At 50.0% G+C, this 57,082-nt stretch carries 57 protein-coding genes, 1 pseudogene and 1 riboswitch (2 of these 59 cut by a window edge); of the genes and pseudogenes, 36 read left to right on the top strand and 22 right to left on the bottom strand.

Annotated features, from left to right (window positions below; all coding sequences use genetic code 11):
* On the bottom strand, nt 1–249 hold the 5' portion of the coding sequence (locus ACSEXW_RS05785) for a hypothetical protein (protein ID WP_438445157.1). 36 nt of this gene lie to the left of the window's left edge; only the first 249 of its 285 coding nucleotides appear in the window; it begins with the start codon at nt 247–249; the stop codon falls past the left edge of the window.
* A gap of 240 nt (nt 250–489) precedes the next feature.
* Here ACSEXW_RS05785 and ACSEXW_RS05780 point away from each other — a divergent pair, with 240 nt between their 5' ends.
* The 6 genes from ACSEXW_RS05780 to ACSEXW_RS05755 all read left to right on the top strand — a co-directional run bounded on the left by ACSEXW_RS05780 (nt 490) and on the right by ACSEXW_RS05755 (nt 7,863).
* Nucleotides 490–2,169 (top strand): peptidoglycan DD-metalloendopeptidase family protein, encoded by a 1,680-nt coding sequence (locus tag ACSEXW_RS05780; RefSeq protein WP_438445156.1) that lies wholly within the window; start codon nt 490–492, stop codon nt 2,167–2,169.
* Between the two features lie 117 nt (nt 2,170–2,286).
* Nucleotides 2,287–2,997: a response regulator YycF gene (yycF, locus tag ACSEXW_RS05775; RefSeq protein ID WP_438445155.1), complete on the top strand. Its 711-nt coding sequence runs from the start codon at nt 2,287–2,289 to the stop codon at nt 2,995–2,997.
* A gap of 40 nt (nt 2,998–3,037) precedes the next feature.
* Nucleotides 3,038–4,891, top strand: a complete 1,854-nt coding sequence (walK, locus tag ACSEXW_RS05770) for a cell wall metabolism sensor histidine kinase WalK (RefSeq protein ID WP_438445154.1) — start codon at nt 3,038–3,040, stop codon at nt 4,889–4,891.
* The gene (locus ACSEXW_RS05765) at nt 4,892–6,184 is read left to right on the top strand and encodes a YycH family regulatory protein (protein ID WP_438445153.1); all 1,293 of its coding nucleotides are present in this window, start codon (nt 4,892–4,894) and stop codon (nt 6,182–6,184) included. It abuts the gene before it with no gap.
* A 33-nt stretch (nt 6,185–6,217) separates the two neighbouring features.
* Nucleotides 6,218–6,973 (top strand): two-component system regulatory protein YycI, encoded by a 756-nt coding sequence (gene yycI / locus ACSEXW_RS05760; protein ID WP_438445152.1) that lies wholly within the window; start codon nt 6,218–6,220, stop codon nt 6,971–6,973.
* 83 nt (nt 6,974–7,056) lie between these two features.
* Nucleotides 7,057–7,863 (top strand): MBL fold metallo-hydrolase, encoded by an 807-nt coding sequence (locus tag ACSEXW_RS05755; protein WP_438445151.1) that lies wholly within the window; start codon nt 7,057–7,059, stop codon nt 7,861–7,863.
* On the opposite strand, the gene ACSEXW_RS05750 is transcribed toward ACSEXW_RS05755, so the two are convergent.
* Nucleotides 7,832–8,059, bottom strand: coding sequence for a hypothetical protein (locus ACSEXW_RS05750; protein ID WP_438445150.1), 228 nt, complete (start codon nt 8,057–8,059; stop codon nt 7,832–7,834). The two genes, ACSEXW_RS05755 and ACSEXW_RS05750, sit on opposite strands and share 32 nt — an antisense overlap.
* Before the next feature lie 165 nt (nt 8,060–8,224).
* Here ACSEXW_RS05750 and ACSEXW_RS05745 point away from each other — a divergent pair, with 165 nt between their 5' ends.
* The 6 genes and pseudogenes from ACSEXW_RS05745 to ACSEXW_RS05720 all read left to right on the top strand — a co-directional run.
* Nucleotides 8,225–9,424 (top strand): S1C family serine protease, encoded by a 1,200-nt coding sequence (locus ACSEXW_RS05745; protein WP_438445149.1) that lies wholly within the window; start codon nt 8,225–8,227, stop codon nt 9,422–9,424.
* Between the two features lie 47 nt (nt 9,425–9,471).
* On the top strand, nt 9,472–9,645 hold the full coding sequence (locus tag ACSEXW_RS05740) for a CxxH/CxxC protein (protein ID WP_438445148.1): 174 nt from the start codon (nt 9,472–9,474) through the stop codon (nt 9,643–9,645).
* Between the two features lie 195 nt (nt 9,646–9,840).
* A complete protein-coding gene (locus ACSEXW_RS05735; RefSeq protein WP_438445147.1) occupies nt 9,841–10,965 on the top strand; it encodes an acyltransferase in 1,125 nt (374 codons plus the stop codon).
* A 67-nt stretch (nt 10,966–11,032) separates the two neighbouring features.
* Complete coding sequence (gene rlmH, locus ACSEXW_RS05730; RefSeq protein WP_438445146.1) at nt 11,033–11,512, top strand: 23S rRNA (pseudouridine(1915)-N(3))-methyltransferase RlmH; 480 nt, start codon at nt 11,033–11,035, stop codon at nt 11,510–11,512.
* Between the two features lie 555 nt (nt 11,513–12,067).
* Nucleotides 12,068–13,516, top strand: coding sequence for a DEAD/DEAH box helicase (locus tag ACSEXW_RS05725; RefSeq protein WP_438445145.1), 1,449 nt, complete (start codon nt 12,068–12,070; stop codon nt 13,514–13,516).
* 146 nt (nt 13,517–13,662) lie between these two features.
* Nucleotides 13,663–13,797 (top strand): annotated as a pseudogene (locus tag ACSEXW_RS05720) (hypothetical protein); the annotation flags it as partial.
* A 241-nt stretch (nt 13,798–14,038) separates the two neighbouring features.
* Here ACSEXW_RS05720 and ACSEXW_RS05715 read toward each other — a convergent pair.
* Nucleotides 14,039–14,500: a MarR family winged helix-turn-helix transcriptional regulator gene (locus tag ACSEXW_RS05715; protein ID WP_438445144.1), complete on the bottom strand. Its 462-nt coding sequence runs from the start codon at nt 14,498–14,500 to the stop codon at nt 14,039–14,041.
* Between the two features lie 144 nt (nt 14,501–14,644).
* Between ACSEXW_RS05715 and ACSEXW_RS05710 the strand changes: the two genes are divergently transcribed.
* Nucleotides 14,645–15,574 carry an ATP-binding cassette domain-containing protein gene (locus tag ACSEXW_RS05710; RefSeq protein ID WP_438445143.1) on the top strand — a complete coding sequence of 310 codons (930 nt, stop codon included), beginning with the start codon at nt 14,645–14,647 and terminating at the stop codon, nt 15,572–15,574.
* Between the two features lie 15 nt (nt 15,575–15,589).
* Nucleotides 15,590–16,378, top strand: a complete 789-nt coding sequence (locus ACSEXW_RS05705) for an ABC transporter permease (RefSeq protein WP_438445142.1) — start codon at nt 15,590–15,592, stop codon at nt 16,376–16,378.
* Between the two features lie 261 nt (nt 16,379–16,639).
* On the opposite strand, the gene ACSEXW_RS05700 is transcribed toward ACSEXW_RS05705, so the two are convergent.
* Nucleotides 16,640–18,046, bottom strand: coding sequence for an MDR family MFS transporter (locus ACSEXW_RS05700; protein WP_438445141.1), 1,407 nt, complete (start codon nt 18,044–18,046; stop codon nt 16,640–16,642).
* A 61-nt stretch (nt 18,047–18,107) separates the two neighbouring features.
* Nucleotides 18,108–18,755 (bottom strand): NADPH-dependent F420 reductase, encoded by a 648-nt coding sequence (locus ACSEXW_RS05695; RefSeq protein ID WP_438445140.1) that lies wholly within the window; start codon nt 18,753–18,755, stop codon nt 18,108–18,110.
* Nucleotides 18,756–18,861: 106 nt separating this feature from the next.
* On the opposite strand from ACSEXW_RS05695, the gene ACSEXW_RS05690 reads away from it, so the two are divergent.
* Nucleotides 18,862–19,437 (top strand): TetR/AcrR family transcriptional regulator, encoded by a 576-nt coding sequence (locus ACSEXW_RS05690; RefSeq protein WP_438445139.1) that lies wholly within the window; start codon nt 18,862–18,864, stop codon nt 19,435–19,437.
* An 80-nt stretch (nt 19,438–19,517) separates the two neighbouring features.
* Here the strand turns inward: ACSEXW_RS05690 and ACSEXW_RS05685 are convergent, their stop codons facing one another.
* Nucleotides 19,518–20,405 (bottom strand): NAD(P)H-binding protein, encoded by an 888-nt coding sequence (locus ACSEXW_RS05685; protein WP_438445138.1) that lies wholly within the window; start codon nt 20,403–20,405, stop codon nt 19,518–19,520.
* Between the two features lie 148 nt (nt 20,406–20,553).
* On the opposite strand from ACSEXW_RS05685, the gene ACSEXW_RS05680 reads away from it, so the two are divergent.
* The 3 genes from ACSEXW_RS05680 (at nt 20,554) to ACSEXW_RS05670 (ending at nt 22,580) form a co-directional block, all read left to right on the top strand.
* Nucleotides 20,554–21,099: a TetR/AcrR family transcriptional regulator gene (locus ACSEXW_RS05680; protein ID WP_438445137.1), complete on the top strand. Its 546-nt coding sequence runs from the start codon at nt 20,554–20,556 to the stop codon at nt 21,097–21,099.
* A 182-nt stretch (nt 21,100–21,281) separates the two neighbouring features.
* Nucleotides 21,282–21,704: a MarR family winged helix-turn-helix transcriptional regulator gene (locus tag ACSEXW_RS05675; protein WP_438445136.1), complete on the top strand. Its 423-nt coding sequence runs from the start codon at nt 21,282–21,284 to the stop codon at nt 21,702–21,704.
* 57 nt (nt 21,705–21,761) lie between these two features.
* The gene (locus ACSEXW_RS05670) at nt 21,762–22,580 is read left to right on the top strand and encodes an alpha/beta hydrolase (RefSeq protein ID WP_438445135.1); all 819 of its coding nucleotides are present in this window, start codon (nt 21,762–21,764) and stop codon (nt 22,578–22,580) included.
* A gap of 68 nt (nt 22,581–22,648) precedes the next feature.
* On the opposite strand, the gene ACSEXW_RS05665 is transcribed toward ACSEXW_RS05670, so the two are convergent.
* The 4 genes from ACSEXW_RS05665 to ACSEXW_RS05650 form a co-directional block, all read right to left on the bottom strand.
* The gene (locus tag ACSEXW_RS05665) at nt 22,649–23,077 is read right to left on the bottom strand and encodes an SDR family NAD(P)-dependent oxidoreductase (RefSeq protein WP_438445134.1); all 429 of its coding nucleotides are present in this window, start codon (nt 23,075–23,077) and stop codon (nt 22,649–22,651) included.
* 203 nt (nt 23,078–23,280) lie between these two features.
* Nucleotides 23,281–23,652, bottom strand: coding sequence for a DUF1304 domain-containing protein (locus tag ACSEXW_RS05660; protein ID WP_438445133.1), 372 nt, complete (start codon nt 23,650–23,652; stop codon nt 23,281–23,283).
* Between the two features lie 391 nt (nt 23,653–24,043).
* Nucleotides 24,044–26,068, bottom strand: coding sequence for a right-handed parallel beta-helix repeat-containing protein (locus ACSEXW_RS05655; protein ID WP_438445132.1), 2,025 nt, complete (start codon nt 26,066–26,068; stop codon nt 24,044–24,046).
* A gap of 102 nt (nt 26,069–26,170) precedes the next feature.
* On the bottom strand, nt 26,171–26,749 hold the full coding sequence (locus ACSEXW_RS05650) for an isochorismatase family protein (protein WP_438445131.1): 579 nt from the start codon (nt 26,747–26,749) through the stop codon (nt 26,171–26,173).
* Nucleotides 26,750–26,889: 140 nt separating this feature from the next.
* On the opposite strand from ACSEXW_RS05650, the gene ACSEXW_RS05645 reads away from it, so the two are divergent.
* From ACSEXW_RS05645 to ACSEXW_RS05635, 3 genes are all read left to right on the top strand, one after another.
* Nucleotides 26,890–27,774 (top strand): TetR/AcrR family transcriptional regulator, encoded by an 885-nt coding sequence (locus tag ACSEXW_RS05645; RefSeq protein ID WP_438445130.1) that lies wholly within the window; start codon nt 26,890–26,892, stop codon nt 27,772–27,774.
* 166 nt (nt 27,775–27,940) lie between these two features.
* On the top strand, nt 27,941–29,680 hold the full coding sequence (locus ACSEXW_RS05640; protein ID WP_438445129.1) for an ABC-F family ATP-binding cassette domain-containing protein: 1,740 nt from the start codon (nt 27,941–27,943) through the stop codon (nt 29,678–29,680).
* 112 nt (nt 29,681–29,792) lie between these two features.
* Complete coding sequence (locus tag ACSEXW_RS05635; protein ID WP_438445128.1) at nt 29,793–30,161, top strand: YuzF family protein; 369 nt, start codon at nt 29,793–29,795, stop codon at nt 30,159–30,161.
* 174 nt (nt 30,162–30,335) lie between these two features.
* On the opposite strand, the gene ACSEXW_RS05630 is transcribed toward ACSEXW_RS05635, so the two are convergent.
* Nucleotides 30,336–30,770, bottom strand: a complete 435-nt coding sequence (locus tag ACSEXW_RS05630) for a VOC family protein (RefSeq protein WP_438445127.1) — start codon at nt 30,768–30,770, stop codon at nt 30,336–30,338.
* Between the two features lie 50 nt (nt 30,771–30,820).
* On the opposite strand from ACSEXW_RS05630, the gene ACSEXW_RS05625 reads away from it, so the two are divergent.
* Nucleotides 30,821–31,645: a helix-turn-helix domain-containing protein gene (locus ACSEXW_RS05625; RefSeq protein WP_438445126.1), complete on the top strand. Its 825-nt coding sequence runs from the start codon at nt 30,821–30,823 to the stop codon at nt 31,643–31,645.
* Here ACSEXW_RS05625 and ACSEXW_RS05620 read toward each other — a convergent pair.
* Complete coding sequence (locus ACSEXW_RS05620; RefSeq protein WP_438445125.1) at nt 31,575–32,015, bottom strand: YdeI/OmpD-associated family protein; 441 nt, start codon at nt 32,013–32,015, stop codon at nt 31,575–31,577. The genes ACSEXW_RS05625 and ACSEXW_RS05620 overlap by 71 nt on opposite strands.
* A gap of 141 nt (nt 32,016–32,156) precedes the next feature.
* On the opposite strand from ACSEXW_RS05620, the gene ACSEXW_RS05615 reads away from it, so the two are divergent.
* Nucleotides 32,157–32,735, top strand: coding sequence for a Crp/Fnr family transcriptional regulator (locus ACSEXW_RS05615; RefSeq protein WP_438445124.1), 579 nt, complete (start codon nt 32,157–32,159; stop codon nt 32,733–32,735).
* Here ACSEXW_RS05615 and ACSEXW_RS05610 read toward each other — a convergent pair.
* On the bottom strand, nt 32,710–33,423 hold the full coding sequence (locus ACSEXW_RS05610; protein WP_438445123.1) for a DUF4386 domain-containing protein: 714 nt from the start codon (nt 33,421–33,423) through the stop codon (nt 32,710–32,712). The genes ACSEXW_RS05615 and ACSEXW_RS05610 overlap by 26 nt on opposite strands.
* 146 nt (nt 33,424–33,569) lie before the next feature.
* Between ACSEXW_RS05610 and ACSEXW_RS05605 the strand changes: the two genes are divergently transcribed.
* The 4 genes from ACSEXW_RS05605 (at nt 33,570) to ACSEXW_RS05590 (ending at nt 37,268) form a co-directional block, all read left to right on the top strand.
* Complete coding sequence (locus ACSEXW_RS05605) at nt 33,570–34,550, top strand: helix-turn-helix domain-containing protein (protein ID WP_438445122.1); 981 nt, start codon at nt 33,570–33,572, stop codon at nt 34,548–34,550.
* A 43-nt stretch (nt 34,551–34,593) separates the two neighbouring features.
* Nucleotides 34,594–35,418, top strand: coding sequence for a MerR family transcriptional regulator (locus ACSEXW_RS05600; RefSeq protein ID WP_438445121.1), 825 nt, complete (start codon nt 34,594–34,596; stop codon nt 35,416–35,418).
* Nucleotides 35,419–35,505: 87 nt separating this feature from the next.
* The gene (locus ACSEXW_RS05595; RefSeq protein ID WP_438445207.1) at nt 35,506–36,270 is read left to right on the top strand and encodes an SDR family oxidoreductase; all 765 of its coding nucleotides are present in this window, start codon (nt 35,506–35,508) and stop codon (nt 36,268–36,270) included.
* Between the two features lie 227 nt (nt 36,271–36,497).
* The gene (locus ACSEXW_RS05590; protein ID WP_438445120.1) at nt 36,498–37,268 is read left to right on the top strand and encodes a helix-turn-helix transcriptional regulator; all 771 of its coding nucleotides are present in this window, start codon (nt 36,498–36,500) and stop codon (nt 37,266–37,268) included.
* Between the two features lie 251 nt (nt 37,269–37,519).
* Here the strand turns inward: ACSEXW_RS05590 and ACSEXW_RS05585 are convergent, their stop codons facing one another.
* From ACSEXW_RS05585 to ACSEXW_RS05565, 5 genes are all read right to left on the bottom strand, one after another.
* On the bottom strand, nt 37,520–38,161 hold the full coding sequence (locus ACSEXW_RS05585; protein WP_438445119.1) for a TetR/AcrR family transcriptional regulator: 642 nt from the start codon (nt 38,159–38,161) through the stop codon (nt 37,520–37,522).
* A complete protein-coding gene (locus ACSEXW_RS05580) occupies nt 38,130–38,729 on the bottom strand; it encodes a hypothetical protein (protein ID WP_438445118.1) in 600 nt (199 codons plus the stop codon). Before ACSEXW_RS05580 ends, ACSEXW_RS05585 begins: the two co-directional genes overlap by 32 nt.
* Before the next feature lie 72 nt (nt 38,730–38,801).
* Nucleotides 38,802–39,377 (bottom strand): CGNR zinc finger domain-containing protein, encoded by a 576-nt coding sequence (locus ACSEXW_RS05575; protein ID WP_438445117.1) that lies wholly within the window; start codon nt 39,375–39,377, stop codon nt 38,802–38,804.
* A 46-nt stretch (nt 39,378–39,423) separates the two neighbouring features.
* Nucleotides 39,424–40,164 (bottom strand): MBL fold metallo-hydrolase, encoded by a 741-nt coding sequence (locus tag ACSEXW_RS05570; protein WP_438445116.1) that lies wholly within the window; start codon nt 40,162–40,164, stop codon nt 39,424–39,426.
* Between the two features lie 101 nt (nt 40,165–40,265).
* On the bottom strand, nt 40,266–40,439 hold the full coding sequence (locus ACSEXW_RS05565) for a hypothetical protein (RefSeq protein ID WP_438445115.1): 174 nt from the start codon (nt 40,437–40,439) through the stop codon (nt 40,266–40,268).
* A 152-nt stretch (nt 40,440–40,591) separates the two neighbouring features.
* Here ACSEXW_RS05565 and ACSEXW_RS05560 point away from each other — a divergent pair, with 152 nt between their 5' ends.
* The 5 genes from ACSEXW_RS05560 (at nt 40,592) to ACSEXW_RS05540 (ending at nt 45,527) form a co-directional block, all read left to right on the top strand.
* A complete protein-coding gene (locus tag ACSEXW_RS05560; protein ID WP_438445114.1) occupies nt 40,592–41,197 on the top strand; it encodes a hypothetical protein in 606 nt (201 codons plus the stop codon).
* Nucleotides 41,198–41,256: 59 nt separating this feature from the next.
* Nucleotides 41,257–41,928 carry a hypothetical protein gene (locus ACSEXW_RS05555; RefSeq protein ID WP_438445113.1) on the top strand — a complete coding sequence of 224 codons (672 nt, stop codon included), beginning with the start codon at nt 41,257–41,259 and terminating at the stop codon, nt 41,926–41,928.
* Nucleotides 41,929–42,042: 114 nt separating this feature from the next.
* Nucleotides 42,043–43,140, top strand: a complete 1,098-nt coding sequence (locus ACSEXW_RS05550) for an SPFH domain-containing protein (protein WP_438445112.1) — start codon at nt 42,043–42,045, stop codon at nt 43,138–43,140.
* Nucleotides 43,141–43,151: 11 nt separating this feature from the next.
* Entirely contained in the window at nt 43,152–43,832 is a 681-nt protein-coding gene (locus ACSEXW_RS05545; RefSeq protein WP_438445111.1) for a hypothetical protein, read from the top strand.
* A 122-nt stretch (nt 43,833–43,954) separates the two neighbouring features.
* Nucleotides 43,955–44,035: riboswitch (glycine riboswitch) on the top strand.
* Between the two features lie 127 nt (nt 44,036–44,162).
* The gene (locus ACSEXW_RS05540; RefSeq protein ID WP_438445110.1) at nt 44,163–45,527 is read left to right on the top strand and encodes an amino acid permease; all 1,365 of its coding nucleotides are present in this window, start codon (nt 44,163–44,165) and stop codon (nt 45,525–45,527) included.
* A gap of 19 nt (nt 45,528–45,546) precedes the next feature.
* Here ACSEXW_RS05540 and ACSEXW_RS05535 read toward each other — a convergent pair whose 3' ends face one another.
* From ACSEXW_RS05535 to ACSEXW_RS05520, 4 genes are all read right to left on the bottom strand, one after another.
* Nucleotides 45,547–46,401, bottom strand: coding sequence for a carbohydrate ABC transporter permease (locus tag ACSEXW_RS05535; RefSeq protein ID WP_438445109.1), 855 nt, complete (start codon nt 46,399–46,401; stop codon nt 45,547–45,549).
* The gene (locus ACSEXW_RS05530) at nt 46,398–47,291 is read right to left on the bottom strand and encodes a carbohydrate ABC transporter permease (RefSeq protein WP_438445108.1); all 894 of its coding nucleotides are present in this window, start codon (nt 47,289–47,291) and stop codon (nt 46,398–46,400) included. The genes ACSEXW_RS05535 and ACSEXW_RS05530 overlap by 4 nt, the downstream gene beginning before the upstream one ends.
* Nucleotides 47,292–47,383: 92 nt before the next feature.
* Nucleotides 47,384–48,691 carry an ABC transporter substrate-binding protein gene (locus ACSEXW_RS05525; RefSeq protein WP_438445107.1) on the bottom strand — a complete coding sequence of 436 codons (1,308 nt, stop codon included), beginning with the start codon at nt 48,689–48,691 and terminating at the stop codon, nt 47,384–47,386.
* 90 nt (nt 48,692–48,781) lie between these two features.
* Nucleotides 48,782–50,395: a response regulator transcription factor gene (locus ACSEXW_RS05520; protein ID WP_438445106.1), complete on the bottom strand. Its 1,614-nt coding sequence runs from the start codon at nt 50,393–50,395 to the stop codon at nt 48,782–48,784.
* Nucleotides 50,396–50,489: 94 nt separating this feature from the next.
* On the opposite strand from ACSEXW_RS05520, the gene ACSEXW_RS05515 reads away from it, so the two are divergent.
* The 4 genes from ACSEXW_RS05515 to ACSEXW_RS05500 all read left to right on the top strand — a co-directional run.
* Complete coding sequence (locus ACSEXW_RS05515; RefSeq protein WP_438445105.1) at nt 50,490–52,313, top strand: sensor histidine kinase; 1,824 nt, start codon at nt 50,490–50,492, stop codon at nt 52,311–52,313.
* A 106-nt stretch (nt 52,314–52,419) separates the two neighbouring features.
* Nucleotides 52,420–52,815: a VOC family protein gene (locus ACSEXW_RS05510; protein WP_438445104.1), complete on the top strand. Its 396-nt coding sequence runs from the start codon at nt 52,420–52,422 to the stop codon at nt 52,813–52,815.
* Nucleotides 52,816–52,845: 30 nt separating this feature from the next.
* Nucleotides 52,846–53,556 carry an aspartate/glutamate racemase family protein gene (locus ACSEXW_RS05505; protein ID WP_438445103.1) on the top strand — a complete coding sequence of 237 codons (711 nt, stop codon included), beginning with the start codon at nt 52,846–52,848 and terminating at the stop codon, nt 53,554–53,556.
* A gap of 513 nt (nt 53,557–54,069) precedes the next feature.
* Nucleotides 54,070–57,082: the 5' portion of a rhamnogalacturonan lyase family protein gene (locus ACSEXW_RS05500; RefSeq protein ID WP_438445102.1), read on the top strand. It continues 1,961 nt past the right edge of the window; the window shows 3,013 of its 4,974 coding nt (coding positions 1–3,013); its start codon is at nt 54,070–54,072; its stop codon lies beyond the right edge, outside the window.

The raw sequence follows: 57,082 nt of genomic DNA, 5'->3' as shown, positions 1-57,082 counted from the left end.
GGAACCCGGCAAGAGAGAGCCGCGATGGCAGCGGATGGCGTCTTCCGCGAGACGGTAGCGGGAGCGCTCCATCCAGACGCTCAAGGCATAGGGGAGGGATCCTCCGCCGGGGGGGCTGAACAACCCTTCTTCCGAGGGGGAGTCCTCCAGAAGGCGCACGTCGATGGCCCCTTGGCTGCGGATTTCGTCGATTGCCTGCTGCATCAGGGCACGGTTCGGAAACGAAGCGACCAATTGAACTTCCATCATCCTACCAATCTCCTATTCCCTCTATACGAAATGAAAACGCAATCATGCGTGTGTGACAAATGTGGTTGAAACGCCAACCTAAACTATGGTAAATTGATAAAGATAATCGATTGATTCATGGTTAATGTTGTCACATTTTCGCTGATTTATTCGTAGTTTCGTAAGAAAGGCTGGAAGCTGCCCCATAGTACGGCAGATATGACCGGTTTTTCGTCAAAAAAGGCTGAAGAGGAGTCAATCATGACAGGTTTCAAGATGAAAGATTGGTTCTTAAAGAAGCTGGACCGGGTGAAGACCTGGAGAAAGCCCGCCAAGATCCGATCACTACGCTTGACTGGCGCGATGCAATCGTTCGTAGGCACTTTGCGAAATCAAGATCAGCTCCGTTCTTGGTGGAGTCGGGTGCGGGAACGCTCATCCGCCCTGTACCTTCGTATGAAAGAATCAACCGCACGGTGGGCCAAAGCCGCCAACGTTATCGCAAGAAGCCGGCTGTCGAAGCTGTACCGCTACCGGGTTCACATATTGGGAGCCATGGGGTTGGCCGCCGTCGTCTATACCGGAAGCTTGGGATACCAGAATTACGTGGAAGCTCATACCTATGATATCTATCATGTCTATGTGAAGGACCAACTCGTCGGAACCGTGAGCAACCCGCAAGTCATTGACGAGTTCAAAATCGCCAAATACAAGGAACTACAGGAAAAAAATCCAAAAGTCCATATGGTCCTGAACACCGATGAGATTGTGTTGAAGGGTGAAAGGGCTTACAAAGGCGAGAGCGACGACCAAGCGGCCGTCTCCAAGCTGGAGACCCTGTTGACCGCTCATGCGGTTGGGGTGGAGCTCGTCGTGGACGGCAAAGTCATTGGCGTCATGAAGGACAAGGACACGGTGGACCAGATGCTGGCCCAGCTCAAGTCCAAGTTCGGCGGCGAGAAGGTGGCGGCCAAGCAGCAGGAAGAGAAAGGCAAGGTCAGCATCCTGTCGGCGGAGAAGAGCTTAAGCCCCGGAGAATCCGAGGTGCAGAAGGTAGACTTCGTCCAGCAGGTGGAGGTCAAGGATAAGGACATCGAGCCGGATCAGCTGATGAGTCCGGAGGATGTCTTGAAGAAGCTGGAGACCGGCGACGTACAGCCGACCAAGTATACGGTGGAGAAGGGAGACTGCGTCTCCTGCATCGCCAAGAAATTCAACATCTCGCGGCAGGTCATCTACGAGAACAACCCCTGGATTGTGGACGACGCCATCAAGGCCGGCCAAGTGCTGGACCTGACCGTCCTCCAGCCGACACTCTCCGTCCGTACGGTGGAGAAGGTCGTCGAGCGCCAGGAGATCCAATATGAGACCGAATACGAGAAGGACGATACCCTTCGGGCCGGCGTGATCCAGACGATCAGTCCTGGGAAGAACGGCTTGAAGAACGTCACCTTCCTCGTCACCAAGGTCAACGGCAAGTGGATGGAAGAAGAGATGCTGAACGAGGAAGTCATCGAGCAGCCGGTGAAGGCCAAGGCCCGCAAGGGCACCAAGGTCATTCTCGGCGAAGGAACGGGCAAGTTCGCATGGCCGGTCATCGGCTCCAGCGTATCCAGCGGCTTCGGCTACCGGTGGGGCAAGCTCCACAAGGGCGTCGATCTGACGGGGAACAAGTCCATTCTGGCTTCGGACAACGGCAAGGTTGAGTATGTAGGTTACAAGTCCGACTACGGCAATCATATCATCGTCAATCATCTGAACGGCTACAAGACCCTCTACGGGCACCTGAGCTCCTCCAGCGTCAAGGTGGGCCAGATCGTGGAGAAGGGCGAGAAGATCGGCATCATGGGCAGCACCGGCGATTCTACGGGCGTGCATCTGCACTTCGAGGTCATCAAGAACGGCGACGTGGAGAACCCGCTGAAATATCTGAACCGCTAGACCGCCATCGGTTATAAGAACAGACACGGCAGGAACCATTTGGGTTTTCGGCCGTGTCTTTTTTTTGGTAGAATAGGGGGTAAGATTCAAGGACGGACCAACCGGGAGGACAAGCGGATGCATGCAAAAATATTGGTGGTCGACGACGAGCAGCCCATCGCGGATATCTTGAAGTTCAACCTCGAGAAGGAAGGCTACACGGTATCCTGCGCCTACGACGGGGGCAAGGCGGTGGAGCTGGCGCTGTCGGAGGACCATGACTTGATCCTGCTGGACCTGATGCTTCCGGTCAAGGACGGCATGGACGTCTGCCGGGAGGTACGGGCACGGAAGAACACGCCCATCATCATGCTGACGGCCAAGGACTCTGAGGTGGACAAGGTGCTGGGCCTGGAGATGGGCGCCGACGATTACGTGACGAAGCCCTTCAGCACGAGAGAGCTGCTGGCTCGGGTGAAGGCGCATCTGCGCAGGCAGGTGACCGCTCCGACCCAGCCGCAGGAGCCACCCAGTCCCCAGGGCTTGCGGGTGCACAAGCTCTTGATCGACCCGGAGATGTTCGTGGTCTACAAGGACGGGGAGGGGCTGGACCTGACCCACCGGGAGTTCGAGCTGGTCTATTACATGGCCCGCAACTGCGGCAAGGTCATGACGCGGGAGCATCTGCTGCAGGCCGTGTGGGGCTACGATTATTATGGGGATGTCCGGACCGTGGACGTCACCATCCGCCGGCTTCGGGAGAAGCTGGAGGATGACCCGAGCAAGCCGGAGTACATTACGACCCGGCGCGGGCTGGGCTATGTGATGCGCAACCCGGCGATCCGGTGAGGCTGCAGAACGGACGGAAGGCAGACGGGAAGGAGGAGGCGTGGTGAAGGGCATCCAGTTTTTTAAGACGATCCAGCTGAAGCTGATCATCATCTACCTCCTGATGATTCTGTTCGCCATGCAGTTGATCGGGATCTACTTCATCAATGCGCTGGAGAGCTCGTTCACCAATACCTTCTCCGTCACGATGGAGCGGGAGACCGAGCTGCTCGCCAAGTTCGTCAGCGAGAACTTCCTGAACGTGGATCCGGAGGCCAAGCCCGAGGAAGTGAAGAAGGCCCGGGAGGACCTGGACAACTTCGTGAAGGACTGGTTCAAGGTCAACAATTCCAACGTCCAGATTCTGGATGCCAACGGGATCGTCCTGAGCATGTCCCAGCCGGTGCCGGGCATCATCGGGCAGAAGAATACGCAGCAAGTGGTCAGCCGTGCTCTCCAGAACATCAAGGACAAGGAGACGGAGCGCATCATTACGGACGTGGACGGCCTTCGGAAGAAGGTGCTGGCCCGCCCCGTGGTGGTGAACGGCAAGCCCATCGGAGCGGTCTACTCCGTGAAGTCCATGGAAGAAATCTACGCCAACATCTCCCGGATCAACCGGATCTTCCTGACGGGTACCATCATCGCCCTGGCAATGACGGGTGTGCTGGGGGTTATCCTGTCCAGTACGATCACCTCGCCGATCAAGGAGATGACGAAGCAGGTCACCTCCGTGGCGGAAGGGCGGTTCGACCGCCGGGTCAAGGTATACGGGCAGGACGAGATCGGGCAGCTGAGCAATGCCTTCAACAATATGACGGCCCGGCTGAAGGAAGCGCTGGCCATCAACGAGGAAGAGAAGGAGAAGCTGACCTCCATCCTGACCAACATGAACGACGGCGTGATCGCCACCAACGAGTGGGGGCGGGTCATCGTCATCAACCGCCGGGCCAAGATGATGCTCAGCATCGAGGAGGAGGTCGCCATCGGCATGGACCTCTTCGCCGTGCTGGGCATTGAGCGGGACCCGACCCTGCTGGATGCGCACGAGGGGGTTCGGGAGAGGATCATCTCCATTCCCGACCCGGAGGAAGAGGATGACATGCAGGTCCGGATGTCCGTCACTTCGATCCACCGCCGGGAGAAGGGTATCTCCGGCAGCATCGTTGTGCTCCAGGACGTCACGGAGCAGGAGAAGCTGGAGCGTTCCCGGCGGGAATTCGTCGCCAACGTGTCCCACGAGCTCCGCACGCCGTTGACGACCATCAAGAGCTACCTGGAGGCGCTGGAGGACGGCGCCCTGGAGGATCCGCAGCTGGCGCAGCGGTTCGTCGGCGTCACCCGCAACGAATCGGAGCGGATGATCCGGCTGGTGACGGACCTGCTGCATCTCTCCCGTCTGGACTCCAAGCAGGCGGAGCTGAAGAAGGCGCAGACGGACATCGCCGAGATGCTGGAGGAGGTAGCCGACCGGTTCTCCTTCCAGCTCCGGCAGCGCAACATCGACATCCGGCTCCGGGTGGAGGCGTCGGTAGGCTCCGTGCGGCTGGACCGGGACCAGATCGATCAGGTGCTGGACAACCTGGTGTCCAACTCCATCAAGTACACGGGCGACGGGGGCCGGATCACTCTGGGGGCCAGACGCGCCACAGAGAGCCCGTTCGTGGACATCTTCGTGGAGGACAACGGAATCGGGATACCGAAGAAGGATCTGAACCGGATCTTCGAACGATTTTACCGGGTGGATAAAGCCCGTTCACGCAATATGGGAGGCACCGGACTGGGCCTATCGATTGCCCGGGAAATTGTCCGGGCCCACGGTGGAGCCATCAGCCTGGAGTCGGAATTCAATGTGGGCACCAAGGTGACGTTTTCGCTGCCGGCGGACGCGGGAGAGAGCGGGGTGCAGGAATAAATGGAGAAGGCGAAGAGCTTCATACTGACCGTATTGGTGTTGGTAAGCCTGGTCCAGAGCTATATGCTCGGCTACAGCTCGCCCCGCCCCGAGCCTATATCGACAGGGGAGTATGTGGAGACGGAGCAGCTGTCGGGCTCTCAGGCGGAGCTGAAGGACGTGGTGTTCCCCGACCAGATCATCCTGCATTACGGCAAAAAAACGCACACGGTCCTCTATCCCATGCCGTTCCTGAACCACTACCGCAACATCTTCGACTTCCTGCGGCAGCGTACCTTCGACGGCTTGCGCAAGACCAACGTCTTCGCCGCGAACATCGATTGGGACGATATCCGGGATAATTACCAAGGCATCGAGGTCCGGTTCCAGGAAGGGATTCCCTTCAACGTGCTGCAGAGTCTTATGACCATCTCCAAGGAGGAGGCGTCGTCGGAGAACGAACTGATCACGCGGATCTGGATCTACAAGGGCACCAAGGATGACGTCAAAGCCTTCTTTATCTCGGATACGAATGTCATGGTGTACGAGGCGGTGAAGGCGGATGTGACGGTGAAGGACTTGGACGTCCGGCTGAAGCTGGGGGAATCTCTGACGAAGTACCATACGGTGGATGGAGACTATTACCTGCCCGATGAGCCGGTGCCGGCCATCCAGATTACGATGCCGTATACCCTGTACACCGCGGACCAGCTGAAGCGCAGCCTGTTCGTGGATCCGAGCCAGATCCGGTCTCTGCCGGACCGGGACGGCAACCAGATCTTCACAGACAGTATTCGGGGGCTGCAGATCCGCACCAACCAGCGCTGGATGATCTTCTCAGACCCGGTCACGGCGCCGGTGGACAGCAAGAACGAGATCAAGGTGAACCTGCTCTCCACCATCCAGTTCATCAACCAGCACGGGGGCTGGAACAGCACATTCCTCTACTCCAATGTGGCGCCACGCCAAGTATTCGGGCCCCAGACCATCGTCTTCCGGCAGTATCTGGAGGGCTACCCGGTGGTCAACGTGAAGAATGACAATATCGGCTACATGAAGGTCGTCGTTCAAAAAGGCATCGTCTCCAACTTCGAGCGTTCGCTCATCATCCCGGATCCGAAGGGAACGGCCAAGCAGCAGACGGTGCTGGAGGGCGGAGCGAGCCTGGATGCCAAGCTGCAGCAGTACAGCAAGAAGGCGCTGGTCACCCGGGTGTTCCCCGGCCTGAAGCCGGTGGTGAAGGAGAAGACGGTGGAGTACATGCCCAAGTGGATTGCGGAGCTTCGGGACGGAAGCCTCGAAGTGATCGAATAAGGGAGCCCAGCCGGGCGGAACGGAGGCGGTAGGATGAACTGGGGACGAGCCAAGACGATACTCATAATGGCCTTTCTGTTCTTGAACGTGCTGCTGGGCTACCAGCTGTGGGCCGACCGGTTCAGCCCGACGGCGTCGGAGCGGGATTCGGCCACCCTGATCGAGGACACGGAGAAGCTGCTGGATACGAAGAGCATCCGGGTCATCTCTGCGATCCCGAAGGATACGCCGAAGCTGTCCACGATCAACGTGCGGTACCCCGAGGCATATCGGGAGCCCAAGGAGATGGAGCTGGCGAAGCCCATCCGCTTCATCAGCCTGATGAGCCGGACGACGCTACGGGAGATCCAATCCAAGTCGCTGATCAGCCACTTCGATCAGTACAGGCTGGATTCGCCCGTCAGCAAGGACGGTGTCTATGTATTCCATCAGCTGTACCGGGAGCTGCCGATGTTTGACGTGGTGCTGCAGCTTTTTGCCGAGAACGGTGAAATAACGGGTTACAAACAGACCTATGTTGAAGTAAAATCAGGAGGGGGTCCCAATGACCCTTCCGGCCAAAAAATCATCTCCGCTTACACAGCCATCCGGACCCTGGCGGAGAGCTATCTCTCTGAAGGCGCCGTGATTACGGATATTAAGCTCGGGTATCACGGGCAATTGTTCGATTCGGAGGATCAGACCTTGGTGCCGAACTGGAGAATCACCTTGTCCGATGGGGAGCCGTACTACGTGCACGCGTTCACGGGAGCCGTAGAGGCCATCCAGTCTTACGGACGAGGGCGTTAAGAGTAACCATCAAGAGAACATGCAAGCTGACCGGGGGTCAGGTTTTGGGATAGAGAGTTGCAAGAGAGGGAGCAGGAAGAGCTATGTCATTGCGCTTTACGGTGTTGTCCAGCGGGTCCACGGGGAATGCCATTCTGGTCGCCAACGAGGAGTCGAAGGTGCTGATCGATGCAGGGCTGTCCGCCAAGAAGATCGAGCAGCTGCTGGCGGAGCGGGAGGTGGCGGCGTCCGAGCTGGACGCGGTCTTCGTCACTCATGAGCATGCCGATCATATCAAGGGCTTGGGCGCTTTTGCCCGGAAGCATGCCCTGCCGGTATATGCCAACGCCGCCACCTGGGAGGCGCTGGACCGGATGATCGGAGAGATCGCCTCCGACAAGCGCTGTGTCCTGGAGACGGGAGCGTCGCTGGAGATCCGGTCGATGTGCGTGGAATCGTACGCCATCTCCCACGATGCGGCGGAGCCCGTAGGCTACTGCTTCTATGACGGCGACGAAAAGCTGGGGCTGGCAACGGACCTGGGGTACATGAGCGCCAAGGTGAAGGAGCAGCTGAAGGATTGCGACGTGCTGATACTGGAGTCGAATCACGATATCGAGCTGCTCCGGATGGGGCGGTATCCGTGGAACATCAAGCGCCGCATTCTAAGCGATATCGGACACTTGTCCAACGAGGCGGCCGGCGAAGGGCTCTACGAGATTCTCTCCAGCCGGCTGCGGCGCGTCTATCTGGCCCACTTGAGCCGGGACCACAACATGCTGGATCTGGCCCGCATGTCCGTCAGCAGCGTGCTGGAGCAGTACGGCGTCCGCTGCGGGGACAACGGCCCCACCCTGATGGACACGTACCACGATCGGCCTACCAAGTGGGATTGGCTCCGCGAGGCGTAGGCGCCAGATTCACGAGAACGTCGAGGGCGGCGGCCTTGGAGCGGATCTCCTGCTCGGTCAGGAGCCCTTTCTCTGTCAGGAGCTCCATGATCGCCGTCAGGGCAAGCGTGGTGCGGTAATGCTCTTCCTTCAGATCAGCGAGCTTGCCGACCAAGTCCACGTAGTCCATGGGATGCGGTTGGGTGTAACGGCGCATTAAGGGAAACACTCCTTTTGTAATTCGGGATCGGGATTCTATGAATCTAGGGGCTCTATCAGAGCCGGACATTATCTATTCTAGTCCATAAGCGTCCGAATCATTCCTGATCTGATCCACTTATCTATAGCGTCACCGGAACATACGAACCGAGGGGGGATTCCCATGAGCTTGTTTCAGGATGATTTCTACTCCACCAAAGTATCACGTTGGAAGCAGCGGGGTTCCTACGGTTCCTCTCCACGGGACCCGAACCGTCTGTTCTGGCTGATCGCCGGCTCCGTCGGGGGCGGGATGGTGCTGATGCTGCTCGTGGTCCTGCTCATCAGCGGGGGCTCCTTCGGGAGGGGCGGCTCGCAAGGCGGCAGCCTCGGGGGTGTCCGAAGCGCCGAAGGCGAGAATCGGGTGGTCGAGGTAGCGGCCAAGGTCCGGCCGACGGTGGTTAGCGTAGTCTCCTCGTACAAGGAGTCGGAGAAGAGTCCGACCTCCGGGTACGGCTTGGGCTCCGGGGTCATCTTCGAGAAGACGGGCGGCAAGGCACGGATCGTCACCAACAATCACGTGGTGGAAGGCGCCTCATCCTACGAGGTGGTGCTCTCGAACGGCTCCCGCAAGAAGGCGGTCGTGCTGGGCCGGGATCAGCGTACGGACCTGGCGGTCATGGAGGTGGATGCCTCCGGGATCGATCAGACGGCGGTGTTCGGGGATTCGGACCAGATCAAGACGGGCCAGACGGCCATCTCCATCGGCAACCCCCTCGGGATTAACTTCGCCCAGACGGTGACGCAGGGGATTATCAGCTCGCCGAAGGTTACGATGCCGGTCTCGTTGGGCAATAATGGAAGTGTGGACTGGGAGATGGATGTGATCCAGACGGATGCGGCCATCAACCAGGGCAACAGCGGCGGAGCGCTCGTCAATATGGAGGGCAAGGTCATCGGCATCAACAGCATGAAGGTGTCGGAGATGGGGGTGGAAGGCCTCGGATTCGCCATCCCGATTAACGAAGCCAAGCCGATCATCGAGACCTTGATCCGGGATAAACGCATCATCCGCCCGTATGTGGGCGTGATTACGCAGGACCTGCAGGACTTCGACGGCAGCACGGCGGACGTGCTGAAGCTGCCTAGCGAAGTGAAGGTTGGGGCTGTGGTTATCAACGCCGTAGGTCCGGCCAAGAATGCGGGGCTGAAGATGAACGACGTGATCGTGGAGCTGGATGCCCAGCCGATCGACGGGTCTCTCGCGCTGCGCAAGTTCCTCTATAAGGAGAAGAAGGTAGGGGACAAGGTGAAGGTCACCTATTACCGCGGCGGCAAAAAATCCTCCGTCACCTTGATTCTCGAGGAGCTGAAGGACGAGTAACCAATACATGGACCGGTGCCGGTCCGGAAAACAACAGGTGGGACAACATGTTTGTCGTATGCAAAGAGCATTTGGAGCTGGCCATCGACCGGTTCGTGGACGAATACGAGGATGCGCCGGATGTGGTCGACGTCGAGAAGACGCCGTTCAAGAACTGGAATCCGCCTCCGACCTGCGAGGAGAAGGGCTGCACCTGCCAGGCGCAGTTCCTGGTCGTCTAAGACCGCCGGTCGTGAGACGGTGTAGGCTTTCCGGCTACGAGGCCGAAAGGAACAAAGAAGCGGGAAAGCCTGAAGCTTGCAGCTGCAGCTCCGCCGCGGAGGCCGCCTGGCGGTGTCCGGGGTGAAGCGGGAGCGGGTAAGGCTTCAGGCTTTTTTGGTTGATTCTATGGGGATGGGAAGTGCAGGATGGGAACGATGACAACGAAGAAGCCGAAGCTGCTGGAGATCGATCTGCTGCGGACGATGAGCATACTGGCCGTGGTGCTGATCCACTCGACGGCGGATGCCACCGCCAAGGCGGGACAGTCTTTACTGGCGCTGCAGGAGGGATCCTTCACGCAGGTGTTTTTTGTGGCGTTGAACCGGGTGGGACTGTTTGCCGTGCCGATGTTCTTGCTGGTGAGCAGTCTGGTGCTGTTCTATCAGTATTATGACAAGTGGAGCGGGGCCGTCTGCCTGCAGTTCTACCGCAAGCGGATCACCGGGATTCTGATCCCGTATCTGTTGTTCTCGTTCTTCTACTACGTCTACAACCAGTACATCTCCGGGGATCCGATCCGGATCGATATGGGGAAGTTCCTGAAGCTGATTCAATGGGCGGATACGGGGTACCATCTGTACTTCATGATCATCATTCTGCAGTTCTATCTGGTGTTCCCGCTCTTGATGACCTTGGTGAAGGTGTCCTCGTTCCTCCGCCGGTATCTGATCCCGATCGGGATCGCCGTGCAGGGGATCTTCTATACGCTGGGGCATTGGTACATCACCATCGACCACAAGCCGTCATTGGCGGTGACATATACGGCTTACTTCTTCTTCGGGGCTTACGTGGGGATTCATTACCCCAAGGTGTCCGCGTGGCTGGGTCGGAATACGAAGTGGGTGGTGCCGGTGAGTCTGGTCTTCCTGGCTTCGGTGCCCGCGCTCTATCTGAATGACCGCTACGGCCATGTCTTCTTCGAGAATACGTGGTTCGAGGTGGCTACGCTGGGGAATGTGTTCTTCCTGAGTCTGTTCCTGCTCCGGTGGGGACAGGCGCTCTCCGCGCGGACAAGCCCCTTCTATGCCCGGGTCCAAAAGGTGAGCCGCCATTCCTTCGGCGTCTACCTGCTGCATCCGGCATTCCTGACGCTGTACAAGTACTCCATGAAGCCCATGGGCGGCCCGAAGAATTACATCCTGTTCACCGGGCTGGCCTTCTTCTTCAGCCTGTTGGCGTCGCTATATCTGTCTGTGCTGTATCAGGCGGTGTGGAGTGCCGTTCGCTCCTTGTTCCGGGGCAGCAGGACGCCGGTTGAAGGCAAGAAGCTGTCGGCCTAATCCTCCGCCGGAGGGGGCCGATGATGATAGGATAGACGATAAGGAGAAGACAAGGGAGCGGCAATCGATGCATATCCAGATCGTAGCGGTCGGTAAGCTGAAGGAGAAGTACCTGTTGGACGGCATTGCCGAATATGTGAAGCGGCTGGGGCCTTATGCGAAGGTGCAGCTGAACGAAGTCCCGGATGAGAAGGCTCCCGAGACCATGAGCGCGGCGGAGGAGGAGCAGGTGAAGGCCAAGGAGGGCGAGCGGATCCTGGCCCAGCTGAAGCCGGACGCTTACGTCATCGCGCTGGCGCTGGACGGGGCCATGTGGACGTCCGAGGAGCTGGCGTCCCAGCTGGACCGCCTCGGCACGTACGGCCGCTCCAGCGTGGCCTTCGTCATCGGCGGCTCCAATGGCCTGGCCCCGTCCGTGCTCAAGCGCGCCGACGCCAAGCTCTGCTTCGGGCGCATGACCTTCCCGCATCAGCTCATGCGGCTGATCCTGGTGGAGCAGGTGTACCGGGCGTTTAAGATCAACCGGGGGGAACCGTATCATAAGTAGGGGCATGTTTTTGTGAAAACGCGCAGCAGTCCGTTTCGCCTTGCTGTCTGTACCAAGTTTGAAAGTGGTCGAACAGTTCGTTTGTCCAAACCCTGTCGCTTTCATTTCCTTCTCGACGAAGTCGGCAACGAATGAAATGACCGGGTTTTGCTCTGACTTGTAGCTGTTGATCGCTTGTTCGATTGCCTTGGACTCGGAGAAGATGTAGTCTCGCTCTCTCAAGCGGCGAAGCCCTTCAATCGCAAAGTTGAAGATGCCCGGCAGTTCTTCCAAAAGCTTCTCCAGCAGCATTTTGTGGCCTCCACTCCCTTGAACACCCGACGAAACGGAACGATGACCAAACGGCGGAAAAATCCGTGAGAGCTGTCCAACCAACCGTGATGCTCTTGATCTGCTGCGTGTTCATTAGCTGGGATGATGATCATTAGAGTAAGCTAGATTATCGATCGGAATTATCGTATCATGAGGAGTCATCTTCCTGATTCTAAATGATTGCAAACAAACGCAGTGCAGGGGTGGACGACATAACCTAGGATATTACGAAGGAGTTCTTATATGAGTGAACGAGGCTTTACGAGCTATAAATTAAGTGACCCCATAATCCGGGCGTTGGAGAGCTTGGGCTACGAGCAACCGACAGAGGTTCAAAGTAAAGTCATCCCTCACGCGCTGGAGAATAGGGATATGGCGGTCAAATCCCATACGGGTAGCGGCAAGACGGCTGCTTACGGGATTCCGGTCTGTGAAATGGTGGACTGGGAAGAGAACCGGCCTCAGGCCTTGATCTTAACCCCGACCCGGGAGCTGGCGGACCAAGTCAAGCAGGATATCATGAATATTGGGAAGTACAAGCGGATCAAGGCAATCGCGATTTATGGGAAGCAGCCTTTCGAGAGGCAGAAAGATCAGTTGACGTATAAAAATCATGTTGTCGTCGGTACGCCGGGACGGGTGATGGACCACATCGAGAAGCAAACGATCGACTTGGAGCAAGTGAAGATCCTGGTTATTGATGAAGCGGATGAGATGCTCAGCATGGGCTTTATTGAGCAGGTGGAGAAGATTATTCGGGAGCTGCCCAAGCACCGGATGACCCTGCTGTTCTCTGCAACCTTGCCCAAGGATGTAGAAAGCTTATGCCACCGGTATATGAAGCAGCCAATGGATATTGAGATCGAGACCGCGGGAAGAACGAAGAGTCAAATTGAACATGCCTTGTATACCGTGAAGGACGAGCATAAGCTCAAGCTGCTCCGGGATGTAACGACGGTTGAGAACCCGGACAGCTGCATCATCTTCTGCCGTACGCAAGTCCGGGTAGAGGTGGTGTTCAAGGAGTTGAACAAGCATGGGTACAGCTGTGACGGCATCCACGGCGGGATGGAGCAGGACAACCGGAACGAGGTGATGAATGCCTTCAAGAGGGGCGAGTTCCGTTATCTGATCGCAACGGATGTAGCCGCGAGGGGCATTGACATCGATAATATCACTCATGTCTTCAATTATGATCTTCCGTTAGAGAATGAGAGCTATGTGCATCGAACCGGCCGAACCGGCCGCGCGGGGAAGACGGGGAAGGCAATCTCCTTCGCCACTCCGAATGAGGAGAAGTTTGTTATCAGTATTGAGGGCTATATAGGGCATGAAATTCCAAGGAAGAGTGCTCCTTCGAAGGAAGAGGCGGAGCAGGCCCAGTATGCTTTCGAGAAGAAGATGAAGGCTCGGCCCACTCCCAAGACCGATAAGAACAGCGTCATGGGTAATGAGATTATGAAGCTGTATTTTAACGGGGGCAAGAAGAAGAAGATCAGGGCCGTTGACTTTGTGGGAACGATTGCGAAGATCGAAGGTGTAACGGCAGATGACATTGGCATCATCACCATAGAGGACAATGCTTCGTACGTCGATATTCTGAACGGCAAAGGCCGGCTGGTGCTTAACACCATGCGGGAGACCACAGTTAAGGGTAAATTACTGAAGGTACAGCCGGCGAACAAGAGATAGAATGCTAGCTGCATACCATTGGCGCAGTAAACCTTCGCCGTTGGCCGAGCTGTAAACATACCGATTGGGGAGAATGCCGTAATGTTGTGCAGGAAATGCACGGCATTCTTTTTTTTATCTGCGATAGTATTTAACTCCAAGGGAGGGTTACAGAAGTAAACGTCCATGATTTATATCTTATGGAGTTGATGAAGAAGCATCGAGCTGTTTGGGAGAAGAGCTTCGGAAAAAAACTAATTGATTTACACCGGAAATTCTCCATCCTGCAAAACTGGCCCTAAAACTTGCCGTTACAGATAACGCGGAGAACCGTATCATAAGTAGGGCGAATTTGCTCGCTGCAATACGTTGGAATGTCCCAAAAAAATGAATAGCAAGCGAAAAGTGAGGCAAACCGTAAAGGGAGCCGTTCCCAAATCATCGAATTTGGGACGGCTCCCTTTGATTTTTGCAACCGACCTTCTCCGGAAATTCAGGCGTGAAGCTGGTAACCCGCCCCTTCGGCATCTAGATATAACGCCCCTATTGCTTGTTTCGAGATTTGGCGACTTCGGGTTCAATTTCGGCTACAAGTTTTTCGAGTATTCGATTAAATTGTTGTTTTTCATCCATCGTTAGAACATTTAAAAATACAGGCTGAAAGTCTCCGGCTTGATTTAAAACGACTTTGCCGGCTTTAGTTAGCGTAATCATCATCACGCGTTGATCCTCTTCAGATTTATACCGCTCGATGAATCCCTTTTTTTCTAGCTTTTTAATCATTTCAGAAGCAGATTGCGGGCGCATATCCAATTGATTGACTAATTCCTTTTGGGAAATACTTGGTGTCTGATGAAGGATGCTCAATATTTTCCCTTGCCCTCGATTTAGAGAGGTAAACACGCTGCTGCCTTTAAGTATGTTTTCTTTTAAGAACGCCGTAAGTAAATCATTATATTTCATGAAGTTAGTCGTTATATCGACGTTTAATTGTTTTTCATCCACAATAATTTCCCCTTATTTGTTCTCCGTACCTCTCTATTTTATCAGGTCACCGAAGTAATTCAAATTATGTGGTTGACATTTTAGTAAGGGTACCTTATTTTATTAGTAAGGTATCCTTATTAAATGCGCAAAGGAGAAAACAGAATGACAGAGCTAGCCGTTTCAACTAAAGAGCTCGTTAAAGAATTTCCTAACAAGCGAGCAGTCGATGGTATTTCTTTGGATATTAAGAAAGGAGAGATTTTCGGTATTCTGGGTCCGAATGGTGCAGGAAAGACAACTTTCTTGCGAATGCTTGCAACGATTACTAAAGTGTCAAAAGGCAAAGCCATGATTTTTGGCAAAGACGTCACCAAAGACGCTCGAAAGGTTCGAAGCTTGATTGGCTTGACGGGCCAATATGCAACCGTTGATGAGGAATTGACCGCGATGGAAAACTTGAAGCTCTTTGGGCAATTGAATGGTTTATCAGCGAGTCAATCCAAAGCGAGGGCTCTTGAACTTCTCAATCAGTTTTCATTAACCGAGGCAAAGGATCGACCGATTCGTGAATTTTCGGGCGGGATGCGTAGACGATTGGATTTATCGGTGAGTTTAATCGTGAAGCCCCCACTCATTTTTCTTGATGAACCGACAACGGGCTTAGATCCACGCACACGAGGAGAGATGTGGGAAGTGATCCGCAACTTGGCAAGCGACGGGGCAACGATCTTGCTGACAACTCAGTATTTGGAGGAAGCGGATCAACTAGCAGATCGACTAGCGATAATTAATCATGGAAGAATCATTTCTCAGGGAACGCCGAATGAATTGAAGTCTTTGTTAAGCGATACCCATTTTGAAATTACTCTGGAGCATATGAGGGATGCCGAAAGAGCCAAAGGACTAATCAAGGCGGAAATCGCTCAGGAGGCCATGATTTCACCCGAAGGAACCAAATTGACCGTTAAGCTGGCAGACACGAAAGTGATGACCAGATTACTAGTAGATTTAACTCAGCATGATATAGAAATCAAAGAGTTTTCAGTTAGAAAACCAACGCTTGATGAGGTGTTTTTGGAACTAACTAAATAATTAGGGGAGATAAACATGGAATCTGTGATAAGCAAACAAAACAACTTAAAGAGCGCTCTGTATGATATTGTTGTAATGGCAAAAAGAAATATCCTGAAAATCAAACATAATCCCGATAAATTGATCGATGTAACCGTAATCCCTATTTTCTTCATGATCGTCTTTTCATATCTATTCGGAGGTGCGATTGCTGGAGGTGTACAAGGATACTTGCCAATCATCGTGCCGGGAATTCTCATTCAAACACTGGTCATGTCGTCAGCGGCAACGGGCACGCAGTTACGGGAGGATTTGGATACTGGCGTTTTTGATCGGTTTAAATCATTACCCATTGTCCGGATTGCTCCACTGGCTGGTTTAGTGACATCAGATATTTTACGATATGTCGCGGCGGCTTTTTTCTCGATCGGTACGGGCTACATTCTTGGATGGCGTCCGGAAGCCGGGTTTGGGTGGTTGATCGTCGCTTCGCTTTTGGCCATATTCGGCGCATGCGCCATCAGTTGGGTGTTTGCATTGATTGGTCTGGTATCCAAATCCGCAGCAACGATCTCTAGTATTTCGACAATGGTCACCATGATGATGTCGTTCCTATCCAACGCCTTCGTGCCTATTGATACGTTGCCCCATTTTTTGCGGAGCGTAGCTGAACATAATCCTATTACTTATTTGGTCACGGCTTTTAAAGATTTAGCCAATCATGGAGAGTTCACTTCAAGCGCATCAATGACCATCTTTATCGGCATACTCCTTGTTCTGATTGTCGCTCCAATTACAGTTAAAATATATAATGGGAAAATTTAGTTAACGTAAAGAAAGACAGGGGCGACCGCCCTGTCTTTTCTTCATAGATGCGGGAGATTAAGGATGGCCTTAAAACTTTCATTACCGATAGCTAGGAGAACCGAAATCCAATGGCTTATTTTTCGCCGTTAGAGTGATACGGAGAACCGTACCGGGAAGGTCCTCTCTTTTTGTATTCACATAACCCGCAAGCGATCAATGTCGGCCACCCATCCCATGTGGTTAGGGCGGACTTCTGTGCGAAGAACGGCCGGTCCTTGATTAATCCGGGCTTCTCTTTTTTTCTTTAGAAATCAAATCACCATTCCTATTTCGTAAACTATAATCGTTTTTTATGAATATTACGATCGTTGCGCCGAGAAGGGCAGTAATTGAAGTTGTTGCAAAAGTTATACGAAACGCTGGCAGCCAGTCTTGAACGAGAGGGGGAGGTCTACTCACAGGCGACCCCATATATCCAGTCAATAAGGTTGTCAGCCCGGCGATGGTTAAAGACACAATGACCTGTTGGGAGGCGCCGGCTAGCGAGGATACTCGGCTGACCAGCTCCCGTGGGGCCATTAGCATGAGATGTGTACTCAGTGGCATCATGCATAGACCCGAGCTCGCGCCAAGCAAGACGATCGGCAGAACGATCCAAAGCGTACTGCTATTCGGTTCGAGGCGAGCCAGCAAAAATCCGTCAATCCCCAGGCCGCACATTCCGGCTATCGCTAATCTCCGAACTCCGAATCTGTCGAACCATTTGCCCGACCATTGTAAGACAATACCCGACGATACCGCATACGGTAGCATGAGCAGTCCGGACTCGAATGCGCCGCTACCTCTTACGTTCTGCAGCCATTGCGGCAACAAATAAAGGCTTCCGAAAACAGCGATTTGCCCCGCTGCCAGTATAAAGCTGCCTTTGGCAAAACCACGGGAACGGTAGACGCGAAGTTCCAACAACGGTTCCGGTTGCCGTAATTCAGCGACGATCAATAGAATGAGACTGATGAATCCCGTCAAAAAACTGCCGATTGTCTGTGTGGAATGCCAACTACTGGTGCCTGCGCTAAGCCCGTAACAAAGCCCAACAACTGCAACGGGGGCGAGGAATAATCCATAAGGGTCCAATCTTGCTGTGGGCCCGCTGGTAATCCGCGGAAGATAGCGAATACCGTGAAGGAGGCCGATGAGACAGAGCGGAACGTTGATCAGGAACACCCAGTGCCAGGATAAATGGTCGGCAAGGTAACCGGCTAGAATTGGACCGAAAGCGGGGGCTAGCAGAACCGGAATGCTGATCATCGCCATGACCTTGCCGGTCTGCCCTGAGGGGCTCAGACGATAGATCATCGCAAGCCCTACTGGCGTCACCAGACCTCCGCTAATGCCCTGAACGGAGCGGAACAAGATCAGTTGTTCCATCGTGGAAGACAGCGCGCAAAGAGCAGAAGCCGCCCCAAACCAAGCAATCGCCATGAGCAGGACCGGCTTGGCGCCGAACCGGTCGGAGAGCCAGCCCGCAATGGGTATGAGGGACGCCATAGCGAGCGAGTATCCGGTAATCGTCCATTGCGCTGCAGGGTATGTGCTATGAAGTGATGTAATTATATTTGGCAAAATCACATTCAAAACCGTCTGATCCAAATAGACGATAAACATCCCGACAATGATCGCGGCCATCGGCACGGCGAGATGGCGGACCGATGAGGAGGGTGAGTCCTTCCTGTTAGTCATGTCTGTTTTAGTGAATGATTTTCAGATTAAAGTTCGCATGACCGAGGGCGCCATATATTCTGGAGGTAAGCAGGAGAAGGCCCTCTGTTGCGCGTGCAGATGAGATGTCGCCTAGATCCAGAATGTTCTTCCAACCGAACCATTTGCGCAGGTACTCTGAGACCTGTTTTTTTGCGTCTACATCATTACCCCCGATAAACATATCGTGCTGGCCCTCTGCAAGCTGGTACGGATGGATCATAAGGGCAGACGTTACGGTATTAAGCGTTTTGACGACTTTCGTATCTGGGAAGGCGCGTTGGATCTGTTCTCCGAGCGAGTCGTTGTGGGGGACTGACAATCCCAGCTCGCCATTCGCGAATACGAGTGGAAGCGCAACATCGATAAGAATTTTGCCGGCAAGCGCTACCCGACCTACCGACTGCAAGGCTTCGAGCGATACGGCGCCAGGCGTAACGTTGAAGATAATCTCGCCATGTTCGGCTGCTTCCCGGTAGGTGCCAACGCTCGCCCTTTCATTAGCCCCGAACGATTCTTGCCAGATCCTCAACTTACTCAAGTCCCTCGCGCCAAGCTTCACATCATACCCCTGTTGAACCAATACGCGCCCCAACGATTGCCCGACGTTGCCCGAACCGATGAATCCGATCTTCATTTCTTCTCCTCCTTTTAGAGTATACATACAAGTCTGTATACCGCTGGTTTTAATTGACAGTATACATACCGATCTGTATACTGTCAAGTATAGAGGTGATTTTAAAATGAGTGTTATGAATGACCGGAAATCAGCCACTAGGGAGCAATTGCTGTTGACCGGGAGTCAGTTGTTTTTCACTAACGGCTTCCATGCAATCGGTGTCGACCGCATCGCTGCCGAAGCTGGTGTTACGAAGATGACCTTATACAAACACTTTCCGTCCAAGGATCATTTAATTGTTGCCATTCTGGAACGTTCCAGCGAGATGTATTGGGAATGGTTTGATAAGACGGTAGGTAAGGCCGAATCGCGGGAGCAGATTCTTGCATTGTTTAAAGCGATTGCAGGCCAACATTCGAAGTCGCCGCAATCGAGCTTCTGTCTGTATCAAGCGGTCGCCGTGGAGTATCCGTTCCCCGACCATATGGTGAATCAGGAAGTAAGCCGACACAAGCAATCTGTCATCCGTCGTTTGGAAGACATATGCAGGCAAGCGAATTTGCGATCCCCCGAAGGACTGTCGCGACAGCTCTTCGTCTTGATGGAAGGATTCTGTATGATCGCGCGGTTGGTCGGCCCCGATGCCCCGCCGGCTGACATCGAACAGGCTGCTAGGATATTAATCGAATCGCATAGCTAATGAATCGTGGAAGGGCACCTATTCGGGTGCTCTGTTAGTTTTTGTGGAGGTAATAAGAACGGTTTGTAATCCAAAATGGTTTAAACTGATTTTTTATATACATCCGCAAAAACCTTTGCAAAGTCTCCAATCTTGACTTTGCCGAGGTAGTAGTCGGTGGCACGGAGGCTGGCGTAGAATTCGTCGGCGTTTTCACCCGCGCGGTACAATTGGGCGAAGCCGTTGGCGGTGTTTTCATGGAAGCCGATTTTCTTCATATTTTCAGCGAGAGCTTCGACGGGGATTTTTTGGAACTTGGCTTCGATATCATTTTCAGCAAGAGCATTTAGCCAGTCGTTGCATGTGGCCCAATCGCTTACTACGAATTTCGTGCTTTTTCCCGCTGGGGTGTGAGAAATCAGAGCGTAAGCGACGTCCGCGATATCAACGGGGCTGACCCACCCTTGCGGGATGTCGGCTGAAATGGGACTGAAGAGGATTCGCTGGGCTTTAAGGCTTTGCATGTCGGCAAAAAGATTACTGTAAAAGCCGACAGGGCGGATATGAACAACGTTCACGCCTTCGAGCGAGTTGAGCGCGTCTTCTGCAAAATGATAGCTGTAAAGGATGCCGGCGTTGGGGTTGTCAGCGCCCACTGAGCTGAGGTTGATGACGTTTTTCACGCCTGAGTTTAGAACGGCGGTCTTGTAATTTTCAGAAAGCTCGATGGCGGTCTGCCACATATCCGTGCCAGTGGCAAAATGGATGCCAGAAATCATGAGGTAAACGACGTCGCTGCCTGTGAAAGCCTTGGTGAGGAAGTCGACATCACGATTTGAGCCGACAGCAGCCTTGGCGCCGAGAGCTTCGATGTCGGAGACCCGATCTTTGGAGCTTGTGATGACGGTGACATCGTGACCGTCTGCGATGAGGCGTGGAAGGTAGTTACGATTGATATTGCCGAGTGAGCCGAGAACGGTGATTTTCATTGTGTTCTCTCCTTCTTTTTGATAAAGTTATGTCAGTGACTGACATTTGAGATCATTATGCGCTTGCTGGATACTGTTGTCAAGATAAAATGTCAGTTACTGACCTTTTCGTAAAAATGTAAAAAATTATAAAAATAGGAATGGTAAAATGAATAGTAAAGAGAAACTGCAGGCGGCGGCCACGAAATTATTTATGGAAAAAGGCTATGAAAATACGACGGTGCAAGAGATTGCAAGCCTTGTAGGTGTGACGGAGAGAACCTTTTTCCGGCAATTCAAGGACAAATCTGACGTGCTTTTTGACACGAGAAATGAGATGGGGCATCGAGTCGCGGCTTTTATCACGGACCATATCGACGTCGAGCAAAATCCGCTGAAGCTTGCCGTTGATGGCTTTGCCTCGGTTTTTAGTTTTTTTGATGGCGAGCGGGAGAGGGTGCTGGCGCGGAATCAAATTATTCAAAGCAACCCTGATTTGCAGGAGCGTGAGCTGCTGAAAAGCCAGGCGCTAATGGGGTCTGTCACAAACGCATTGTCTGTCAAATTTGATCGCGAGCTGTCAGAGCTTGCCGCACGATTTGCGGTTGAAATTTTTTACATGGCTTTTATCAAATGGATTGAAAGTGCCGAGAAAGGCTTTGTGGAGCAGGTGCTCGCAGTTTATGAGGTGTATGAAAAACTCTGTAAGCACTGACAGAGTTTAGATAAGAGAGACAAAAAAGAGCCGTCCCGGAAGGATGGCTCTAAAACTTGCCGTTATAGACAGCGCGGCGATCCGTATCACAAGTAACGGCAAGTTCCTTAGAAGACAGAGTGTGCTATTGATTGCTACATCCATTCATTGACAATAGTTTGATGCAAAACTATAATACGAATATGGAGATCAGAGACGCTGTTTCACTTATTGCTAAGATCAGAGAGAAGGCCAACAGGTTTATAATTGCCGAGATGGCGAAGCATAGCATGGATGGTATTGCAACCTCGCATGGGGATATCATCTATGCACTATTGGGGAAGACCAGGCTGACCATGGCGGAGATCGCCAGGAAGATCGGCAAGGATAAATCCACGGTTACGGCGCTTGTCGACAAATTAGTCCGGCTCGGGTATGTAACCAAGGAAAGGCACACGGATGATTCAAGAGTTGTCTTCGTTTCCTTAACGCAGAAGGGACTGGAATTGAGACCTGTATTTGAATCCATATCGAACGACATGTTGAACGCGTTTTACTCAGGAATCACAGACCAAGAGAAAGAAGAACTACTGAGAATTTTATTGAAAATCTATCGCAACTTTTAATTTTTTTTGGTTAGAAGGTTTGATGTCAAACTATAATGCCTACAGGAGGAATGAAAGATGAAGGATTACACGAAATGGTTGCCCCCTCATACAGAGAAGTACGTTGGAGAACACGATTTATTCTTAGAAGTATATGGTGACGATAACTTCTCGAGTGCAGCGGCTAGAACGCCGCTGTTGTTTGTACACGGTGCCTACACAGGAAGTTGGATGTGGAGCAAATACATCCCCCACTTTGTGAATGAAGGATGGAAATGCTATGTCATGAACATGAGAAGTCACTACAGAAGCAGGATGTTGGATATGACAACGATTTCTTTCGAGGATTACTTGGAGGACATTCGGGAGGTAATCGTTGAATGCGGCGTTCCGCCGATCCTGATCGGATTCAGCATGGGCGGAATCCTGTGTCAGAAGCTGGCCGAAACCGTCTCCCTGGCAGGTCTGGTTGTGATTGATTCCAGCATAAGCAAGGAAGTGCATGAAGCAGTACCGTACGAAAATATTGTCCTGTTCACATCGGGGCCTATCATTCCCGCCCCAGTAAGAGAAGAACACACAAGCTTAGACGAATCGGCGGAAGACATCGCATTTCAAAAAAAGTATCTAGCCATGGAGTCGGCGAAGGCATTCAATGCGTTTTTGGCATTTGAGGATGGAGAGGGAATCTCCATAAATGGCAGCTTGGTCACTTGCCCAAGCTTGGTTGTCAAAGCTGTTAATGACGATGATGATGACCGTCGAGGCAGGTTGACAGCGGAACAGCTCCATGCGGAATATGCTGGACTTAGGCACACCACCCACACCGGCCTGCTTGTCGGACAACGATATAAGGAAGTTGTAGATCGAATGCTGGAATGGTTGAGAAGGTTTTGAAAGGAACCTCTTCGAAAAAGTCGAAGAGGTTCCTTGCTGGTTATCTGCTCCAGTCCAATTGCAATGGCTTATTGCATAGGACTGCCTTGCGCTGCATTCGAGACAGACTCCCAGGCTTCCCAGGTGGCGAGACGGTCAGCATAGGTGCCGCGTGCCATAGGCAAGATTTCCGAGCCGAGCGCAAATCGTAGTGGGGGTTCCGCTGCGTCCACGATCTTGAGAACGGCTTCTGCAGTCGCTTGAGCGTTGCCGCATTTTTCGTTTGATAGACGTGTGAATACCTGCTTCCGTACAGCGGTATAGACGTCCATTTCCGGTACTCGCTTACCTGAAGCGCCAAACTCGGTCACATAAGCACCGGGTTCGGCATTGTTGAGGACAACGTCCAGCTTGCCGAAATGGGCATGAGCCTGCTGAACGACCTGGCGTACCTGCTCAGCATCCGTTAAGTCGAGCGCCATGGGAAGAACGAGGTCTCCAAAACGTTCCTTCAACACAATAAATTCATAATCGGATACTTCATGAAATCGTTTATCGGCATTGCTCTTATGGGGATTTCGTGTATACCAAATAAAAGTGAGAATCGGATAACTCCCCTTTAGAAGGTATATGGCTGGAAAAGTTGCGCCCCATGCTAAAACGGTCCTTTGTATGTAAAAACGGCCATCCGTACGGCCCTCTTTCCTTGAGAAGCTTGATGTTAAAGAAAGCGCGATACGAGCACGGCGACCATTGCAGTTAATGCCGGCAGCCCTTGGACGAGCAGAATCGACCGTTTCGCCGTCACGCCTCCGTAGACGGCGGCTACGAGGACGCAGCCTAGGAAGAACAATTGCAGCTGGTACCCCATTGCGGCATCGGGATGAATGAGCCCCCAGAACAGCCCCGCCGCCAAGAAGCCGTTATACAGACCCTGGTTAGCGGCAAGCGCCTTAGTCGCTTCCGCGAATTTCATTTCGGTTCCGAAAGCCTTCCTCGCTCTCGGAGTTGTCCACATGAACATTTCCAAAATCAAGATATATACATGCTCGATGGCAACAAGTGCCGTTAAAAGGTCACGAACGATCATCATTTCACTATCCTCATTTCTCTCGATTAAAATGCAATGCTATTTATTTGGCTGAGAAAATTATATATGATGACACCCATTTGTCAAATATTTCATGCCCCAAGTGCTCTTATTCAACCTATTGACGCATAAAATCCAAGATCTTTTTTACTGGAAGAAAACTATTTATGGGCCATGATGCCTCTATGTTTATACTGAGTTCATCAAAATAAACGCCCATTTGGAGGAACAATAAGTTGGCGTCAAATTGAGCGCGAACATCGGCCTCGCCTGCCTCCTCGACCATTCCGGACTCGTACAGCGCAAAACATTCGACAAGCATTTCTAAACTTCGCTAACAGTACACACGAAAAAAGATCCAATCACCTTAAAGGACTGGATCCTCAACAATAAACTAAAAATCGAAATCAATGGTTCCCTTTTCGGCCCATTCAAACGGACCGGGTGTGACATCTGCATCAGGTCTCTTTTTTTCGAAAAAGTCGGAGTCAAAACGATATGGACTGCTGTCCGGCTCCTCATATTTCATCTCGGCGTGATAGGTCTTGCCAAGCAGATCGGTGGTAACCAGCATGGCAGAGGCTCCCCGAAGCAGTTCGGGCTCATGGACCTGAATGTGCACCCTGCCTTGTGCAGGATCAATATCCACTTCTATGCCCTTCTGCGCATAACTCTTCGCATGGGGCTCATGACTGCTTGGAACCGCATGGTTAAGATATAGGTTTCCGCCCATAGCCACCGGAAGAACGGCATTTCCAATAAAGAAATCCTTTGCGGCCTCGCCAAGCTCAGCAAGCTCCTGAGGGGTGTATTCCCACCATTTCTTATCTTTTGCATCAGGGTGTTTGTTGTAGCCTCCCAGTCCCACAGCATGCAGATAGCAAATGGAATTGTCCGGAACCCCATCCATGACGGTCTTTCCGTCCTCACCAATTTCATCCCTTGGTTTAAGTGGAAGATGCTCAAAAAAGGTTATGGGAACAGGTTCCTTATGAGCATCATGATCCCCCAAAAAGATATTGTTGTAGTACCGGTCATCGCCTCCGGTGATATTGGAGTATCCGGCCATTGCCGTCTCGTGAGGGAAGTGATACGGCGTAGTACGGGTAATCTCCGAACGAACGACAAATCTACCGGCAAACAAATTATGAGCAAAAGCTCCACCCTGCGCCATATTTCTGAAGTTCATCGGAGAGAGGAACAAATTATGATCCACCATATACGGACCATGGCAAACCTCAACGAAGAAGTCTTCTGAAAGGTTGTCAAAAAATACATTGCGGCTGATGCGGGTGCCCTGCGCCTGCCAATCAAGCCAAACAGCACGATAACAATTATAGATTCTATTTTCGCTAATTTGAGTATCCAGGGAAGCATGAAGTTTGATTCCTGCTACTTCAGCACCGTGTCTCAAGCGTTTGTGGTGAATATTATATATGCGGTTCTGATAAATGCGGCTGAAGGCCCCTCCCATATGACCCACAATCCCTGCCTGTTCGCAGTCATGAATCACATTGCCTCGAACGATGTGACTGCCGATGGTATCCTTATGCCAGCCGGAGCGTATTGCTCGTAAAATAACCTCCTGCTCCCGTTGAGTACCGCCTTTCATATGCTTGCCCGAGGACTTGGTGTGACCTGTACCTATTTCGGTACCCAGGCTGATCCCAACGCATCTGGATTCACTAATCACATTGTTTTCAATAATCCAACCCTTGCTCCAGTGAGGTCCGATCAATCCTTCCTGGTAGTCCGTAGGCGGTGCCCACTGAGGAGAAGCTTGACGAAGAGTGAAGCCGCTTACAGTGATATAATTAAGTCCCGGCTTCTCAGGCCAAAAGCAATAAGGGCGGACATTAATTTCCACATTTTCTTTACGGGGATCTTTACCACCAAAATTGGCCCAGATTTTGGTCGTTGCGGCACCAACTTCGGCATACCATTTTAGCAGAGAGTCCTCGGGATATTTGGCTTCGGGCCAAACTTCGGGCTTCTGAACCTTTTCGACACTCTCGCATTCATACAGAGATTTGTTATCCAAATAGACATCACCGAGATGAACCGGGAAGGGCCCGCCAAATACCCAGTCTCCACTGAGCTCCACTTCAAAGGGATTGCGAACGGAAAAGATGGAATTGGATACTTCTGTGCTCCAAACGTTGTTTCCTTCAGACTTCCAGTCGGCAATCCGTTCCGCTCCTGTAATGACGACTTCCCCGTCTCCCGCAGATCGATATACGATTCTATGCTCCGCGGTTCCCCCATTCGCCGGGTTGACCCATTCCCTGTATACTCCAGCATGAACCATAACCGTATCACCAGCCATGGCAAGAGCCGCAGCGCGTGATATTGTACGAAAGGGCTGATCAGCGGTTCCTTGCCCCTGATCATTCCCTTGTATGGATACATGATATTCCACAAAAATCCTCCTTTACGCAGTCCTGTCAATAAAGCGCTTTAATTTTAGTATATGTGATTCAGGGCACCTTTTAAAGGTGCCCTGAAAATTTGTATTCGCCGTTTAAGATTGAAGCGCGGCGCAAGCAAGAATGTCCTCGGTCGAGCGGATTCTGCCAATACGCGGGAAGATGACCTTCATGACGTGTTCATGTTCCTCTTCGCTGAAGCCGGTCATGGCATCTTTCGCAAAAATGACCTGATACCCATGGGCGAAGGCTTCACGCGCAGTGGTATCTACGCCGATACCAGAAGCAATGCCGCAAAGCACGATCGTCGTGATGCCCCGCCGGCGCAGCTGCAGATCCAAGTCCGTTCCGTAAAAGGCTCCCCATTGGCGCTTGGTAATGACATGATCGGTGTCCGTGACTCCGATCTCGGGTACAATTTCATCCCACCCAGGCACCAGATTCAAGGTTGGGGGGGGCTGATCCAGCAGCGGACGAGGCATATCTTGGAAGTCTTTCGTGGATACACGAACTAGTCCAACGAATGCGCCTGCCTCACGGAATGCTTGAACCATAGAGGCGGCGCGGGTGACGACTTGCTCCGACGAATATGGGGCATACTGGGATCCAAGCCACTTTTGCAAGTCGATGACGATTAGTGCCGTCTTAGGAAATGGAAACAAAAGTTCTTCCAAGATCAATCACACTCCAATTTAGAAATCGAGTTTGCCCCATCGTGACCTATGGTTCAATATTTTGAAAAAGGGGTCAATTGACTCTATGTTCATAATTTTGTACTATGGGTTTAAAGTTGTCAAGTGGGGGATACATGAGGATGAGTGTAACCAAACAGGATATCATCCGTTCGGCTTCTAAGATGTTTAAGGAAACAGGGTTTCTGGCGACCTCCATTCAGGAAATTGCTCAGGACTGTTCTATTGCAAAGGGCTCGGTATACAAATATTTCCCATCCAAAGAGGACTTATTGTGCGCGGTTTTCGACGAGTGCCAGACGGTTTATTTTGATCGGGCTGAACACCTGAAACAAACCGAGACGGGCACTCCCAAGGAGCGGCTCATCCATCAAATCGTATTTCGCTTTCAGTATTTTATTGAATACCATCACATTATGGTTGACTTCATAGATCTTCCTATTACGCAGTATGCAACCTTCCGTTCACTAAGGAATCATGTTCGCGCCCGTATGATGGAGTGGCATAGATACTGGCTGCTTGAAGTTTATGGGGAGAGAATCGAACCGTTTCTCTGGGATCTCATTTTTATATACCGCGCGATCCTGAAGGACTATCTGCAGCGCATCATCTTCGAGGCGAAGCTGCTGTCGATAGAGGATACAGCTTGGTTCATCGTCGATAAAATGGATGCGCTAGTCGAACATATGTCTAGGTCAGGTTCGAAGGGGCTGCTTGGACAAAGCGCATTCACAACATTTATACATTCCGATCCAAAGGACTGGAATAATGAAAAAGAAAGAATGATCGAAGAATTGTTCGGCAGAGTGACTGCGCTGCTTGAGGCTTGGCCCGGCGGGCTCGCGCGGCGGAGGGAGCTGCAAGAGATTGCTCAAGTGCTGGGGACGGAGATCTCTCAGACTCCGCCCAAGAGATCGCTCATTCAGGCGCTATGCGCCTACTTGGAACAAGAACAGGAGCTGAGAAGTCCCGTCATTCAGTTGAAGCAAATGGTCCTGGAAGAGTGAGTAAGCCTTCTATTGCATAGAGACAAGTTTCTGCAAAAGGCATCCGATCGAATCCCTTTCAATTTCGCTATAAAGATGTTACGCTGAGAAACGGTAAACTCGCCATTCATGTTCTACAATACACTCCATAATCGTCATCACTTTAGCTGCCAAGAAAGGTAACCCTATGATAAAGGTTGAAAACCTATCCTTCTCGTTTCCGCAAAAAGAACTATATAAGGACATTTCGTTTACGCTTGAAGAGGGGCAACATTGCGCTTTTATCGGAACAAATGGCAGCGGAAAAAGTACACTGATCGATATACTGATAGATCCGGAAAGGTATTTGTTCGAGGGCAAGCTAGAGATAGACCCGACTTGCAAAATCGGGTATGTCAGTCAGTTCTCGCAAGTAGACAAGCCCAAAGAAACAACCGTTTTTGAATATATTGGGGAAGCATTTATCAAAATACAAGATGAAATCACTTCGATTTATGCTGAAATGGAAACCACATCGGACATGGATTCGGTGTTGGAAAAGCTTCAGTTCGCTTTGGATGCATTCGATTCAATAGGCGGGGACGATTTTGAAAGCAGCATTAATCGGAAGCTAAACCTGGCAAACCTTATGAAGCTAAGGGATGTTAAAGTATCCGATCTGAGCGGCGGAGAATTCAAACTTATCCAAGTAATGAAGGAAATGCTTAACAGTCCGGACTTGTTGATTATGGATGAACCGGATGTGTTCCTAGACTTCGAAAACCTAAATGCGCTTAAAAAATTGATAAATGCTCATAAGGGAATGCTGCTGGTTGTTACGCATAACCGATATCTTTTGAATCATTGCTTCAACAAAATCATTCATCTTGAAAACATGGAGCTCCAAGAGTTCGAAGGGCGATATATCGAGTATAACTTCTCCTTGCTTCAGACCAAAATAGAGCTGCAAGAACTCGCAATCGCTGAGGAAGAAGAAATCGAGCGAAACGAGAACATCATCGATCATCTTAGAGCAATCGCGACTTATAATTCAGAAGCATCCAGAGGCAGAGCGTTAAAAGCCAGAGTCAAGGTTCAAGAAAGATTGGAAGCGCGTAGAATCAAAGCGCCGTTCGTGAATATTAAGCAGCCGGATATTACTTTTGGGTTGGATCATGAAATAGAAGACACCACTGTCGTAAATGTCCATGATTATAGCCTTGCCTTCGATGAACTGCTTCTAGAACATGTTAACTTTGAGATCCAATCTACGGATAAGGTAGCCATTATCGGTCCAAACGGTACCGGGAAAACGACTTTGCTCCGCGAAATCTTCAAAAACAACCATGAGTCGATCAAAATAAATGCTGATGTTAAAATGGCTTATTTATCTCAGCTTCAAGGCGAGACGCTAAAAGATTCCAATACCATAATGGACGAATTCATTGATGCTGGGTTTAAAACGTATGACGAGGTCAGATCGTATCTTCTACACTATGGTTTTGAAGGAGAAATCCTGGATCAAAAGATCGAATCTTTGTCTGGTGGAGAAAAAAACATGCTTCAATTGGCCAAAGTATCTGCCAGCAAAGCAAACGTACTGCTTCTTGACGAACCGACAAGCCATTTGGACATCTATACACAGATCGCACTGGAGAAAGCCATCGAAGACTATAAAGGTGCGATTCTGATGGTTTCTCATGATTTCTATTCGGTCGTAAACGGCATGGATTATGTGTTAATCATTGATGATAAGACGATTAGAAAAATGAGCATGCGAAAATTTAGACAGATGATTTATGAGAGTCATTTTAATAAAGACTATTTAGAAACGGAACAAAAGAAAAAGTCGGTTGAAATGAAAATAGAATCGGCTTTAAAGGATAAGAACTTTGAACTTGCGAAAGTATTAGTCGATGAGCTGGAAGAAATCATTAAGCTGCTTTAAATGTTAACTCTTATGAAGACGGCGGAAAAGGATCAAGAAAAAGACACTGATGAATCTCAGTGTCTTTTTTTAGCATGTTGGCTGGCATGGGATGGACGGGGTCACTTGTTAAATGAAGAACCAATTTGTGGGCGGATTCATACATTGGTTTATTATGAACCCAAATGGAGGGATTCAATTGAATAATATGGTTCCATCTTCTGTAATGCCTCAAATGACAATGGGAATGAACCAGCAAATGCACCCCATGCCCATGCCGACCATGAACCAGCCGATTCAGGTCGTTGTCGTCGAGCCTTACGTGTACGCAGCCGTACGCAGTCTAATCGGAAAAAGAGCGGTTCTCGATACGGTTCGGGGATCCGTGAGCGGTATGGTAGTTGACGCAAAACCGGATCATGTCGTGCTTCAAGATAGGGAATCTACCTTCTTCGTTCGCATATGCGAGGTTGTCTGGATCATGCCGGAACCGGGAAAATAAGTTAATTATTATCCCATCATAAAGCGGCTGCCGCTGATGGCTCCAAGCCATGACTGCAGTCGCTTATTTATCTTTATTTGTTGCGCGGGGACCTATGTCATGGTTGTCAGGAGGAAAAGGATTGGTTGTTGTGGAAAATAACGGAGTGTATTGAACTTGGCGGCCAAAGAAGATTTATGCCTTAGAAATAGAGGCCCAAACTTCCTTGTAATGCGGGCTGTGAATTAAGCCAAGGATGTTCCCGAAGGGGTCCACTACCGATGCAGTAATCCAGTCAACGCCGCGTTCCGTCAGAGGCTCATACTCGGTGGCACCCATTTCCTTTAGCGTTTCCAACATGCCGGCTACATCATCCACATGCCAATAAAGGGTGGCCCCTCCTGCACCTGACATGTTGGCTACCTCTGGCGCATACTTTCTATCGATGATGCCAAGCTCATGCTGGTAATCGCCGATTCGAAATTCAATGTAGGCAGGATGCTCAGCATCGGGACGTTGAAAGTAAGGCTCCTCACCGAATAAACGGGTATACCATTCCTTAGCTGCCTTAACATCTTCCGCCCAAAAACTAACGTTAGCCATTCCGCGTAATTTTTGTTGACCTGTCATATCGAATCCCTCGCTTTTCTAATTTATTCATAGACATGCAGGTGATCGGAGTGAAGCTTGTTCTGCAAAGAGCAGATGCGATTTATCAGCCCAACGGGCATTTGGACCCGGTGGGTTTTGGCCGACACATTGACTTTCATACCTATTTGCCACCCGAATCTTTGGTGCCGTTTATTGACCACTTCTGGACCATAAGCTGGAATAGGGCGAGCCAACAACCTTATATTTCGGAGCAGGTCATGCACCGCCCCTATGTCGACTTCTACCTCTCGAGGGACGAAGCGGGGATCCAATGTACCTTTCGGGAGAAACGGGACTATCAAGCGGTCGATAACGGGAGAATTATCGGTGCGCGACTCCTGCCGGGCGCGTTTCGTGTTTTTTGGCGCGGGTCGCTGGCGGGATTATATAATGAGACCATCCCGTTACAACAAGTGTTCTCAAGTGCCGATCTTCCATTCATGGAGGATACGCTGTCCCTGCCTGACGGCGAAGCGGTCGGTGCGCTTGCTGAACTCATTCAGTCCCACAACCCGCAATACGACCCGAACATCGCGGTAATCAATCAAATTATCGACGCTATCGAGACCGAGGACATGCAGACCGTGAAGGACGTTGCACGTTGGGTTGGCAAGAGCGAGCGATGGCTGCAGCAGCTCTTTCAGGAGTATGTCGGCGTCGGCATCAAGTGGCAGCTCCAACGATATAAACTGTTGAGAGCGGCGAAGTCCATTCGGGAATGGGACAAACCCCATTGGGCGGATATAGCGTATGATCTCGGGTACAGCAGTCAACAACACTTTATTACGGACTTTCGACGTGTGCTTGGCAAGACGCCAGTTCAATATAAGAAAGACTTGGGTCCCCTTTCTTAAGCGCGAAGCTCCATCTTCCATCTGCCTGCGCGGCATGGATCTCGGCAAGACCGGGAGCCTGCATGCGTCCGGCTGCCAGTAAGCTCTCCGCCTTCTTCAGATTGATCAAGGACCAGGGGCTCTTCCTTCTTCGCGGGGAATACCGTTGCAAGTAATACGATTGGTCATAAGATTTACGATGACTATCGATCCAGCCATAACATAAGGCAACATCCAAGGCTTCTTCGATGGTGATGGATTTTACGCCGGAGCCCTTCTTGGCAATCCTGAGCCATGCTTCTCCTTGTTGGTCGAAGCGGGTGGACAACCATGCTTCCCATTCAGCGGCGTCAACAAAATCGATGAATGTGAAATTTTCAGACGATGTCATGTCGTGGACCCTCCCCACATATCCCCTTTAGTCGCTTTCGTAGTCTTACTATACCAATAAAAACGAATACGGTATTACATAAAAGCGCAGGGTTTCCATAATCTTAGGGCGCGGTGCACAACTCGAAGGGAGGGAAGCAAGGTGAAGGACATTTTGTTTAAATATTTGACGAAATACACTTCGTTTAGCGATGAAGAGCAACGGATGATTGCAAGTGAGATTCGAGTGGATGAGTATAAGAAGGGAACGATTCTTCTATGGCAAGGGGACGTCCCCACGATGTGTTATTTCATACTGAAAGGCTGTATTCGGCAGTATGCTGTAGATGCGTTAGGAAGAGAGGTCACCAGCAATTTCTACACGGAAGAGCAAGCAGTCGTCATCTATAACGAGCACTCGGAGAGCAAGGGATCTAGGTATACACTGACATGTCTCGAGGATTGTGTATTGGTTGTCGGCGACCTAGCAACGATTAACGACACCTTCCATAAATACCCGCAATTAGAAACGATGACGAATCGAATGACCGTGGAGATCTTCGGGAGTGTACAAGAGGACTTCGCCGATTTCGTTGCTTCTTCGCCCGAAGAACGGTTCAAATCTCTGCTGCACAAAAGACCTGGCCTTATCGAACGTGTTCCCCAGAATCAGTTGGCAAGCTATCTCGGGGTTACGCCGGAGTCCCTTAGCAGAATTAAGAAACGGGTTTCCCGCCTCTAAATAACAACCATAACCCAAATCCCAATTCACCAACCGTCATCGGCATAGTAAGAATCATGGTAAACATTTCAAGGGCCTTATTCTCCTGTGCATATACAATTGAAATTAGATGAGTGAACATATAGCCGAATGCCGCAATCAGCAAGAAGATGCTAATCCACCGCGGGATCGGATCGGCTTTGTAAGCTACCAAGCCGGTAATCAGCAGATGCCCGCCAAAGATGATCAATCCGAACGACCATGTGGATTCAAAGGCGGCTAATGCTGTCATGACCTGCGCTTGTTGTTGAGGAGCCTCCAATAGGAATGGAATGTTCGCTTGACCCGTGAGAATCAGGGCGTTGAGCAAATTCAGTATTGCCGCACCTAGAATCGCCGTATAGATCAAGCGGAACCACGCACCGAGCAAGGATAGATAATGGTGATAGGGCTTCAGAAAAACGTAAAATGCCCAAGCTACAAGGATGTCGCAAATCAATACAATCAGCCATCCTACGATTTCTGCCTTGAACAGCATGCTAGATGAGATAAGACGATTCATCGTGGCGTCCGCATCTTCGAAGTTGACAAGCGTTCCATGCGCATAGCCATAAGAGAAAAAAGCGGCTAACGCCATAACAATCAATGATATTCCGGCCGTCCGTGCGGCTGTTCGTTGCGACATACTTGGATTGAGTGTACTCCCCATAACGGTAGCCTCCTTGGAAAAAGTTAATCTCATTTTACTGTGTGAGTGGTGTGTATGCATTGACTTAAGATAAGCCTTGACTCTTCCTTTGGGGAATCCATTATTCTAGGTTTATCCTTGATCATTGAGAAAAGAGGTCAAACCTAATGAACAACCTGATCAAAATCAAAGATATGTCAAGCAAATATGACATTACAGCTCGTACACTGCGTTATTATGAGGACATGGGGTTGCTGTCCAGCACCCGAAGCGATGACTATACCTATAGAATGTATGACGAGAACGCGGTTAGGCGGCTTGAACAAATCCTCATTTTACGTAAGCTGAATATCAGCATAAGAGACATTCAACGTGTTTTCAGCACCTCCGGCTCTGATGTCGTTTTGGAAGTGCTAGGGAAGAAAGTACAGAACATAGACGACGATATTGCGATTTTGCATGAGTTGAAAGAAATCGTGTTGGATTTTATACGTGACATCGAGCAAGTGAACTTTGCAGACAACTCTGACATAAAACTGCTGTATAACAAGGCCAAAGAGATTGAAACCCAATTGATAAGCATTGACTACATCGGCAAGCCCTCCAACATTAACCGCTTGATTGAAATTACGGATAAATTGGACAAAAAAGTTCCCGATATCATGGTCGTCCGGATACCGGGATTCAGAGCGGTAACAAGCGGCACCCATCCCTGGGGGGATATGTTCAAAGAAGGGGGATATATGCATCAATTGTGGCAGTATTGCCACTTGTACGAGAGTGTGATTTTCGATTGTTTTGATTTTTTGTTGGCTAAAGATGATAAGGCGGAATGGATATGTGCCGTAAAAGATGGCGTTACAAATGCGGATGTAAGTCCTCTTCAATTGCTCGATTTTCCGGGGGGCATCTACGCTATGGCAGTCAGTATTGACGAAGACAACGAGAGCATACATAAAGTAGAAGATAAAGTTCGCCGATGGATTGAAAGCACAAATTTTGAGCTAGATCAAGCCCGCAGCATTTTGTTCAATATGCCTTATTTATATGAAGCTGGAAGAGATAGTGCCTATAGAGACATCGAAAAGGGACTTGGCTATAAACAAATGCAACGGTATTTTCCCATTAAGCTAAAAGAAGGAATATAAAATCATTTACCACAAGTAACGTTAATAAAAAGGGGTGTCCGCATTGTTCAAGATTGGAGCTTTCGCCAAATTGAGCGGGGTGACAGTGAAGACACTGCGTCATTATGATGAAATCGGCTTGTTGAAGCCTGCTCTAGTGGATGATGAATCGGGCTATCGTTATTATTCGGCGGAGCAGCTGCTGACTATCCGACGCATTGCGGGCTTCAAGGATCAGGGCCTGACACTGGAGATGATGCGTCCATTACTAAATGGACCGCTCACTCAGACACAGGTTAAAAGCACTTTGCTGGAGAAGAGGGAGATTCTGAAACAACAAATACGGGAGGCTCAACAGCAGCTTGAGGAAGTCGATAAGCGACTTCAATGGATTGAATGGGATGCGAAGATAACGGAGGAGGGGAGGCTCTCTTTTCGGGAGGTAAAGCCTATTCTCGTTGCATCCGTTTGCGAGTCCTTGCCGAATAACCGATTATGCCTGGTGCTGGACGAACTGAAGCAGTATGTCCGCACACAGGGAGAAGAAACGGACCGTGAGATGATCATCATCTGGCACAGAAAGGCCGATTGCAATGAAGAGAATTCCGATTTGGAGGTTGCAATGCCCATCACCAAGCCTATTCTTGGCAGCCGAAGGGTGAAGATTCATGAATTACCCGGTATGAAGAAGGCCGCTTCTTATATCCATCAATGTGACCCATATGCAAACCAATGCCATGCAGGCGAGATGATGATGGCATGGATCGCTGACCAAGGCTACAGACGGCTAGAAGCGACTCCGGTCCGGGAGATTTATCTGACGTCCGATCAAAATATGTATGGTCCGTCTCGAATGGCGGAAATGATTGTACCGGTGATACAGGTCTAAAAAAATGTGGAGCCTCTCTTGACTCTCCCCTCATGGGGAGAGTTTATCATCATATCAACGGATGATAAGGAGTGGTTCAATATGAATATGAAACGTTTGAAGGGCCGAGTCGCTGTTGTCACGGGGGCTAGCCGTGGAATTGGGAGAGCAATCGCACTGCGTCTCGCAGCTGAAGGTGCACTCGTTGCCGTACATTATGGGACACGGAATGACGCGGCGGAGGAGACGGTAGCTGCGATTCACGCATCAGGAGGACAGGCATTCACCGTAGGTGCTGAGTTCGAATCCCTGGACGGGGTCGAACGGTTTCTTCAGGGTTTAGATAAAGAACTCAACCGCAGGACCGGCATGAATCAATTCGATATATTGGTCAACAATGCGGGGATCGGCACATCCCCTTCCTTTGAAGCGACGAGCGAGGATGAGTTTGATCTGTTATTTGCGATCAACGTTAAAGCGCCGTTTTTCATCGTTCAGAAATCTCTCGAACGTATACGGGACGGGGGGCGCATCGTTAATATTTCATCCGGAGTGACACGGATTGCTTATCCGCATATCATGGCGTACAACTTAACCAAAGGCGCAATCAATACGTTTACCTTGCATCTGGCTCAGCTTCTGGGTCCGCGCGGGATCACCGTGAACTCCGTTATGCCTGGCATTGTCGATACGGACATAAACGCATCTTGGCTGCACACGCCTGAGGGACGTAAGTATGCCGCAGATATGTCAGCTCTCGGACGCATCGGAGAGCCCTCGGATATCGCGGATATCGTTGCCTTCGCGGTATCCCCGGACAGCAGATGGATAACGGGGCAGATGATCGATGCGACGGGAGGATCGCATTTGTAAGCTGGGTTGGATCCGTAGACATATGCTATATCGACTGCGCCGTTATCTGAGCAGCCGTCCTCAAACTCGACGCATGATGAGTCTCGCCCCACTTGCACATGACTTCCAAGACCGTACTAATGGTAGTGAAGCCCATATTCTGAAGTTTTCCGCAAGTAGAATCAAGCAAGGTATTATCCATTACTCTACAATGACTATAGAGTGGTTGAAACGAGGTGAACGGACGAATGTACGAATGGCACAGGCAAATCCAAATCATCGTCGATGAAATTGACGAATGCATTAAAAATCGTAATGGTGAAGCAATAACGCTACGATTTCTATCTCGCAAGTTGGGTTATTCCGAATTTCATACAACGAGAAAGTTCAAGGAAATATCGGGTATGCAGTTTAGGGAATATTTGCGGCTAAGAAAATTAGCCTTTGCACTGAAAGAGGTTCGGGATAGTGAAAAAAGCATGCTGGATATTGCTTTTGATTATGGCTTTTCATCCCATGAAGCTTTTACCAGGGCTTTTAAGGGAACATATGGCGTAACTCCAGGTGAATACCGAAATAAGCCTATGCCCATCGCCCTTCGTACAAAAATAAACCCGTTCGACCGCTACTTTTTCGGATTTGGAGAGATTGGTATGATGAAATCCACAGAGGAAGTTAAAATTTACGTTATAACCGTTCCCGCACATAAATTTTTGCACATTAAAAACTATGAGAGTAATGGGTATTGGGATTTCTGGCAAAAGCAAAGCATTATTCCGGGACAGGATTGCGAAACTATTTGCGGCTTACTCGATAGTATCAAGGGCAAATTGGATGACGATGGCGGGAGCGAATCTAACAGCGGCAGCGGTCAGATTATGGCGTACATGAATGACCCGGACGGCAGACTGTGCGATTGGGGGATTCCACGTACAGAATGTTATGGTGTACGTCTTCCTATTGATTATACAGGCGAAGTACCGCCACAAATGCTTATGATAGATGTTCCCGAAGCCTAGTATCTCGTTTTTGAACATGGGCCCTTCGATTATGAGCAGGAAAATCGTAGTGTGGAGGAAAAGGTGGAGAGGGCAATGGCAGCCTTTGACTTTTCAGGCACTGCTGGTTACTGCTGGGATACTTCCCCCGGTAGAATCATTTACTTTTACTTTAATCCGGAAAGGTTTTGGAAGTATATCAGGCCCATTCGGAAGTCATAACCAATATAAAAAGCACCTGCCCAATGGGGTAGGTGCTTTTTATATATAGGTTACCGTCCTGACACCGCTAGAGAAGCAAGCAGCAAATTCAGATGATCCCGATAGGCGTCGGATAGGGATGTTGCCCCGATCATCCCCGTATACACTTGAAACGGAATGCCGTAAAACATCGTCAGCAGGTGGTCGACGATAAGGGTCTTCCGTTCGTCGGGCAGAGCCGTTTGGTCGATGTAATAGATAAATATGGCGCGCAGGGGAAGAACTTGCAGAGGCAAGGCATCATCGGCGCGCTCCGCGACGAGAGAATGTTCGTAGATGGACAAGTTCTTGTTGGACGGCGGTTCCTTGAGCTTGGAATAGTATTGAAGGAGAGCAACCAGAATCTTCGTTGCACTCGGAATCTCCGATGCCGATTGAAAAACATGGCGAATTCCCGCCATCCCCTGATAGGTAGCTTCCTGAATCTCCAAGCTGCGCTGGCGGCACCAGCGAAGGACAAAGTAGTCCAGAACCTCTTCCTTGGAAGTAAAGTATCGGAAAAAGGTCATCTTGGAGATATGGGCCGCCTCACATACATCTTCTATTCCGATTTCGTGAAATGGCCGCGATTCCAGAGCGGAGAGAAACGCATCCAGTATGGAAACACGAGTTTGAATTTTTTTACGCTCCCGAAGAGGGATCTTTTTGTCCACCGTGAACACCTGGCTTTTGTTTGATGTAGGAGACGAACCGCAGGATCGAATAGAGGATCAGCACTCCATAGTATATCGTGGAAAGCATGCTTTTGGAAATCGTAAACCAATTGGCCGCGACGACCGGCCAGTGGGGCAGATTGGCATGCCGGTTTAGCATGGTGATAACCATGACATTTTCCATGTAATCCATAAGAGCGGCAGCCAGCGGCAAGCAGATGAGAAGGGAAGACCCTTTGGTCTGTCTGGGAATAAGTAAAGAAAGAAAAACGGCCCCCGTCAAACCCATACCACCGGGGTAAAGAAAGTCCAAGGGAAGCTGTCGGGTGAGATAGACTCGGGCCCCTTCGTCACCAAGGGTATGGAGAAGGGTTTGCGCATACGGAAAGGAATAGCCTAGTTGCTGAAGGTCGAAGATTTTCATTCCATTCGTATACGCCCCAACGGAGGGAATCGTGAATAGCAGCATGCAAAAGTAAACGCTGTACGTTACGGCGAACAAAATTAGTGCTCTCTTCCAAGTAGCTCTGGCAGCAATGGCACCTGCAACTTTGGTAAAAAGGGTCATAAGATCACTCCGTAACATGTATAATGTGTTACCTGAGTAACAATATATACTGATGTATCGGAATTGTCAATGTTAAACATAAGTCTTTCTTCTGGCATAAAAATCGGCTGCCTTCTGACGGTTACCGCAGAGGTCCATGCTGCACCAGCGGCGTTTGCCGCCTTTGGACGTGTCCACGAAATGAAGGATGCAGGACTCGTGCTCGCACTTGCGTATCCGCTCCGGTGGATAGTTAGCAAGCGTTTCGACCAAAGCATGCAGTACCTCATACCTAACCTGGTCCTTTAGGCTTCGTCCTTCATGGATCAGGTGAACCCTACCGTTCTGGCGCTCCATCCTAACATCTACGGTCAAGTCGTGGAACTCCCTCTCGAAACTGGCATAGGTGTGGTCAGACATACACCCTGTTCGGTGCAGATCGGAGATCGTTTCCATGCAAATGTTCCGGAGGGGGAGCAGAGTATCGTGAATCGTGGCGATTTCCGGATCGTCCGGAAGCTCATCTTGGAGGAAGCCATTCTCCCTAAGCCACTGCAGGAGGAGACTCGGTTCTTTGAGAACATCCACTTTTTGATTTTCTTGCATCACGATTGTATTCGCCAAATTGATCCATACTGAACCACCAAGTGTATATATCTTCTGTTCCATCCTGGACTCTCCCTTGTATCGGGTATGATAGGCTTCCGTCAACGAGTTACAGTGTTATGGTTTCCTTCGTTCTGATCATACGGACATTCACTTTACCTCCCGAAGCCACAGTCAAACGGGTGGCAATATCGGGTGTTTCGTTATAGACAGGCGGGTCATTCATCGTCCCATAGTGGATGGGTATAAGTGTTGCGGCATCAAGAACTGTGGCTGCCGCGACGGCCTGCTCAGGTGTGAGGCAGATGGGTTGCCCGCTTGGTATCATCCCCGGCAATTCAAGCACTGCACCGTTGACTGGCAAGAATGCCGCATCGAACGGCCCGTAGTTATGAGCAATATTCCACCAGTAACCGTGCCAGAGTGTATCCCCGCAATGAATAACCCTACGTCCAGCTCCTTCTACCGCCCATGCCACTTGGATGTTACCGAGACCATCTACGGATGGCAACGCCGTCACCTTCACATCCCTGCCAACCTCAATAGATGAGCCTACTGTAACGCCGGTTGCGTTCGTCAACCCAACAGCCCGAGCCGCATGTTCCATTCCAGCCGGCAAGTAGACCGGGATCGCAGCCCCGTAAGCCTCTATAATCGCAACGGGATCGAAATGATCCTCATGCAGATGCGTAATCAATACGGCATCGGCTTTGCCGAAAGAGCCGAGCGGATACATGGGCTCACGAGCGCCCCCAAACTCGTCGAGAATGCGAGTAATCGGATCGATGAGAATCGTTGTGTCACCTGTCTCGATTCGGATACCTGCCCATGGCATTTTTTGAATGAGCATCACAATCACCCTCCCACATTATAACCGGATTAAATCGGTATTACTGGTTATAAGGGAAGAGTACCATCTTTTGTATAACCTGTAAAGTCCATTTTAAGTGGTTACTCTGGGTTGTGCGGGGAATAGCTTGCGAAGTTCCACGATAGGGTAGGGGCAAACTCCGTCTCGATCAGCTCCTCCGGGATAAAGGTGACGAGCCGCTCCGCGCCGGGGAAAGCAGCGATTGCTTCCGGTTCCCAAACGATTCGAGCTTTTGGCGGATTCGAAATATTCATTACGTATGATCCCCTTGCTGGGTCATATAGGTCTTTACAACTACAATTACTAAAAAAGTGTAAAAAATGTAACGTTATGAGGAGGAAAATGGAAATTTTAGTCGAATTATCCCCTAGTGATTATAAATGTGGTGTGGGGGATCGATTACCTAATGTGTGCTTACAAAGTTGTTGACCTAAGGTGCCCTGGATGTGGAGAACCGTCTTCAACAAGTGAACAAACTTGTAAATACTGTGGTAGACAAGTGATTATTATGAGTTTTAATAGTGTATATAATATGTCGCAGCAGGATGCCAATAAGTATGTCCAATCCTATAATGAAGCTCTTAAGGAGCACCCGGAGGAGTCGTCCATTCAATCCTCCTTGGGCATGTGTTATTTAAAATTAAAGTTATATGACAAGGCAGTAGAAAGCTTTGAGAAGGCGATACAGGATAACTTCGATAACTCCGAAACCTATTTTTATGCAGCAGTTGGTTTATTAAAGGGCAAGAAGGCCTTTATGACCCCTAAGGCTATGATTGATAAGGCGTTGGAATACTTAAATGCCGCTTTAATGATAGAGAATAGAGGCATCTACAATTATTTCTCAGCCTATTTAAAGTATGACTTTTATGAAAGAAAGTACTTGCGAATTTCTCCAAGCTATAAGGATGAGCTTAGTACGGCATATACGAACCATGTAACGAACGAGGATATTCGAATTTTATTCGAATTATTAAATGTGGAGATACCTGCTGATCTGATTGTTAACTAAAACTGCCCGCCACGCGGTTTTTGCCATAATAGGATATAACGAACTCGGAGGTAATGGGAATGAATTACAAAAGAAATAAAAGGTACTTTAAAACAACTAGATTAAAACCAGGAATCATCTTAATTCTTTTTGGTTTATTTACTTTTGTGGGCTTTAGAGTAGCAGGGTTATTAATAGTAGTTGCTGGTATAGCCCACATTTATTTTCAAGTAAGAGGGAAGCCTACTGATGCAGAAATAGATGCCATTTGCAAGAATGAAATTAATGATGCAGTGAAGAATGGGTTAAGCAAGATTGGCATTGACGAAGAGCAAGTTCAATTAATTGAGCCCATTATTATTGATGGACCATACTTTGATAATATTGCTAGAGAGTACTTGTGGAAACAGGGTAAGGATGGCCTGTTTAGAAGTTCTAACTACGAGGTTGCCGTTTTATTCTTTAGCGAAAGCCAAGTATATTGTTATACCTATAGATTTTCACTAGTCGATAATGAAAGAAATGAAAATACAGATGAGTACTTCTATAAGGATGTTGTCGCTGTATCCACTTCCTCTGATAAAATAACCATGAAAAACACGAAAGGAAAAGATGAATTCATTAACCTTGAGCATTTCATGCTTACGACTGTAGCCGGAACCTCCATTTCTTGTTCGGTATCGGATATCGGTGGGATTGAACGCTCGATACAAGGTATGAAGCAATTGCTTAGGGAGAAAAAAGGTGCTTAGTTAAAAGTACATAGCAGTAAGGGCAGTTCAAAGAATATTCATTGTGGCGAGTGAATGTCCCATGAACTGCTCTTTTTGTTGTATTCTATATTGGGAAAAAGTGGAGGTATACCTGTGCAATTATACAGTGTTATAAAAAATGATGGTCCAGGTGAGGTTCTCGCCTGGAAATTCCTTGGTGAGGACTTCAATACGGGCTCCCAACTTATTGTTGCAGAATCAGAGGAAGCATTATTTTTTAAGGATGGCATAATCGAGCAAACATTCGAAGGCGGAAAGTATACCCTTGGTACGAATAACTACCCTTTTATCAGTAAATTCATAAGCTCTTTTTCGGGTGGAGTTAGTGCGTTTAACTGTAAAGTTTATTTTATTAATAAAGTACATAAGCTAGAGCTCTTCTGGGGCACAGATACACCGATTCAAATGAGAGACCCTGTATTCATGCTGCAAACCAGTATTCAAGCAAGAGGCTCGTACTCCATCCAGATTGCGGATTCCAAGAAGTTTTTGCTTAAGTTAATCGGCAATAATATTCAGTATTTTACCCAGGAGGAGCTTAACGGGTACTTCCGCAATGCATTTATGCAATATATTAAGGATGAGATACCTAGAGTAATAAAGGAATCCGGAAGGGAAATTCTGGATGTTTGTACGGAAAAGACCAAGATAGCGGAATCTCTCACGCCGCTATTGAATGGCATATTAGACGAATATGGAGTTCGTCTGGTTAACTTTTATATCAGTGCTATTGATATTCCCGAGAATGACCCTAGTCGTGAAAGATTGGAACAAGCATATGCCAATAAAGCTGTTATGGGTGTGCTCGGACAGGATTGGGGTAGACAACAATCCGTCGATATTCTGAAGGATTTAGCACATAATCCTGAGGCTGGTGGAGTCGCGGCAGCTGGAGCTGCCTTGGGTATGGGAATAGCCGCGGGAGGTATATTTGGGGACGTAGCAACACAAATGTTTGCCCCCATGATGAATCAACAGATCCAACCCGAGCAGCCTCGACCGGAACAAGCAGAGTCTGGTGCTAAACAAACGGAGTGTCCTTCATGCGGGGTTCAGAATGTCCAGGGGGCCAAATTTTGCAATGAATGCGGCACAAAACTCCTTAAAGAAAAAAAATACTGCGGAAACTGTGGAGCCGAAATGCCCGAAACGGCAAAGTTCTGCAATGAATGTGGAACAAGAAGAATGTGAGGCGGCTAATGATGAATAAAAAAATTAACATTCTTTGGATTTTATTAAGTTCAATTTTTGTTATCGTTTTCAATGCCGTTATTTTTCTGATTATGAAGGAGTTTACTACCGCGTTTTGGGTATCCTACGGTTTTATTCATTTTGCCTATCTCATGTTTGTTCTATCAACGATAACCATGCCTAAAGTGAAAAGTTCCTTGGTGTTCGGATATCCCCTTATTTATTTGTCGTTCTTATATTTTATTGGTGCGTTCTTCATAGGTCTTGTTTTTATTTATTTTAAGAATGCATCTTTTAACGCTTCGTTCATACCACAATTGATAATCGCAGGTCTATATGCCCTAGCTTACATGACCAGCTTGATTTTTACTGAAAAAGCAATTCATAAAGAACAAGAAAGCAAGTACTATTCCAATTATATAAAGGATGCTTCCGCTGAGTTGAGACTGCTAATGGAACAAACAACGGATGCCATGCTTAAGAAAAATCTCGAGAAACTATATGACACATGTAGAAGCAGTCAGGTGAAATCACATCCAACCCTGTATGGACTAGAGGAGGTCATAGCCCAAAATATTCAACTGCTCAAAGGCTTTGTCACGAAAAATGAAAAAGCTGAAAGTGCTGAATTGATAGATACGATCAGTATGCAGCTGCTGGAAAGAAATAGAAAGATTAGCAACATGCTTTAGTACTGGCCACATTCCGTCACAAAATATTACGATATGACCATGGAGGTTCACTCCTATAGGATTATAATTAGGTACAACTGAATATTTCACAAGCTATGATTGCTATGGATCACACTATAGCAGGAGCAGCTTCTGGAGAGACCGTGGGACTTCCACGGCGCCGAAGGGTTCACTATCTCAGGCAAAAGGACAGAAGAGTATGGAATGGTATTTGTCGTACAGTCGTATTCCGTCTGGGCGGCAACTATTATTCGTTATTCTTATGACTTGAGATTGGAGACATCCAATCTCTTTTTTTTGTGCAATCCAACCCCTAAGGAGGAGTTTATTGTGACACAATCGGGATTGAAGAGGGATTTAGCCAATCGGCATGTGCAGCTCATTGCCATAGGAGGTACCATAGGGACGGGGCTGTTCCTGGGGTCAGGCAAGGCGATTCAACAGGCGGGGCCATCCATCATCCTGGCTTATCTTATCGTGGGCATTGCAGTGTTTTTCGTTATGAGGGCCTTGGGTGAGCTGCTGCTGTCCAAAGCCGGCTATCAATCCTTTACGGACATTGCGGAGGATTATCTGGGGCCTCGGGCGGCCTTTGTTACGGGATGGACCTATTGGTTCTGCTGGATCATGACGGCGATGGCCGATGTAATTGCGGTAGGCTTATATGTGCAGTATTGGTTCGATATCCCGCAATGGGTGCCGGCACTGGTGTGCTTGATCATCCTGTTGGGGCTGAATTTATTGACGGTCAAGCTCTTCGGAGAGCTGGAATTCTGGTTTGCCCTAGTGAAGGTCGTCACCATTCTCGCTCTGATCGGAGTTGGGGTGGTGTTACTGGTAATCGGGTACAAGACGTCGGCGGGACCGGTTACGGTCCGGAACCTCTGGGACCATGGCGGGCTGTTCCCGAACGGGTTCTCCGGCTTCCTGCTTTCCTTCCAGATGGTCGTGTTCGCATATGTCGGCGTGGAGTTAGTCGGGGTGTCCGCAGCGGAAACCTCGAATCCGGCTCAAAATATCCCCTCCGCTATTAATAAAATCCCGATGCGGATTCTATTCTTCTATGTCGGTGCCCTGATCGTCTTGTTGTGCGTGAACCCCTGGACGCAGCTGACACCGGCAGAAAGCCCTTTTGTGAAGACCTTCAGCTTGGTTGGGGTACCGGTCGCCGCGGGAATCATCAACTTCGTGGTGCTGACCTCCGCCGCATCCGCATGCAATAGCGGGATGTTCTCCACCAGCAGGATCCTCTATACCTTGGGCTTGAAGGAGCAAGCCCCGGCCCAGTTCGCGAAGCTGAACCAGAATCATGTCCCTGGCAACTCGTTGCTGGTATCCACCGTTGTCTTGTCCGCCGGGGCGCTTCTCAGCAAGCTCATACCGGAGCAGGCCTTCGGAATCGTGACCACCATCAGCGCGATATGCTTCATATGGGTTTGGGGCGTCATCTTGATCAGCCACCTGATCTATAAGAAGACCCAGCCTCAGCTGCAGGCGAAATCCACCTTTAAAGCGCCGTTTACCCCTTTTATCAACTATGTCGTTCTGGTGCTCTTCGGCTTCATTCTCGTGGTCATGCTGTTCTCGGATGAGACCCGCCCGGCCTTGCTGCTGACGCCGCTGTGGTTCATCTTCCTGTTCGTTTTGTACTCCAATCGAAGGAAGAAGGAGAGAACGACCCCGGTATCGGCCTAGAGTGGAGCGGCTCATACCTCTAAGACTTAACCGAGCCGTCGGTAACGCCTGCAATTATATGGCGCTGCATGAGCACATAAATAACCATGGTCGGCAGCATGACGGCAACGATTCCGGCTGAAAGCACATTCCATTGTGAAACGCGGTCCGTTGTAAAAACCATTAGCCCACTGGTGATCGTGGACAATTTGAGAGCCGGCATATATACGGTCGGTATGAAGAAGTCGTTATAAATGCCGACGATCTTCAAGATGGATATGGTTGCGATGGCCGGCCGCATCAGCGGCAATAAGATGGAGCTGTAGACGCGAAAGTGCGAAGCGCCATCCATTCGTGCGCTTTGGTCGAGCTCTAACGGAATCTTGTACATAAACTGCAGGAATAAATAGATATCCAGTACCCCGGTCGCCGAATAGAGTAAACATCCAGACCATATGGTGTTGTACAGGTGAAGCGACTTGATTATGGTGAAGGTGGCAATCGCCGTTGTAGTGGCTGGGAAGATTGCCGCGAGCACATAAGCGCCGAGCAGCAGCTTTTTGCCGCGGAATTGAAAGCGTGATATGACATAGGACACCATCGTGCCCATGAATATGCTCGAGGTAAGAGCTACGATGATTAGGATCGCTACATTTTTGAAGCCGATCAGCATTTTGCCCCGCTTAAAATAAGTCCAGTAATTCTCCCAATTGAACCAGTTAAGGGGCAGATCCCATACGCTCGAGTGGATATATTCCTCGTTCGTCTTAAACGACACCATGATGACAATGACCAACGGCACAATCACCATAAGGACAAACAGCGACATGAGCAGATAGTTGAACCACCGCAGAACGGGCTGCTTTACGACGAGTCCTGAATCGAAGCGCGTCAAGAGTGCTCACCTCCGGTCTTCACCACAGCCTTTTGTAAAGTGAGAACAATCAGGATGAGGACGAGCAACAAGACTCCCAGCGCGGAGGCAAGACCGAAGTTATGGAATCGGAATGCCGTGTAATAGGCCATGGATGCGAACGTCTGTGTACGGTCTCCCGGCCCTCCTTGCGTCATGATGAACGGCTGGAAAAATGCCTGCAGAGCGCCGTTCACGCTCAGGAACAAGTTAATCTCGATAACGAGCATGATGCTGGGCAGTGTAATATAGCGTACCTTGTGGTAGAAATTCGCTCCATCGATGCTGGCTGATTCATATAAGTCCTTCGGAATCGATTGCAGAGCGCCGAGGAAGATGACCATAGCCAGCCCGGTGTTCTGCCACAAGCCCATAAATGCGAGAGATATGTTGCTGTACCAGAAGTTGCCCAACCAACGAATAGCAAGCTGCTCCAGTCCGATGGCGTTGAGAAGAAGATTCAGGGGGCCTTCTTCGTAGTTGTACATATAACTGAACATATAGGCAACCGCCACGCCATTTAAGACATAGGGCATAAAGATGAAGGAGCGGAACCACCTTTTCCCCCGGATATTGGAGTCCAAAATGATAGCAAAATAGAGCCCTAGCAGTGTCTGAATGATCGAGATGATGACATAAGCCAGATTGTTGACCAGCGTATGCAGCGCAGTCTTCTCCGAAATCACATCTATATAATTCTGCCAGCCCACATAATTGTAATGGGGCCGCATGCCATCCCAGTCGGTGAAGCTGAGCTGAATCAATTTGAAGGCCGGGAAGTAGGAGAACGCAAGCAGTAAGATTAGCGGCACGGTTAAAAAGGCAGCTATCGTGACGAATTGCTCCCGCCGATTGCTCATTGTTCTGATCATCGTGTAACCTCTCCTTCGGAAGGATAAGCGAAAGCCGGTTATGAAGGATCACAACCGGCTTTTTTGCTGCTGTACCCCACGCTATTGAACTCCTATTTTCCAAGGGCTTTTTTGGCATCTGCCCATTTTTTGTTGTATTTCTCGATGATCTCCTGCGGGTTTTTGCTGATGACATACTCCTGGAATACTTTATTCACGTCAATTTGGCTCTTGGATACCAGATCCTGATATGCCGGGGAGGTCGCTTCCCATTCCACGATCGGCAGGTTGGACGACATTAGTTCCTTCACGAACGGCTCATCCGGCACATAGTCCTTATTCGGCGGAATCATGCCCACCTTCTTCGCCATATTGCCACGATCCCACATGAACTTCATGAAGGCTTTGGCGGCCTCCGGATATTTAGAGTTCTTGGTCACCCCGTATAGAACATCGGCGCTTCCGACAAGGGCCTTGGCGCCTGGGATCGGAAACATGCCTACGTCCTCAGGCTTCGCACCGTTTTGGACGATCTGAGCCGGCAGCCAGGTTCCGAGGAACATCATGCCGATCTTCCCTTGTGCCAGGTCGCGTTTCGATCCATCCCAGTTCGTGGACATTAGATCCTTTTCCAAGTAGCCTTTATCCGCTAAGGTCCTCAGGAACTTGGCCGACTCGATCAAGCCGCCTTTGTCATCGTTTAACAGATCCTTCGTGACCAGCGTGTTCATGTAGTTTTTGGAACCGGTAATGTCATTGGAATAAGCCCCGTTGGAGTAATTGCCGAGTGGCCAGCCGTCTTTATAGTTGGAAGCAACCGGGACAATGCCCTTCTGCTTCAACAGCTCCGCCGCTGCATAGAATTCATCCAGTGTCTTCGGCGTGGATGTTAACCCTGCGTTCTTAAATGCTGTCTTGGAATACACAATCCCCTGGTAGTTAACACCGATAGAAAGCGTATACAATTTTCCGTCTGTGCCGACGCCGTTATCGTAATACCATAGATTGTCGCGGGTGTAGCCCAGATCCTCAATCGGTACGAAATAATTCGGATAGTCCTTTTTGGTTAGGCTTAAGCCATTCGGGATAAACATAATATCCGGCATTTCATTGGCGGCAATCCGGGTTTTGAGTACATCGTCACCCTTGCTTGGCTCCACGGTAATTTTCACACCCGGGTTCTGCTTCATGAAGTCTTTGGCGATGTCGGTGAGGATGGTATCCGCGACATCCGTCCGGTGTGTGAGGAAGGTGATATCCCCTTTCAGTTCCTTTTTTGCAGGATTCGAAGGTGATGAACTTGCCGAGCCACCAGCCGAGCCGCCTGTGCTGGGACTTGGGCCGGAGCTGGTACTAGAGCACCCTGCCGCCAGCAGTGCAGCAATTGCAATTGACGTTACCGATAATCCCAAACGTTTCATCCCGAATTCCCCCTTAATCCTCATCCTTGGACTTCCTAAATTGAATATATCGGATGGTGAGGATTCTGCACATAACACGAATTACGATTTCTATACATGTTTTCGGAATTCGGCCGGAGTCAGCCCGGTTACTGCTTTGAAGGCCCGGTTGAAGGAGCTGGGGTTGTCGTAGCCGACCAAATAACCGGCATCATAGACCTTCACGTCCTGCTCGGCCAGGAGCTTCTTCGCTGCTTTAATTCTCGTCTCCAGCAAATAGTCCATGAAGCCGAAGCCGGTTTCGGTTTTGAAATATTGGGATAAATAGCTTGGAGTCAAATTCACAACCTCCGCTACTTGCTTCAGTGTAATGGGTTGGTGGTAGTTCGTCTCAATATACGTTTTGACAAGCGTGACCAGTTTGTCCTCCTTCTTCATCCGAAGGGCGGCAGCCTGTGTAACCAACTCGTATATACCGTCCGGCAGTGTTACCTTCAATTCGTCCGCCGTGCCCGCTTTCTCGATAATCTGCTGCAGGCCGAGCTTAGGAGGCATCTCCGCCGCCTGGCTCAGCCATTCGTATCGTGTGAGGAGGGTACGGACAAGCCCAACCAGCACTTCACGAATGTCCTCCGGCTTAATCCGAATCTGTATCATCCGCTTAAGGATAGTGGATAGTTCGTCCTTCGCCTTAGAGGGATTCAGCACTTCTACAGCTGCGTGAAGCTTCTCGACCTCAGCCTGGATAAGCCGCGGCTCGAATGCCGCAAACGGTTCCCCTTCCCAGCTGTAATAGAACGCCCCTTCTCCTTCGTAAAACTTTCGCTGTACCGTCAGATTCGCATTCAAGTACGCCCCCTCGGTTTCGAGGCAGGATGAATAGGGCTCACTGATGCCGACGGTGTAAGAGCTCTCGTCATAGGACTTAAGCAGGCGGGTCAAGTCCCGCAACCTTCGTTCCGTTTCCCGGACCTGATCGGCGCCTGCATCGGAAAGCGGGCAGAGAACGATCAATTGATTGTTCTGGATGCTGAACAACACGTGTTCGCCCAGGAGATCCTTCACTTCCCGACGTAGGGTTAGGGTATCCCAGTGGCCGATCCTAATGGGGGCAGCTATAGGCACCGGTTCCGAATGAGGGGGCTTCAGTTGGGCATCCTTCTCCACAATGGCAAAGATGAAGGCCCCTACCTCTAGCAAATTCCAGGCGCCCGCCCGCCGCTCCAGGCAACCGGTATCATAGGCATTGCGCCGAACGACCAGATCCCAGAGAAGCTTCTCCTTTACGAGGCATGTGTTCTCTTCAGCTTGCGTCAGCTGCTTGAGGAGTTGATCCGCCCGGTTCCGCTCTTCCTCCTTCAAACGCTCGATGGTCTCAAGCTGCTTCAAGAGCTCGCGCTTATGAATCGGCTTCAGCAGGTAATCCATCGCTCCCGCCTTTAAGCTATCCTTGACATAAACAAAGTCGTCATATCCGCTAAGTACGATAGTTTTAACCTTAATGCCCCTACGGTTCAGCTCTGCCAGCAGCTCGATCCCGTTCATGGCAGGCATCTTGATATCGGTAATCAGGACATCCGGATTTTGCTCTAATACCTTCTCCAGTGCCGTTTGCCCGTCTCCTGAAGCGGTATCGAGCGTATACCCCCGATCAAGACTTTCAATGATGGCCCGCAATCCTTCCCGAATCGTTCGGTCGTCATCCGCAACAACAATATGCAGCATGCTATACCTCCTCCGAAATATCGGTTTCTAGAACGTGGATAAAAATGGTAGGATGGAATCGGTATCCCATTTAGATGGCAAGGGGGGCGTTGCCATGTTCATCCCGAAGCGGGTTCAGTTTCGTCATTTGCCGATTCGTACAAAGCTTCATCTCGGCTTTTCATTTCTTTTTACCATTATGGCCGTCCTATCGATCATCACCTACTATTACTACAAGGCCGATAAGCAAAACAATACGCTTGACGCAGTCAAACAGTTGAATCTGCAAACCTTGGATAAGCTTGATGAGGCGGTCACGGGGCTGACCAATATAACCAAATTACCGCTGCTAAGGGAGAACGGCACCTATAACACCTTGTTTCAGGAGATCGACACCTCCAATACCACCGGTACCTTCAGTGTGGGCTTTCCGTTTGTCATATCGACGGAAGGCTATAAGTATATGATGTTTAACCCTATGGTCGACTCCATCTTTCTATACAACAGGATGGGCCGAGGTGATTTCTATATACCGGGCCGTTCGCTCCATCCTTCAGATTTTCCCGCGTATCAGCAGCCCTGGTTTCAACAAGCTCTTGAGGATTACAAGCGTCCTATATTGATCGGCACCTATAAGATACCGAATGCGAATCATCCGGATCGGCCCTATTATGTATTCGGCGTGGCAAGGGGCATCTATAAGCTGGAGACGGGGGAGACGATCGGCGTCATTCTAATTAACGGATCCTTCGATCGCTTGTTGAAGATGCTGGATAACATGAAAATCGTGGAGAACGAACAAGTGCTGCTGCTTGACCATGACAACCGTATCTTGGCCGATCATGATTTGGGGAGAATTGGAGAACGGCTTGATTTACAGCTCGGGAATGAACTGGTTGCCGGCAATAAGGAGTTGTCTAAGAAGATAGAGATCAATGGAGTCCGCTACCTGCTGCGGATGGATACTTCGGCGCAAACCGGATGGAAAATCGTCAGCATGCTGCCTTTGGAAGAATTGTACAAAAATATTACTAGATTGACAATGACCACTACGGTGATCACCCTTTCCCTCGTAGGGGTCAGTTTCATCTTTGCGTTCGTATTCTCCCGAAGTATTGTACGGCCGGTACAGAATCTCGTGAAGCTGATGCGGATCGGGGAAACGGGGGTTTTCGAGAAGCAGTTCGTAATCGAACGGGAGGATGAAATTGGTCAATTGGCCCGGTCGTTCAACAAAATGTCGGCACGCATCCGAACACTGATCAATGACATTTATGTGGAGAAGGTTGTCCAAAAAGAGCTTGAGCTTCAAATGCTGAAGAATCAAATCAATCCTCACTTCTTGTACAATACGTTGGAGTCAATCCGAATGGTAGCAGAGGCGCGGAAAGCGGAGGATATCGCAGAGATGGCCTATTCACTGGGGAAAATACTGCGGTATGGCATCAGTTTAAACCGTGATGTGGTGAAGGTGCGCGAAGAGGTAGAACACTTGGAGCAGTATGTGATGCTGCAGAAGGTGCGTTTTGACGAACTGTTCGAGATCCAGCTTGAAATCGATGAAGCGATATTGGATCATTATATGCTGAAATTAATCCTGCAGCCGATTGTGGAGAATGCGATTTACCATGGGCTCTCCATGAGACGATCGGAAGGACTGATCCAAGTGCGCGGCTATTCCGATGATAACCGGTCCCTGCTTTTTGAGGTGTCCGATAATGGCTGCGGGATGGATCCTGAGAAAGTCGACGGGATGAACGCAGCATTCCGTGACGTCAATTCCAAGATGGCGGGCATTGGCCTCTACAATGTCAACAAGCGGATTCAGCTGTATTACGGGTCGCCATATGGCCTTACGATTGTCAGTACCCCGGGGGCTGGGACGACCGTTCTGGTTCGAATGCCCATTCAGAGGCTAAGACTAGAAGAGGTGGGTTGAGAAAGTAAATCGGGACTTGACTATTGACGTTCATAGCGGTGTAATAGTTTGGAAGATTCTGTTAAGACTCAGGTGCCGAAAAAGAAGGAATAGGGAGCTGAAGCGGATGGAGAAAGCTGGATGGGCGAATAAAATAACTGAAATTACCCTGTTTGTTGAAGAATTGCAGCGTTCGAAGGCATTTTACCAAGAGACGTTTCACCTTTCAATCCTCTATGAAGATGAAAGCTGCGTGGTGTTGGACTATGGAAATACAAGCATCAATCTCTTGAACCAAGGGGATGCCCGCGAGTTGATTGAGCCGGCGAAGGTTGGTCGGGTTGGGGATGGGGCGCGGGTTCAGTTCACCATCCAGGTACCAGAGGTTGACCGGATATGCGATGAGCTGGGGGTTCTAGGCGTTAAGCTGCTAAATGGACCGATAACGCGCCCTTGGGGTCGGCGGACGGCTTGTTTTGCCGATCCGGACGGGCATATATGGGAGATAGCACAGGTGCTCTAATGCTCTAATACGTTCTTGGAGGTGTGTTTCATGAAAACAATAGGTTTGATCGGTGGGATGAGTTGGGAGTCATCGTTGTTGTATTACCAGATCATCAACCAAACGGTTAATAAGAAGCTTGGGGGACTTCATTCCGCCATTAGTCTCCTGTATTCGGTAGACTTCGAGGAGATCAAGGCTCTCCAATATCAAGGGAAATGGGCGGAAGCCACTACAATCATGATGGATGCTGCCCAAAAGCTGGAGTCCGGCGGGGCCGATTTCATCATCATATGCACCAATACGATGCACAAGATGGCTAAGGAAGTGGAGGAGTCCGTCTCCATTCCGCTGCTGCATATCGCAGATGCAACCGCAACGAAAATGGTTCGGGACGGAATGAAGAAAGTTGCTCTATTGGGGACTAATTTCACGATGGAGCAGGATTTCTATAAGGGCAGGCTTACTGAAAAGTTCGGACTCGATGTTATGGTCCCCAATGAAGAAGATCGAAGGGTCATTCACGACATCATCTATCAAGAGCTGTGCCTGGGGATCATTCGCGATGAATCCAGGCAGGCCTATCTAAGGATCATCGATAAGCTTAGCCGGCAGGGTGCCGAAGCCGTTATTCTTGGATGCACCGAGATCACCATCCTTATCTCACAAGAGAATTGCAGCATACCGCTTTATGACACAACAAGACTTCATGCCGAGGCCGCGGTTGATTATGCCTTGGGCGTCCTATATTTTACTCCATGACCCTCCGGGCAGATCCAGTCCAATAGCCGGACTTCCGGAACGGCACGACCAGATCTGCCCTATTTTCTTTATTCCATTCAACCCCGTAAGTCCTCCAACGATCATCGCAGTATCAAACAAGGTCCCTCCCTCCAATTCCATCTCAATCCCCCTCTTGAATGGATCCATAGTAAGTGTCTTTCAGAGGTACATGGGTATGATCTTCAAGTCAATAGTACTTTTTTTCCGAATTTCGTTATTATTGCTTTGGCCCGTCATTTTTGATTCTTGATCAAAAATGATAACGGTGATCAATAGCCATGATTTACAGAGAAGTCGGGGATGACTTACAATGCGGACACATCCTTGTCACTGTAAGAGCGTATTCGGTTGCATATCCCTACATAAGCGAGGTGAGAGTAAAAACGAAAGCGCTTCACTTCATTTTGACAGCGCTTTATTGTAGGAAACCGGATCATACGTTTTCTGCGGCGGGACTGACAACTCAACGCGTTGCTACGAGGAGTGAAGTGAATGAAGAAAAAGCTTAAGAAGATCATGTCCGTACTTCTCACCGTCTCCATGGCGTTTATGGTTACGCCCTCGGTGGTAATGGGCAATACCGCAGCTGTCCCTTTGACACAAGTGGGCGATGTATTGGATTTCGAGGATGGCGGGCTGGCAGGGACCATAACCGGCGCCCCGGCAACCACTGGCTCGGGGTCAGTCACGGTGGCGGTATATGACTCCAACAAGGTACTTCGTATTCAACCTCCATCCAATACCGATTCGACTGTGGCCCAACAAGCGAGCTTTTGGTGGACGCTTCCCCTTGATAGCGGGGAATATGACCTGACCGGCAAGGATCAGGTTGAAGTAACCTTTGACTGGTGGGTGGATATTACCCGCCCTAGCGCAAACTCGCTTGACGTCCGCCTGAACAATGGTGCGGATCAGGTCATAACGCTGCGAACAGCCGGAGGCGGAACGGATGCGAACTCACCGGCGACCGTATCGTATTACTCCGGCAATATGACCGCCAATAACGTTCCGGCAATAGGGACGGCTACGACCGCGCTAACGGGTGTGCCGCGTCTGACTAAGCTTGCGGCAACCCTGAATGTGGATCTTCTGGCACAAGTGGTGTCACTCAGTGTGACCGACGGCGGTTCATTGGCCTACACCACGCCACAGCCCATAGCGATAGCCTCCGATAAGCTGACCAGCATGAGCATAGGCGCAAGCCGGGCCACCGGACAGAGCTGGGCAAGGTTTAACCCGGTTGCCGGCGTTACGTGGGATGAAAGCACCTATGGCATGCGCGTGGATAACATCACCTTCAAAGCTGCTGCGTCCGGCGAAGTAAAGCCGATCATTCCCCCAAGTGGAGTAACACTCTCACCCTCAACAGCCGCTAATTTGGAATATGGGGAAGGCTCGCTTGCCGACAAGCGTTCGGCTACCTACAGCGCGGTTGTCCTGCCTGTTAATGCAACGGACAGGACGTTTACATGGACGATCAGCGATGAGAACATTGCCACAATAGCGGTAAATGCGGATAAGAGCGTAACGGTTACCGCACGAGGCGCAGGCGAGGCTACTCTTAACGCGGTGTCCAATATGGACGGCTCCATTAAAGGCAGCGTGCCGATCCATGTCACCTATGTCCCGCCGATTGTTGAACCCGTGCCGGACTTTTCCGCTATATTAGCACAGGGGTACACGCAGGCTTTCGGAAGCAATTTTGACTTCAACGCAGCAACCCCGCTGTGGATATTCGCCGGCGGCACGTATCATAAGCTTCAAAGAGAAGATGTTCCTCAAATTAATAATTATTTCCGATTTGACGCATCCGGTTCTGGAAACCGCGGCAGTACGGGAAGTTTGCCGAGCGCCGTTTCCGGCAGCAAGGTCTATGTGAATCTGGACTGGAAGGTCCCGGCCGTTACCACCGCGGCCAATACGTTTAACCTTAGCTTCCAGGATGGAACCAATGTGTTGCTCAGTTTAAGAACGGGCACCAATAATGGCGTAAGGACCATAGGCGCATTTTCCGGGTCGCTGCCGGGGCCGACCGGCACAACCCCGCCGTATTTCTGGAGCAATGACCGTTACCACGCCTTTACCTATAACGAGGTTAATAAATGGTATAAGGTTGGCATAGAGTTTGATTTTGATACGATGCTCGCTACGGTTTCCCTAGTTCCGAGAGACGATGCTGCGGCTCAGCCGTCGGTGCTTACGGTTCCTTTTGAGGGAAGCAAAATAAGCTCCTTTGTGATTACAGGTGAGCGCGCGGGCGGGAATAACATCGGCGTTGTCGATAATGGCATTGATAACCTGTATTTCTTTACCAAAGCGCTTTCAGATACCACGATAACCGATGTACTCCCCTATGACTTCTTGCCGGAACGTCCCGCAACGGCGGACAGCAATACCCTGCAGAGCTGGTTTAAGACCGTATATATGGGGGATGTGGCGGACGAGGCAGGGCTTAATCTGCCGGCAACCGTTAAGGTGAAGGTGGCGGGTGGCAGTACCTATGAGCTTGGCGTAACCTGGGCATTAAAAGAAGCCCCATGGTCTACCACAGCCGCGCAATTGGCTTACGATCCGAATAAGCAGGGCGTGTATTCCTATGAAGGAACGCTTGCGGATCTTCCCGGCGTAGCAGTCAACAAAATGGGAATAAAAGCGAAGCTCTACATCGAAAACCGGATTAAAGACAAGATTACGACCGAACCGTTCTCCATGGAAAGGCTGGATCGGGGTGTAGTAGCCGTTCCGGCAAAAAGCGGCGGCGGGATCCTTGTCACCTGGCGGCTGCTTGCTTCGGAATATGACCACGGCTTAACCTTTAACGTGTACCGAAACGGGAGTAAAGTTAATACATCACCGGTAGCGACGCTGGATTACATCGATGTGGGCGGTAAAACCGGAGATACTTACACCGTAGTGACTGTAAATACCGGCACCATAAGCAAGCCTGCAAAGGCATGGGAACATAACTACATGGACATTCCGCTTCAGAAGCCGGAGGATCGTCCCAACCCGGCGCTTGCTTACGGAGCGACCTCCAATGCGGATCCGATTACCTACACGGCTAACGACGCCTCCGTAGCGGATGTGAATGGTGATGGCCAGTATGAGATTGTTGTAAAATGGTATCCGTCTCAGGCTCAGGATCCGGGCCTTGCAAACAGGCACACCGGTGAGACGATATTCGATGCCTATACTCTCGAGGGCAAGCTGCTGTGGAGAATAAACCTGGGTATCAATATCGTATCCAGCGCGCATCACAGCGCGTTCAACTTCTATGATCTGGATCAGGACGGGAAAGCGGAGTTCTCGGTCAAGACAGCCGATGGAACCAGAGGGTATCTTCCTAAAGCGGATGGTACCATCAATGACCTGACGGACACTCCGGCCTGGGTATTAGGCAACCCCGAAGCAGTATGGGTAGGCGGCCTGCAGAACCCGGCCAATAGCAACCAGGTCAACAATACGGCGCTCGGAAGGGTTGCATCCGGTCCGGAGAGATGGACGG

This window comes from Oryzibacillus soli, from assembly GCF_051594765.1.
Classification (GTDB): Bacteria; Bacillota; Bacilli; order Paenibacillales; family NBRC-103111; genus Paenibacillus_AR.
Note: the sequence above shows the minus strand (reverse complement) of the source record. Positions and strands in the feature narration are given on the sequence as shown.

Excerpts from the sequence above, each read along its gene's own strand:
- ACSEXW_RS05555 (WP_438445113.1), top strand. The coding sequence starts at position 41,257 with ATGAATTACAAAAGAAATAAAAGGTACTTTAAAACAACTAGATTAAAA.
- ACSEXW_RS05620 (WP_438445125.1), bottom strand. The coding sequence starts at position 32,015 with ATGACATCGTCTGAAAATTTCACATTCATCGATTTTGTTGACGCCGCT.
- ACSEXW_RS05575 (WP_438445117.1), bottom strand. The coding sequence starts at position 39,377 with ATGGAACAGAAGATATATACACTTGGTGGTTCAGTATGGATCAATTTG.
- yycI (WP_438445152.1), top strand. The coding sequence starts at position 6,218 with ATGAACTGGGGACGAGCCAAGACGATACTCATAATGGCCTTTCTGTTC.
- ACSEXW_RS05605 (WP_438445122.1), top strand. The coding sequence starts at position 33,570 with ATGAACAACCTGATCAAAATCAAAGATATGTCAAGCAAATATGACATT.
- ACSEXW_RS05590 (WP_438445120.1), top strand. The coding sequence starts at position 36,498 with ATGTACGAATGGCACAGGCAAATCCAAATCATCGTCGATGAAATTGAC.
- ACSEXW_RS05780 (WP_438445156.1), top strand. The coding sequence starts at position 490 with ATGACAGGTTTCAAGATGAAAGATTGGTTCTTAAAGAAGCTGGACCGG.
- ACSEXW_RS05595 (WP_438445207.1), top strand. The coding sequence starts at position 35,506 with ATGAAACGTTTGAAGGGCCGAGTCGCTGTTGTCACGGGGGCTAGCCGT.
- ACSEXW_RS05680 (WP_438445137.1), top strand. The coding sequence starts at position 20,554 with ATGAATAGTAAAGAGAAACTGCAGGCGGCGGCCACGAAATTATTTATG.
- ACSEXW_RS05725 (WP_438445145.1), top strand. The coding sequence starts at position 12,068 with ATGAGTGAACGAGGCTTTACGAGCTATAAATTAAGTGACCCCATAATC.
- ACSEXW_RS05670 (WP_438445135.1), top strand. The coding sequence starts at position 21,762 with ATGAAGGATTACACGAAATGGTTGCCCCCTCATACAGAGAAGTACGTT.
- ACSEXW_RS05530 (WP_438445108.1), bottom strand. The coding sequence starts at position 47,291 with ATGATCAGAACAATGAGCAATCGGCGGGAGCAATTCGTCACGATAGCT.
- ACSEXW_RS05710 (WP_438445143.1), top strand. The coding sequence starts at position 14,645 with ATGACAGAGCTAGCCGTTTCAACTAAAGAGCTCGTTAAAGAATTTCCT.
- ACSEXW_RS05610 (WP_438445123.1), bottom strand. The coding sequence starts at position 33,423 with ATGGGGAGTACACTCAATCCAAGTATGTCGCAACGAACAGCCGCACGG.
- ACSEXW_RS05520 (WP_438445106.1), bottom strand. The coding sequence starts at position 50,395 with ATGCTGCATATTGTTGTTGCGGATGACGACCGAACGATTCGGGAAGGA.
- ACSEXW_RS05750 (WP_438445150.1), bottom strand. The coding sequence starts at position 8,059 with ATGCGCCGTTACACCCAACCGCATCCCATGGACTACGTGGACTTGGTC.
- ACSEXW_RS05765 (WP_438445153.1), top strand. The coding sequence starts at position 4,892 with ATGGAGAAGGCGAAGAGCTTCATACTGACCGTATTGGTGTTGGTAAGC.
- ACSEXW_RS05695 (WP_438445140.1), bottom strand. The coding sequence starts at position 18,755 with ATGAAGATCGGATTCATCGGTTCGGGCAACGTCGGGCAATCGTTGGGG.
- ACSEXW_RS05630 (WP_438445127.1), bottom strand. The coding sequence starts at position 30,770 with ATGACAGGTCAACAAAAATTACGCGGAATGGCTAACGTTAGTTTTTGG.
- ACSEXW_RS05560 (WP_438445114.1), top strand. The coding sequence starts at position 40,592 with ATGTGTGCTTACAAAGTTGTTGACCTAAGGTGCCCTGGATGTGGAGAA.
- ACSEXW_RS05635 (WP_438445128.1), top strand. The coding sequence starts at position 29,793 with ATGAAGAACCAATTTGTGGGCGGATTCATACATTGGTTTATTATGAAC.
- ACSEXW_RS05565 (WP_438445115.1), bottom strand. The coding sequence starts at position 40,439 with ATGAATATTTCGAATCCGCCAAAAGCTCGAATCGTTTGGGAACCGGAA.
- ACSEXW_RS05740 (WP_438445148.1), top strand. The coding sequence starts at position 9,472 with ATGTTTGTCGTATGCAAAGAGCATTTGGAGCTGGCCATCGACCGGTTC.
- ACSEXW_RS05735 (WP_438445147.1), top strand. The coding sequence starts at position 9,841 with ATGACAACGAAGAAGCCGAAGCTGCTGGAGATCGATCTGCTGCGGACG.
- ACSEXW_RS05580 (WP_438445118.1), bottom strand. The coding sequence starts at position 38,729 with ATGACCCTTTTTACCAAAGTTGCAGGTGCCATTGCTGCCAGAGCTACT.
- ACSEXW_RS05660 (WP_438445133.1), bottom strand. The coding sequence starts at position 23,652 with ATGATGATCGTTCGTGACCTTTTAACGGCACTTGTTGCCATCGAGCAT.
- rlmH (WP_438445146.1), top strand. The coding sequence starts at position 11,033 with ATGCATATCCAGATCGTAGCGGTCGGTAAGCTGAAGGAGAAGTACCTG.
- ACSEXW_RS05705 (WP_438445142.1), top strand. The coding sequence starts at position 15,590 with ATGGAATCTGTGATAAGCAAACAAAACAACTTAAAGAGCGCTCTGTAT.
- ACSEXW_RS05640 (WP_438445129.1), top strand. The coding sequence starts at position 27,941 with ATGATAAAGGTTGAAAACCTATCCTTCTCGTTTCCGCAAAAAGAACTA.
- ACSEXW_RS05745 (WP_438445149.1), top strand. The coding sequence starts at position 8,225 with ATGAGCTTGTTTCAGGATGATTTCTACTCCACCAAAGTATCACGTTGG.
- ACSEXW_RS05545 (WP_438445111.1), top strand. The coding sequence starts at position 43,152 with ATGAATAAAAAAATTAACATTCTTTGGATTTTATTAAGTTCAATTTTT.
- ACSEXW_RS05505 (WP_438445103.1), top strand. The coding sequence starts at position 52,846 with ATGAAAACAATAGGTTTGATCGGTGGGATGAGTTGGGAGTCATCGTTG.
- ACSEXW_RS05685 (WP_438445138.1), bottom strand. The coding sequence starts at position 20,405 with ATGAAAATCACCGTTCTCGGCTCACTCGGCAATATCAATCGTAACTAC.
- ACSEXW_RS05645 (WP_438445130.1), top strand. The coding sequence starts at position 26,890 with ATGAGTGTAACCAAACAGGATATCATCCGTTCGGCTTCTAAGATGTTT.
- ACSEXW_RS05570 (WP_438445116.1), bottom strand. The coding sequence starts at position 40,164 with ATGCTCATTCAAAAAATGCCATGGGCAGGTATCCGAATCGAGACAGGT.
- ACSEXW_RS05690 (WP_438445139.1), top strand. The coding sequence starts at position 18,862 with ATGAGTGTTATGAATGACCGGAAATCAGCCACTAGGGAGCAATTGCTG.
- ACSEXW_RS05755 (WP_438445151.1), top strand. The coding sequence starts at position 7,057 with ATGTCATTGCGCTTTACGGTGTTGTCCAGCGGGTCCACGGGGAATGCC.
- ACSEXW_RS05515 (WP_438445105.1), top strand. The coding sequence starts at position 50,490 with ATGTTCATCCCGAAGCGGGTTCAGTTTCGTCATTTGCCGATTCGTACA.
- ACSEXW_RS05675 (WP_438445136.1), top strand. The coding sequence starts at position 21,282 with ATGGAGATCAGAGACGCTGTTTCACTTATTGCTAAGATCAGAGAGAAG.
- yycF (WP_438445155.1), top strand. The coding sequence starts at position 2,287 with ATGCATGCAAAAATATTGGTGGTCGACGACGAGCAGCCCATCGCGGAT.
- ACSEXW_RS05700 (WP_438445141.1), bottom strand. The coding sequence starts at position 18,046 with ATGGCCGCGATCATTGTCGGGATGTTTATCGTCTATTTGGATCAGACG.
- ACSEXW_RS05525 (WP_438445107.1), bottom strand. The coding sequence starts at position 48,691 with ATGAAACGTTTGGGATTATCGGTAACGTCAATTGCAATTGCTGCACTG.
- ACSEXW_RS05510 (WP_438445104.1), top strand. The coding sequence starts at position 52,420 with ATGGAGAAAGCTGGATGGGCGAATAAAATAACTGAAATTACCCTGTTT.